Source organism: Arachnia propionica (assembly GCF_003932785.1).
Taxonomy (GTDB): Bacteria; Actinomycetota; Actinomycetes; order Propionibacteriales; family Propionibacteriaceae; genus Arachnia; species Arachnia propionica_B.
Genome location: NZ_RQYT01000003.1, coordinates 112,657 through 153,754 on the forward strand (window position 1 = coordinate 112,657; position 41,098 = coordinate 153,754).

Sequence of the window (41,098 nt, forward strand, 5' to 3'; positions counted from 1 at the left end):
GGCAACGTCGCCGTGACCCCGCCGCGCTCCGGCGGCTACGATGAGCCTCAGGCATGACCGGCGCGTTGTTGAGGAGAGAGATGAGCGACGAGACCATCAAGGTGCTGCTGTTTTCCGGCGACCGCACCGTGCGTGAGCAGGTGCGGCTGGCGTTGGGGCGCAAGGTGGCATCGGATCTGCCGCCCATCGAGATCGTCGAGGTCGCCACCGGCCCCGCCCTGCTCAAGCTGCTGGACGCCGACCGCAACTTCGGCCTCATCATCATGGACGGGGAGGCCCAGCCGGAGGGTGGCTTCGGGCTGGCCCACCAGATCAAGGAGGACTACGGCGACGACTGCCCGCCGGTGCTCCTGCTGGTGGCCCGCGTCGCCGACGCCTGGCTCGGTACCTGGTCGCGCGCCGAGGCGCTGTCCTCCTTCCCGGTCGACCCGATCCGGCTGCCCGAGCAGGTCGCGGAGCTGCTCCGGGCGGAGGTCCTGTGACCTACACGTGGCCCGATGTCCTGACGGGCCTGGTTCGTAGGGAGGGGCTCGAGGCGGAGGCCGCCCAGTGGGCCCTCAGCGAGATCCTCGCCGGGCGCGCCAGTGAGGTGCAGTTGGCTGCGCTCCTCGTGGCTCTGCGCGCCAAGGGCGAGTCCGAGGACGAGATCTCCGGCCTGAGTGCCGCCATGCTCGCCCACGCGGTTCCCGTCGACCTGGATCCGGAGACGGTGGACGTCGTGGGGACGGGGGGCGACCGTGCCAACACCGTCAACATCTCCACGATGGCGGCCCTTCTCGCGGCGGCCGCCGGCGCGAAGGTCGCCAAGCACGGCAGTCGTGCCGCGTCGTCCCAGTCCGGGACCGCCGACACCCTGGAGGCCCTCGGGGTCAACATCTCCGTCGACCCTGTCCGGCAGGCCGCGGTGCTCGACGAGGTGGGGATCGTCTTCCTGTTCGCGCAGCTGCACCACCCGGCCATGAAGAACGTGGCCGGGGTGCGCAGGCAGCTCGCCATCCAGACCACCTTCAACTTCCTCGGCCCCCTGTCCAACCCGGCCCAGCCCAGGGCCATGGCGTTGGGGGTGGCCGACGGGGACATGGCCCCCGTCATCGCGCGGGTGCTCGCCGGACGTCACGTCCGGGGGATGGTCTTCCGTGGTTTCGACGGGCTCGACGAACTCACCACGACCTCCCCGTCGGACGTGTGGCTGATCTCGGACGCCCGGGTGCTGCGCACGACGCTGGATCCGGCGGATCTCGGGCTCCGGCCCGCCGCCCCCGCGGATCTCGTCGGCGGTGACCCCAGCCACAACGCGCAAGTCATCCGCGACCTCGCCGCGGGGAAGCCGGGACCCATCCGCGACGTCGCCTGCCTCAACGCGGCGGCCGCCCTCCTGGCCTACCACGGGGTCAGCCACACCATCCCGCTCATCGATCAGCTGCGGGACAACCTCGACGCCGTCGCCGCGGCCATCGACGATGGGCGGCTGAGCCGGAAACTCGACGACTGGGTCGCCGCCACCAACGCCTGAGCGGGTCACCCGGTGAGGGCGTGGACAGCCGCCACCGCGAGCGGCCCCAACCACAGGGCGGGGCCGTAGGGGAACGGCTCGGCCCCGCGGCCGCGCAGGGCGTGCACCACCGCCCAGCCGGCGCCGATCACGGTGCCCGCCAGCAGCGACCACAGCCAGCCCGACCATCCCCAGCTGGCCCCGACGGCACCTACCAGGAGGCCGAGACGCACGTCGCCGAACCCGAAGTTCCCCGTGACGCGCCACACCACCCAGAGGGCCGCGAAGCCCGCTGCCGCCCCCACCGCGACGACGGGCAGGGTGCCGGGGACGAGCAGCTCGGTGACGACGGCACCGACCGCCACCTGGGCGGCGGCGATCCAGTGGAGGCGACGCGGCAGCCAAGTGGTGCGTAGGTCGACCAGGACGAGCGCCGCCCCGGCGCCCAGGTGACCGAACCACAGCGGGAACAGCCCGGCCGGGACCCGCAGCAGGCAGGCGGAGAGGGCGAGGACGACGAGCGCCAACAGCACGGCGTCGCGGGGCCTGGCCAGGGAGGCGTAGTCGGGCGGAGGCTCGTCGGGCTCGGCCCAGATGCGAGGCAGCCGCGGCACCACCCACATGAGGTGCGCCGCGGCTGCCGTCGCGCTGGCCAGGGCCAGCAGGAGAAGGATCAGCGCTGGGCCTTCGTGAAGCCGGCGGCCTCGGCGGCCTGCTCCGAGTTGAACCACACCTCGGCGATCGTCAGCTCGTAGCCGCGGGTGCCGGGGACGTGGTACTTCTTCGACCGCTCGTTGCCCTTGATGATGTAGTCAGCGGGCGGGTTGGGGCCGACGTAGGAACCCTCGCCGAAGCTCTCCGGCTTGTCGGATGCGGGTTCGGCGTCCTGGGCCGGGGTGACGGGCTCGTTGAACTTGGCGGCCGTGGCGAAGGTGTCGTTGTTGTTGATGTAGGCCCGGGACGGCTCGTGGGCCGTCCAGCCGTCGTCCTTCGGGGTCAGGAAGTGACGCACCGCTGCGACGGCACCGGCGATGGCGGTGCCGATGAGGGCGAACTTGAAGAAGGTCTTGACCATGCCGCGCTTGCGCTTCGGGGGCTTGATCACCTCCTTGACGACGGGGACGTGCCCCGCCGCACGGTGCAGGGCCTCCTGCAGGTTCGGCAGGATCTCTCCGGTCACCTTGTCGCTGGCGGCCTCGACGGCGGGGGACACCTTGGAGATGGCACCCCGGATGCGGGGTTCCCAGTTGTCCAGTCGCTTCGAGGCGAACTCGGCGGTCCGCTTCCCGGCCTTGCGCGCCACCGGCGCGGTCTTGCGCTGGGCCTCGTGGAACAGCGCGGCTGCCTTCTCGACGGCCTCGTCCCAGACGTGGCGGCCGGCCTCCGCGGCGGCGGCGGCTTGATCCGCGGCGGCCTTGGTCAGTCGTGACTTCTTCACAGTTTCCTCCAATGGTTGGCTCGTGGTCGAGCACATACAACGCTACCCGTTCCTCGGGGCGATGCGGCGGTCCCGGACGAAAGGACCACGCGAGGCGCGACCGCCACCTGCTTGCCGTGGCCTGTAGGTTGGGCACATGAGCACTGCAACTCTGCACACCAGCATGGGGGACATCGTCATCGAGCTGTTCGACGACCAGTCTCCCGCCACCGTTGCCAACTTCGTCGGCCTGGCGGGGGGGACCAAGGAGTACCGCGACCCCAAAACCGGTGAGACCAGGACGGGCAAGTACTACGACGGGCTGGGTTTCCACCGCGTCATCGACGGATTCATGATCCAGGGCGGCTGCCCGCTCGGAACCGGCACCGGGGGGCCGGGTTACCAGTTCGCCGACGAGTTCCACCCCGAGCACGTCTTCGACCGCCCGTACCTGCTGGCCATGGCCAATGCCGGGCCGGGCACCAACGGTTCCCAGTTCTTCATCACGGTGGTCCCGACCCCGCACCTCAACCGACGCCACACCATCTTCGGTGAGGTGAAGGACGAGGCCTCCCGCGCGGTCGTCGACGCCATCGCGAAGACCCCCACGGGTCATCTCGATCGCCCGCTGACCCCCGTGGTCATCAACTCGGTGACCCTGTCCTGATCGAAAGCGCAGTGGATCGGCAGGGCCCAGTCGCCTCGGACGTCGAGCAGCCGTACCCCGGGTGACTCCAGCCAGTCGGCCACGCGTTCCGCCTCCTCGAAGCTCCCGGCGGGCAATCCGCCGGGAGCTTCGTGCACCGTCTCGGCGAGACCCCGGAGCACCTCGGCCTCGGCCCTGACCTCCGCCGTGCGGGCGTGCCCCGCCGCGGCCAGCCGCCCGTGCCGCACCACATGGATCGCCCAGCCGTCCCGTTCGGGTGCGGCGGCGATGATCTCCTCGCAACCGGCGAGTGCCCGCACCCGATGGAAGCGGCGGGAGGTCGTGTGGGCGGCTCGGAGCCGCGCCGTGATCTCCCCGGCCTCCTCGAAGCGTTCCTGCTCCGACAGCTGCCGGATCCGGGGCGCGGCATGACCCAGCAGGGTGCGCAGGTCCCCGGCCCACGCCTCACGGAGCTGCTCGATCCCCGCTGCGTGCTGTTTGGCCCCCGACCCGAGACGGCAGGGGGCGGGGCAGCGACCGATCTCGGCCAGGGCGCAGGCCTCACGTGGGGTGCGCGACGACAGGCGCTGGGAGCACTCGCGGATCCCGAACGCATCGCGCAACGCCCGCGCCACCTGCTCCGCCGCGGCGGCGGAGCGGAACGGCCCCCACACCGGTTCGTCACGAACCGCTCTGCGCACCGTCGACAGCCGTGGATGGGGTTCCGAGGTCAACGTGAGCCACACCAGCCGGTGCTGGTTGCGGGAGCGTCGGTTGTACCGGGGGCGCTGGCCCTCGATCATCCGCAACTCCCGCACCTCGGCCTCCAGGGTCGTGGCGCAGGTGAGGGATCGAACCCGGGTGGCGAGGCGCACCATCTCGTGGATACGGGGCCGTTGCTCCGCGGCGGAGAAGTAGGAGGCCACCCGGCGCCTGAGGTTGCGGGAGGTGCCGACGTAGAGGACCTCGGTGCGAGGGCGCCGATCCGCGTCCAGCCCGTCGTGCTCGAACCAGTAGACCCCGGGGGCCTCGGGCAGGTCCTTCGCCCACACCCGTTTCGCCCGACGTTCCGGGCTCACCCGGGAGAGGAACTCGTGGAGATCCTCCACGGTGTCCACCCCCAGGGTGCCGACGCGTTCGAGGAGACCGTGCAGCACGTCGACGGTGGCGCGGGCGTCGCTCAACGCCCGGTGATCCGGCTGCGTCGCCGAGCGGAAGTGACGGGCGAGGGTGGCCAGTTTCCGGTTCGGCAGCTCGCCCGGGAGGAGGACCTGCCGCGCGAGGGCGAGGGTGTCCACGACGGTCCGGCGTCGCCATGTCAGCCCAAGCTCGCGGGCGGCCCGCTTGAGGAAGCCGATGTCGAACGGGGCGTTGTGGGCCACGAGGATGGTCCCCGCCGCGAAGTCGAGGAAGGAGGGCACGGCCACCCGGACGGAAGGTGCGGTGGCGACCATCGTGTCGGTGATGCCCGTGAGTGCCTGGATCATCGGCGGAATGGACGTGCTGGGCCGCACGAGGGTCTGGAACTCACCCACCACCTCACCGCCGCACACCTTCACGGCACCGATCTCCGTGATCTCCGCATCGGCACCTGCCCCCGTGGTCTCGAGGTCGACCACGCAGAAGGTGGCGACCCGCAGCGCCGTGCCGAGGTCGTCGAAGCTCGGCTGGCTCACCATGGGTGGATCCGTCATGCCCAGCACGTTAGCGGGTGGGTCGGACGAAAATGTCGGACCCGGCTGCGAGGCTGTCGCCCATGAACGAGATCGACATCGACTGCGCCAGGTGCGAGGTCCGCGGCAGCGGGTGTGAGGGGTGCATCATGAGTCACCTCCTCGACGACACGGAGGGAATCCTGAGACTCAACGGGGAGGAGGCACGCGCGGTGCGAGTGCTGGCCGCGGCAGGACTCGTGCCCGAGTCGAGGATGCAGTTTGGGAATGGCCTGAAGGTCGTTTAGGATTCTCTCAGCTTGACTTCCTGAAGTGTTTGGAGATCCGAGTGAAGACAATCCGTACGGGTCTGGTGGGCCTGTTGGTCGCAACCAGCGCCGTGTTCGTCCCGATGGCCACTGCCGACCCGGACAAGGTGTCGCAGGCGAAGGCAGAACTCGAGCGGATCCGCGAGGAGGCGGCGGCCATCGATGCCGACATCATCGAGGTCGCGGCCCGCGCCGATGAGGCGGCTGCCAAGCTCGCCGGCATCAACACGGACCTCACCGCCCAGGAGCAGCGGGTCGCCCAGCTCGGGGCCGACCTGGGTGACGTGGCCATGCTGCAGTTCAACGGCGGCGGTCTCGACGTGACCACCCAGCTCCTCAGCAGCGCCACGGACTCCTCCTTCCTCTCGGGTCTGGCCACCATCCAGAACGAGGCCGACCGCAGCAACTCCGACCTGCAGGCCCTGCAGGTGGAGCAGGCGCGGCTGGACAACCTGCGCGACCAGCAGGTGAGCATCACCGAGGCCATCGAGCAGGACAAGGCCGCCAAGGAGCAGCTCGCCGCGGACTTCGACGCCAAGGAGGCTCAGGCCGAGGCGGTGTTCAACCGCTTGAACGCCGAGGAGCAGGAGCGGCTGCGCCGCCTCGAGGAGCAGCGCGAGCGTGAGCAGCAGGAGCGCGACCGGCGCGAGCGTGAGGCCGCCGCCTCCCGTGACGCCGCCTCCGCCCCGAGCCCGAGCGCGGCCCCGAGCGAGGAGGCCGAGAAGCCCGAGAAGCCCACCACCCCGGCCCCGCCCGCCAGCAGCCGTGGCGGATCCGCCGTCGAGGTCGCCCTCGCCCAGGTCGGCAAGCGCTACGTCTGGGGGACCGCCGGCCCGAACACCTTCGACTGCTCCGGTCTGATGAGCTACGCCTACCGCCAGCAGGGGATCTCCCTGCCCCGCACAGCGAGCCAGCAGTACGGGGTTGGTACCCCGGTCTCCAAGGGGGACCTGCAGCCCGGTGACCTGGTCTTCTACTACAGCGGCATCAGCCATGTCGGCATGTACATCGGTGACGGCAAGATCGTCCACGCGGCCAACCCTCGCAGCGGTGTCACCGTCACGGGAGTGAACTCGATGCCCTACCAGGGCGCCCGTCGCGTCGGCTGACCCCGACCCCCCATGTGGTACCCGTTCTTCAAGACCTTTCTGTTCCGCCCGCTGGTTCGATACGGATTCCGCGCCCGCATCAAGGGTGCGGAGAACGTACCCGCCGGCGGCGGAGCCATCTTGGCCAGCAATCACATCGCCGCGATGGACTCCGTCGTCATTCCCGCGATGCTGCCGAGAAAGGTGACCTTCCCCGCCAAGGCGGAGCTCTTCCGCGGTGACAAGGGGCTGGGCTCCAAGATCGTGGCGTGGTTCCTCAAGGCCATCGGCATGGTCCCCATGGAACGCGGCGGCGGCCGAGCCTCCGCGGCCTCCCTGCAGGCGATCACCGACGTGCTGGCCGCGGGCCAGGTCGTCGCGATCTACCCGGAGGGAACCCGATCCCCGGACGGGCGTCTCTACAAGGGCAAGACCGGCATGGCGCGCATGGTGCTCACCTCCGGTGCGCCCGTGCTCCCTGTCGGGGTCATCGGCACCCACAAGGTGAAGGGCCCCTTCGGGATCCCGTGGGTCCGCCGCCCCATCGTCGTCGTCGGCCCACCGTTGGACTTCAGCGAGTACCAGGGCATGCAGGGGGAGACCAAGCTCCTCCGGTACGTCACCGACGAGGTGCTGGCCGCCATCCAGCAGCTCACGGGACAGCAGTACGCGGATGTCTACGCCACGCGCGTCAAGCACGGTGACCTCAAGGAGGTGGGACCCGACGAGTTCCTGCGGCCCCGCCCGGGCGACGGGGTGCGCCCCGAGGTGAGCCCCGGGTGAGCCAGCCGCCCCCCACGTCGGCCGGTCTCGGCTGGCTCCAGGCCTCCTCGTCGTGGTTCCGTCAGGATTACGACGTCATCGGCAGGGTGTTCCTCGTCGCCACCCTTGTGCGTGCCGCCCTGGCGGTCCACACCGTGGTCATGAACCTCACCTTCGACAAGGAGGCGATCACGGACCTGCCGGGCATGGTGCTGGCCTTCGTGATCCTCCTGGGATGGACCGTCCTGGTGACCATGGTGCTGAGGCGCCCGAGCCAGCGGAGCCTGTGGGTGTACCTCGCGGACACGGCCGTCACGAGTGCCCTGATCCTCGTCACCCCCCTCGTCGTCACGACGCCCTACGCCGACACCTCCCTGGCGGGGTACTGGATGCTCGGCTGCTGCCTCTACGCGGCGGTGCTGCGGGACACGGTCACCGGCGTCGCCGCCGCCGTGCTGACCTCGATGACGATGCTCGCCCTGCCCCCGAAGTTCGCCCTGCCGCGGATCGACCTCGCTCTCGGGGCGGTGCTCATCACCATCTGCACCGGCCTCCTCATCACCCAGTTCAAGCACACGATCACCGAACAGGAGCGCGCCCGGATCCGCTCCGTCGCGCTCGGGGAGCGGGAGCGACTCGCCCGGATCGTCCACGACGGCACCCTGCAGGTGCTCGCCCTGGTGGAACGGGAGGGACGAGGCCTCGGACCGCGGGGGGAACGGCTCGCCAAGCTCGCCCGCCAGTCCGAGAGCCAGCTGCGTCGACTCATTCGGGATCAGGAGGTGTTCGACGAGTCCACCACCTGCGAGGTCGACCTCACCCAGGCACTCAGCAGGTTCGAGAGCCCGTCGGTGACGGTGTCGACCATGGCCGGCCGGGTCATGGTGGCCCGACTCATCGCCGAGGAGGTCGAGGCGACCCTCGGCGAGGCGCTGAAGAACGTGGAGAAGCACGCGGGCGAGGGGGCCAGGGCCTGGGTGCTGCTGGACCAGGAGGCCGACGACGAGGTGATCCTGTGGATTCGTGACGACGGGCAGGGAATGGACCCGTCCGAGATGGATTCTGCGGCGGAACGTGGCAGGCTGGGAGTCCGGAACTCGATCGTGGGGCGCATGGAGGCGCTCGGCGGATCGGCCGTGGTGAAGTCCAGCCCTGGTCAGGGCACCGAGTGGGAGTTGAGGTTCCCGATGATGTTGGGAGAGAAGTGAGCACCGCCGAGGGCTGCCGTGTCATGCTGGTGGACGACCACCCCATGTGGATCGACGCGCTGGGGGAGGACCTCGAGGAGGAGGGTTTCCAGGTCGTCGCCGTCGCGAAGAACGGCACCGAATGTCTGCAACGTGCCCGGGCCACCCGGCCGGAGGTGGTCGTGATGGATCTGCAGATCCCCGAACCCGACGGGGCCACCTGCACCGAGCGTCTGGTGCGGGAGTTCCCGGAGATCAAGGTACTCGTCATGTCGGCGAGCGGGGAACGCGATGACGTGCTGCGGGCCATGAAGGCCGGGGCCAAGGGCTATCTGGTGAAGTCCGCGTCGAAGGCGGAGCTGATCGAGGGGGTGCGGCGCACCGCGGCCGGGGACGCCGTGTTCACCCCGGGGCTGGCCGGGCTGGTTCTCGGCGAGTTCCGGCGCATGGCCACCGTCGCCAGGGAGCACGACGACGAGGGTCCGGTGCTGACCTCGCGCGAGGTGGAGGTGCTGCGGCGGGTGGCCAAGGGACTGGCCTACCGGGAGATCGCGGAGGAACTGTTCGTCTCCCACCGCACCATCCAGAACCACGTCCAGAACGTGCTGCGCAAGCTGCAGCTCCACAACCGGGTGGAGCTGACCCTCTACGCGATCGACCAGGGACTCCACGACCCGAACGAGCAGTAGCGGACAGGTCACCGACGGGGCCGCCCGGCTCGGGTAGTCTTCGCGGCATGTCCTCCATCATCACCCGGGCCGAGTTGCGTTCCCTCCCCATGATCCAGCAACCGGAGTATGAGGACGCCCGAGCCCTCGACCGCGTCATCGACGTCATGGAGCAGCTGCCGCCGCTGGTGTTCGCTGGGGAGTGCGACGACCTGCGCGCCAAGCTGGCGGAGGTCGCCGAGGGGCGAGCCTTCCTGCTCCAGGGAGGCGACTGCGCGGAGTCCTTCGAGGCGGTCACGGCCCAGGACATCAAGAACAAGCTGCTGGTGCAGCTGTCGATGGCCGTCGTCATGACCTACGCCGCCCAGGTTCCCGTGGTCAAGGTCGGGCGCATCGCGGGGCAGTACGCCAAACCCCGCAGCAAGCCGACGGAGACCCGCGAGGGGGTGACCCTGCCCAGCTACCGGGGCGACGCCATCAACGGTTTCGAGTTCACCGAGGAGGCCCGGCGGCACGACCCGGAGCGCCTGATCCGGGTCTACAACGCCTCCGCGGCGACCCTCAACCTGGTCCGCGCCTTCGTCAAGGGCGGTTTCGCCGATCTGAGGGGGGTGCACACGTGGAACCGTGATTTCGTCGGGAACTCGCAGGTCGAGGCGGCCTACGAGGAGATGGCGGCCGAGATCGACCGCGCCCTGGCCTTCATGGTGGCCTGTGGCATCGAGGACCGGGCACTGTCCACAATCGACTTCTACGCCTCCCACGAGGCCCTGCTGCTGGAGTACGAGCGGGCGCTGACCCGCGTCGACTCGCGTTCCCAGCAGCTCTACGGCTGCTCCGGACACATGCTGTGGATCGGGGAGCGGACCCGTCAGCTCGACGGGGCCCACGTCGAGCTGCTGAGCCGAGTGCGGAATCCGTTGGGGATCAAGCTGGGACCGACCACCACCGCCGAGCAGGCGATCGAACTCGCCGACCGGCTGGACCCGGACCACGAGCCCGGGCGGCTCACCTTCATCACCCGGATGGGTGCGGGCCGGGTCCGCGAGGTGCTGCCCGAGGTCATCCGCGGGGTCGAGGCGACGGGCCGCAAGGTGGCCTGGGTGTGCGATCCCATGCACGGGAACACCTTCGAGGCCGCCAACGGGTTCAAGACGAGGTCCTTCGACGACGTGGTGGAGGAGGTCCGCGGCTTCTTCGACGTCCACGACGAGCTCGGCACCTGGCCGGGCGGGCTGCACGTCGAGCTGACCGGCACGGATGTCACCGAGTGCGTGGGCGGGTCGCTGCGACTCGAGGAGGCCGATCTGGCCAGCCGCTACGAGACGGTCTGCGATCCCCGCCTGAACCGGAACCAGAGCCTCGAACTCGCCTTCACGGTGGCCACGCGGTTGCGGCAGGGACGCAGCCTGCGTCGCAACCCCGTCCAGGAGTTCCAGCCCCGGGAGTTCTGAGATCCCGCGCCTCTCAGCGCCGGAAACGCTGACGCAGCTCCTGGACCACCTCGTCGATCCGCCGGGACTCGCGCTTCGGCCAGGCGATGAGCAGCAGGGCCGCGACGACGATGAAGCCGCCGACGAGCACCTGCCAGGTCAGCTGCTCCATGCCGAAGCCGATGGCGAACCCGGCCGCCCAGACGGGCTCGGAGCACATGATGATCGCGGAGGTGGTGGCGGGGACATAGCTCTGCGCCCAGCTCTGCAGGAACAGCGTCACCGCGCCGCAGAAGATCCCGAGGTACAGCACCGGCAGCGCAAGGTCCCACGTGGTCGGGACCTCGTACTGGACGAACGGGATGACGATCAGGCATCCGGCCGCCCCCGTGAGGGCCTGGGCGAGGGTGAGGGACTGGACCGTCTCCGGGGTGACCCACCGGCCGAGGAGGACGATGTGGACGGCGAACATCACCGCACCGATGAGGGTGAGCACGGCCCCGTAACCGAACCCGCCCTCGCCACCGTGGCCGAGGGCGAGGATCGCGATGCCGGAGATGGTCAGAGCCACGGCGATCCATGTCCGTGCGCCGGAGCGTTGCCGGAGGAACACCGCCGTGATGATGGCGGTGAAGACCACGTAGCTGGCAGTGATGAAACCGGAGAGGGAGGGGGCGGTGTACTCCAGGCCGATGAGCTGGATGGCCAGGCCGAAGTTGAACACCATGCCGAGGATGACCCCGTGGATGAGGGTCTCCCGTTTCATCCGCAGATGCGGCAGGAACGGGATGACGAGGCAGATGGCGGTCAGGAGCAGCCGAGAGATCGTCAGGCTGACCGGGGACATGTGTTCGTAGGCACCCTTGGCGACCGCGACGGTTGATCCCCAAGCGGCCGCTGCGACGAGAAGGGCCAGGGCGGGGAGGAGCTGACGGTCCAATTTCACCGATTCATCCTAGCTGAACGGCGAGGAGGTCCCGGGCGCGTCGATCCTCAGCCGAGGGTGACCCTGACGGTGCTGCCCTTCGCGACGGTCGATCCGGCCGGTGGCTCCATGCCCGTCACCCATCCGATGAGGCTGCCGACGAGCGGTGTCTCGATGAACTCGGGCACCAGACCCGCGTTCCTGAGGATGCGTTCGGCGTCCTCCCGCTGCTTCCACATGACATCGGGGACCTCCACCATCTCGGGACCGAGGGACTTGGTGATGGTGATGGTGGCGCCGCGTTGGACGGTCCCGCTGTTGGGGGTTTGCGCGATGACGCGGCCGACGGCGACGGTGCTGGAGTGCTCCTCCTCGACGACGACGATCAGGCCGAGCCCCTCGAGCTTCCCGACGGCCGTGGCGGCGTCGCGGCCCTCGAAGTTCTCCACGGTGATCGGTTCGGGGCCGTTGCTGACCTCGACGTCGATCGCGGTGCCGGGCGGGACCAGGGTGCCGGCGGTCTCCGCGGCGGAGACGATGACCCCCTTCGCCACGGAGTCCGACCACACCTCGGTCACGGTGCCGAGCGCCAGGTTCGCCCCCTCGAGCAGGGCACGGGCCTCGTCGAGGGACTTGCCCGTGAGCTCGGGGACCGCGTAACGCTCCGGGCCCTTGGACACGGTGATCGTCACCTCGGTGCCCCGGAGGACGCGCTGCCCCCCGGCGGGGTCCGACGAGATGACCTGTCCTGCGGGGACCGTCTCCGAGTGCTCCTCCATCTTCTTGACCTTCAGGTCGTTGGCGTCGATGGCGGTGACGGCCTGCTCGAAGGTGACCTGGCCGATCTCCGGGGTGGTGGTGAACCGCCCGTCCGCCCACCACCACGACGCGAAGCCGATGATGATGGTCAAGAGCAGGACCGCCGCGATCATGATGATGCCCCGGCGGCGCCGGTGCACGGGATCGTGGCTGATGTTGAGGCCGGGGAACAGCGGGGTGCGGTGGGAGGAGGGCCCGACCTCGCGCTCCGGCAGTCCCGGCGCGGGGACCGGCTGGGGTGTGCGGTCGGGGTGGACCGGCGACTGATGGGTCCGGGTCGCGGGGCTGGTCACGACGACCGTGTCCGCGGTGGGGGACACCTCCTCCTCAGGGATCGGGGGCGACGGGGCGGGGCGGCGTACGGTCCGTGGCGGGAGTTCCGTCAGCGGTCGGGGACGCGGCTCCGGCTTCGGCGAGATCTGCTGGGTGGGGGCGTCGGGGGAGACGATGACGGGGCGCAGCTGGGCAGCCAGGGCAGGATTGTGGCGGCCCGGTCGTTCCGTCAGCTCCTGCCGGACGATCCGCAGCTTCTCGACGAGTTCGCGGCCATCGCCGAGCCGGGTGTCGGGATCCCGAGCGGTGGAGGAGGCGACGAGCGCATCCAGGTAGTCGGGGATGAAGCCCGGTAGGTTGAGTTCCCGCAGCTTCTCGGATGGCGGGGGGACGTCGGTGTTCACGTGCAGGTAGGCGATCTGGTAGTTGTTCTCGCCCACGTGTGGTTTGCGGCCCGTCAGCAGCTCGAAGAACAGGATGCCGGTCGAGTAGATGTCGCTGCGTGCATCCGGTCTGGCATGGGTGACGAGCTCCGGTGGGAGGTAGGAGGCCGTCCCGACGAGCACCCCCGTCGCCGTCATCTGCGGGGAGTGTTCCTGACGGGCCAGCCCGAAGTCGGCGACCTTCACCTGGCCGCGGGTGGAGATGAGGACGTTCTCCGGTTTGATGTCGCGGTGGACGATCCCGATCTCGTGGGCGGCGGCGAGGGCCGAGGCGATGGGGTCGAGCAGGTCGAGGGCACGCAGGGGGGTCAGCGGGGCCTCGCGGCTGATGAGTCGCCGCAGGGTCTCACCCTCGACGTACTCCATGACGATGTAGGGCTGCCCCAGACAGATCCCCTGATCGAAGATGCTGACGACGGAGCCGTGGCTGATGAGGGCCGCGGAGCGCGCCTCCCGGTCGAACTTGGCGACGAACTCGTCGTCCTCCCCGAGGTCGGTGCGCATGATCTTCACGGCGACGATGCGTTGCAGCCGCGAGTCCCGGGCCCGGTACACGGTGGCCATGCCCCCGCGGGCGAGTTTCGCCAGGATCTCGTAGCGGCCGTCCAGTACGTGCCCCACCATCGGGTCGAACGTCCTGCTCATTGCCACCTGTCCCACGTCTCGTCACGCTGAAGCCGACCCCTGTGGTCCGCTCAGACGAAGTGTAGGGCCGTCCAAGGGCAGGTGCCCTCCCCGGCGCGCCGCGTAGGCTTCTCCCATGACCGTGCTCATGAGTCTGCGTTCCCGCCTGTTGCTGGCCCGACTCGCCGTGACCCTCCCCCTGACGGAGGTGGGGGAGCGTCTGGCCGGCCTCGTTGCGGGAGGGGTCCATCTCATCCTCGGCACGAGTGACGGGGACGTCGAGGGCACCGAGGTCAGGTGGCGGGAACTGGCCGGGAGGATCCCCGGGACCGTGCTGCTCGCCCATGACCAGCCGGAGGCGATGGGGGATGTCACCGTCGTGTCCGGCCCGTGGCGGGGCGGGGTGCGGCGCGCCCACCGCTACGCGCTGGCTGGGCGCCGGATCGGGGATCTGAGGAGTCTGGGGGAGGCCGCCGACCACGACTTCCTGGTGCTCCGCGACGCCGGGCCGGGGTCGCGGCTGCTCGCCGAGGCGCGGTCCGCACATCCGCCCCTGGTCATGGGGTCGTTGCCGTGGTTCGGCGAGGGGGACCTCGACGCGGACGCCGTCGCCCGGCTCACCGAGCAGGGGGTCAGGAGGGTCATGCTGACCGGTGACCTGACCGTGGAACGGCTCGGCACCGTCGGTGAGGTGCTCCAGGATGCGTGGCGCCGGGATCCGCTGACCCCGGCGTTCCGGGGGCAGGCCTCACTCGCCTGAGGTGCTCCGCCACAGCCGGGGCTGCTCACCGCGCAGCCGCGCCGTCAACCACCACGACACCTCCACCAGTGTTGCCCCGATGAGACCGGCGACGAGCCCGACGGTCATCGTGCCCGGGTTGCTGATGTCGAGCCCGAGGAGTTTCTGGGAGAAGGGCAGCAGGAACATCGCGGTGTAGAACACGTACGCGAAGATCACCAGGCCGAGCCGCCACAGCACCCACGGCCGGGACACGACCGCCAGGATCCAGGTGGCGGTGATGATGAGGGCTGCGAGGGTGGCGGTCGAGGCCTGGGCATCCACCGCAGCTGTGACCTGTCCGCTGCCGCGGGTGAGGACATAGGTGACCGTCGAGACGAGCGCGACGGCGAGACCCGAGGGCACCGCCAACGACAGGACCCGCCGCACGAAGCCCGGCCGGGCCCGCTCCTTGTTCGGGGCGAGGCTGAGCAGGAACGCGGGGATGCCGATGGTGAACCACCCCACCACGGTCATCTGGAGCGGGAGGAACGGGTTCGGCAGCCCCATCAGCCCGATCGCGAGGGCCAGCGCCACCGCGTACACGGTCTTGCTGAGGAACAGCTTCGCGACCCGCTCGATGTTGCCGATGACCCGGCGCCCCTCCGCGACGACGTGGGGGAGGGTCGCGAACCGGTCGTCCAGCAGGACGATCTGGGCCACGGCCCGTGTGGCGGCCGAGCCGGAGCCCATCGCCACGCCGAGGTCGGCGTCCTTGAGGGCGAGGACGTCGTTGACGCCGTCGCCCGTCATGGCGACGGTGTGCCCGCGGCTCTGCAGCGCCCCGACCATGGCGCGCTTCTGCTGCGGGGTGACCCGGCCGAAGACATCTGCTTCGGCGACCCGCTCGGTGAACTCGTCGCCCTCCTCGGGGAGGGTCCGGGCATCCACGGCATCCGCCACCGAGACCCCCAGCGAGCGGGTCACGGCACCCACGGAGGCGGCGTTGTCACCGGAGATGACCTTGATCGCGACGTTCTGGTCGTTGAAGTAGGCGAGGGTGTCGGCCGCGTCGGGCCGCACCGTCTGGTCCAGCACGAGCAGCGCCGCGGGCGTCACCTCACCCGGGGCGGCGGCGTCGTCGACCCGGCGTGAGGCCCGTCCGAGCAGCAGCACCCGGCGTCCCGTACCGCCGATGCGCTCGGCCTCCTCGGCCACATCCGGCGGAGCGAGGACGTCCGGGGCGCCGAGGACCCAGTCCCCGTGCCCCTCGAAGGACACGCCCGACCACTTCTTCGCGGAGGTGAACGGCGCCCGGGCGAGCACCGGCCACGGGGAGTCGGCCGCTCCCAGGCTGTCGGCGATGGCCTGCATGGAGGCGTTGGGGGTGGGGTCGGCGGCCACGAGCTGGCGCAGCACCTCATGGGTCGCGTCGGGGTCGGCGTCGAGGGGCTGGATCTCGCCCACCGTCATCTCGTTGCTGGTCAGGGTGCCGGTCTTGTCGGCGCACACCACGCTGACCCGGGCCAGGCCCTCGATGGCCGGGAGCTCCTGGACGAGGCACTGGCGGCGCCCCAACCGGATGACGCCGAGTGCGAAGGCCATGGAGGTCAGCAGGACCAGGCCCTCGGGGATCATCGGCACCAGCGCGGCGACCATCCTCAGCGCGGATTCCTGCCAGCTGACATTGGTCTGCTGGAACGCCACCCAGATGGTGAGCAGCCCGGCGGGGATGAGCAGCCAGGTGACGAACTTCAGGATCGAGTCGATCCCGGCGCGCAGCTCCGAGTTCACGAGCGTGAACTTCGCGGCCTGCGCGGTGATCTGCGCGGCGTAGGCATCCGCGCCCACCTTCGTGGCCCGGTACACCCCGGCGCCGGAGACGACGAAGGCCCCCGAGAACAGCTCGGCCCCCGGCTCCTTCGTGATCGGGTCCGCCTCACCCGTGAGCATCGACTCGTCCACCTCGAGGTAGTCGCCCTGCACCACTTCCCCGTCGACGACCACCTGGTCGCCCGGGGACAGCGCGATGAGGTCGTCGACCACCACCTCGTCGCGCGGGATGGAGCGACGCTGCCCGTCCCGGATGACGACCGGATGGGCCTCGCCGATGACGGCGAGGTTGTCGAGGGTCCGCTTCGCCCGGAGCTCCTGGACCATCCCGATGACCGAGTTGGCGACGATCAGCAGCGCGAACGCGCCCTGGACGAACTGCCCAGTCATCGCGACGATGACGAACAGGGCCGCCAGCATCGCGTTGACCCGCGTGAACACGTTCGCGGAGATGATCTGCCAGGTGCTGCGCCCCGACCGCTCCGGAAGGGAGTTGACGCGGCCGTCACGGATCCGCTCGGCCACCTCCTGGCTGCTGAGGCCGGTGAGTTGTTCAACGGTCACGGTGGGTCGCCTGTTCTGTGAGGTGGGTGAGGGCGAGCACGGCCCCCGGGTCGAGGGGCACGGCGGAGAGCTCCGCCAGCGCCTGCTCCCGGCTCGTCGCGATGCGGTCCTCGATCGCCTGGAGGGCGCCGGAGTCCCGGATGATCCCGCGCGCCGTGTCGAGGTCGTCGGGGCCGGCGGGGCGGCCGAGCACGGATTCGAGGCGCTGCCGGTCGGCCGGTGTGCTCCGGGACAGCGCGGTGAGCACGAGGAGGGTCCGTTTGCCCTCCCGCAGGTCGTCCCCGGCGGGTTTCCCGGTCAGCTCCGGGTCCCCGAACACGCCGAGGACGTCGTCGCGCAGCTGGAAGGCCTGCCCGACCAGCGACCCGAATCGCCCCAGGGTGTCGATCTCCTCCGGGGTGCCGCCGGCGAGGGCGGCCCCGAGCTGGGCCGGGCGGGCGACGGAGTAGCGCGCCGACTTGTACTCCAGCGCGGTCTCCGCCTGGGCCAGCTGGGCGGGCAGGTCGGTGGCGCCGGTCGCGGAGAAACCGGCGGCGACGTCGAGGTACTGGCCGAGCAGCACCTCGGCGCGCATCTCCTGCAGCACGGGTCGGGCCCGGTCGAGGGCCGCCTCGTCCATGCCGGAGGTCTCGAACATGGTGCCGCTCCACTCGAACAGGACGTCGCCGGTGAGGATCGCCGCGGCGACGCCGAAGGCGGCGGCCCGCTCCCCGGCCAGGGACTGCTCGAACACCCGGTGGGTCGCGGGTCGACCGCGTCGCGTGTCCGAGGCGTCGATGAGGTCGTCGTGGACCAGCAGGGAGGCGTGGAGCAGTTCCAGGGACGCGGCGGCGCGGATGAGCGCCTGGGAGTCCTCGGGGGAGGCGCAGCCGTGGTAGCCCCAGACACAGAAGGCGGGGCGCAGCCGCTTGCCGCCGGCGGTGGCGGCGTGGGCCTCCGCGAGGACCGGGCCGGCCCCGATCCGCTCCACCAGACCGGTCCGGGAAGCCAGGAAGTCGGAGATGGCGGTGGCCACCGTGTGACGGAAGGTCTCCGCCAACGGTTCGTGCGGGGACGGCGCGGACATGGTGGCCAGCATAGTCGCGTCCGCGGTCGGAACACGGGTTGGACGCCGCCGGGTGGCCCCTATCCTTGTGGCCATGCTCTCAGTCGCCGACCTGCTCGCGGGTGCCAGCTCGCCGTTGCTGAGTTTCGAGTTCTTCCCGCCGCGCAGCGCCGAGGAACAGCCGCGATTCGACACCTCGGTGGAGCGGCTCGTGGCCTTCTCTCCGGCCTTTCTCTCGGTCACCTACGGCGCCTCCGGATCCACCCGGGACCGCACCGTCGCGGCGACGGCGTCCCTGGCCGCCCGCGGACAGGCGACCGTCGTGGGCCACCTGACCTGCGTCTCGCAGACCCGTGATGACCTGCTGCGCACCCTTGACGCCTTCGCGGCAGCGGGGGTCCGCGACATCCTCGCGATCCGGGGTGACATGCCGGGCGGACCGCAGCAGCCGTGGCGGCAGCACCCCGAGGGGCTGCGCAACGCGACGGAGCTGGTGCGGCTCATCAAGGGGCACGGCGATTTCTGTGTGGGTGTGGCGGCCTTCCCGAACGTCCACCAGCCCGACAACGACCCCGAGCTGGATGCCCGCATCGTCGTGGAGAAGGCCCGGGCGGGGGCGCAGTACGCGATCACCCAGCTGTTCTTCGAGTCCCACCGCTACGTGGAACTGGTCACGAGGGTGCGGGAGCGGGGCTGTGACATCCCCATCATCCCCGGTATCGCCCCGCTGACCGTCATCACCCAGATCGAACGATTCGCCGCGCTCGCCGACTGCCCCCTCCCGGAGGACCTCGTCGCCGAGCTCCGGGCCGCGAAGGACCCGGCCGAGGTGCGTCGCATCGGCATCGGCCGGGCCATCGACCTGTGCCGCGACCTGCTCGCCGCCGGCGCGCCCGGCCTGCAGTTCTTCACCCAGAACCGGTGGCAGGCCACCTCCGAGGTGCTCCGGGCCCTCGGCTGGGGTCAGCGCGGCCCCGACGTCAGCTGAGCGCGACCCGCCAGGCCGACGAGTCGACGTCCAGGACCGTCATGCGCTGGGTGGCGCGGGTCAACGCGACGTAGAGGACCCGCTCCCCGCCCGGGGCCTCGGCGACGATCTCGTCGGGGGAGAGCACCAGCACCCCGTCGTACTCCAGGCCCTTCGCCTGCAGCGCCGTCACGACGATGAGCCGTTCCTCCAGTGCCGCGAGACGGGGATCGGACATCGTCAGTCGCTGGATCTCCCGGAACCGCGACGGCGGCACCACGACGCCGACCGTGCCGCTGACGTGCCCGGCGAGGTCGATGAGCTGCTCCTTCACCGCCTCGGTGAGGCAGCCCGCCTCCGTGCTGAGGAGCTTCGGCGCCAGCCCTGTGGTCCGCACCGCCCGGGGCAGTGTGGCGTCCGGGAAGACGCGGGTGATGACCTGCGCCGCCAGGTCGAAGACCTCGGCGGGGGAGCGGTAGTTCGTCGACAGCGTGAAGCGACGCAGCGGCGCCCGGCCCACGAGGTCGTCGAGGGCCCGCTGCGCCTCGACGGCATCGGGATAGGAGCTCTGCGCCGGGTCCCCGACGAGGGTCCAGGAGGCCTGCGGGCCGCGGCGCCGCAGCATCCGCCACTGCATGGGCGTGATGTCCTGGGCCTCGTCGACGACGATGTGCGCGAACGTGGAGTGCGGGTCGTCATCCGGGTCGTTGACACGTTCCCGACGCAGCACATCGGCGGTCGTGACGAGTTCCTGGACTTCGCCGAGGCCGACGAAGAGGGGGTCGTCGTCCAGCTCCTGGGGCATGGGGCCCAGCATGTCCAGCAGCTCGTCCAGCAGCGCCATGTCCGCCACGGACCAGCCACGCACCCCCGCGTCGTCGGCCTGGAGCCACGACCACGACTCGACGAGGTCCGCCCGTTCCTTCTCGCTCAGGTGGGGGCTGCACTCGGCGAGGACGTCGGGATCCGCGAGTCGGGACAGCACCGTCGGGGCGTCGAGCATCGGCCACCACGCGTTCATGAACATCGTGAACGCCGGGTGGTCGCGGATCAGCTCGTCGATCTCCTCCGCCTCGAGCCCGACGCCGACGGTGAGCTTGTTCGCGAGCGCCCGGACGGCGGCGTTCTCGGCGGCCTGCCGACCCCGGTTCATCCGGTGGGTGCCGAGGACCGTCTCCCGGATCCCGGCGAGTTCGAGGGCATCGAGGATCAGCACCTCGCCCTTGACGGTGACCCGCAGCTGCTCGGAGGCGGGGATGAAGGGACGCCTCACGAGGAGACGCAGCACCTTGAGCATCCGCAGCGACCCCTTGAGGGACGCGGCTGCCGCGAGGTCGACGCGCTCCGACGAGGTCCCGAGTGCATCGGCGGCCACCGCGCCCACCGCCCGCAGGGTGACGGAGTCCTCGCCGAGCCCCGGCAGGACCCGCTCGATGTAGTGCATGAACACCGAACTCGGGCCCACGACGAGCACGCCGCCCTTCTCCAGCCGGGCCCGGTTGCTGTACAGCAGGTAGGCGGCCCGGTGCAGCGCCACGACGGTCTTGCCGGTGCCGGGGCCGCCGCCGATGATGGTGAAACCCTGGTGGGGAGCGCGGATCGCCTCGTCCTGCTCCGCCTGGATGGTGGCGACGATGTCGCGCATGGTGCGGCCTCGCGCCCGGGTGAGGGAGGCCATGAGCGCTCCCTCGCCGAGGATCGGCAGGTCGGTCTCGGCCTGGGTGTCGAGGAGGTCGTCCTCGAGGCCGATGACCTTGTCGTCGCGGCAGCTGAGGACGCGACGGCGGATCACGTTCATGGGGTCCGCCTGGGTGGCGCGGTAGAACGGCTCCGCGGCGGGGGCCCGCCAGTCGATGACGAGCGGCTCGTAGTCGTCGTCCCTCACCCCGAGGCGGCCGATGTAGCGGGTCTCGGGGAAGGTGAGGTCGAGCCGACCGAACACCAGCCCCTCGTGCTCCGCATCGAGGACGGCGAGGCGTCGGGCCGCCTGGTAGGCGAACGCGTCACGTTCGAACAGCGCGGTCCCGGCCTCCTCCCTGAGGTAGTCGGCCCGGTCGGTGAGGTAGATCTCGGCCCCGGTGCGGGCCAGCGACTGGGCGCTGGCCGTCGAGGCAGCCAGGTGCTCGTAGACACGGTCGACGTGAGCCTGTTCCAGTGCGAGCTCGGTCTGGAGGTCGCCGCGGGAAGTGGTCAACTGAGGGGTCCTCACTGCTGGAAACGGACGATCCAGTTTACCCGGTTTGGATCCGTCCTGATGTCCTCATAGGCTCAGTGGGCACTCGAGGGGAGAATGACCATGACTGACGACAAGCCCGAACACGACCAGGCTGGCCAGAAGGCCGACAATTCAGCGACGCCGTGGAAGATCGCGACGGCGATCCTGGCCGTCCTCGTGGTGGCGGGCGCGGCCGTGTTCTCCCAACGCAGCCAGACCGGGTCGCCCCAGACCGTGCCCGCAGCCACCGTGACCGTGACGGTGTCGGGCGCGGGTGAGTCCTTGATGCCCGCGGACCCCGGGGCCGCGGCCGAGTCGCCGGCGGCGGACGCCGCCCCGACCCCCGGTTCCCGGGAGGAGTTCCTGCTGTCGTTGGCGCGTCGCCAGGAGGGGGACCCGCTGGCCAAGGGGCGGGTGGATGCCCCGGTGGTCATGACGGAGTGGGCGGACTACCGGTGCCCCTTCTGCTCGGTTTTCGGTGAGGAGACCCTGCCCCAGCTGCAGCCGCTCATCGACGACGGCACGCTGCGCGTCGAGTTCCGTGACCTCGCCATCTTCGGCGACGAGTCCGTCAATGCTGCTGCCGGTGCGCGGGCCGCGGGCAACCAGGGGCTGTTCTGGGAGTTCCAGCTGGCCCTGTACAAGGAACTCCCGAACAACGGCCACCCGCCGGTCAGCGACGACCTCGTGGTCAAGATCGCCCGCCAGGTGGGGGTCAGCGACATGGCGCGTTTCGAGGCCGACTACCGGTCCGAGGAGACCCGGGCGCTGGTCACCAAGGACACCGAGGAGGCGAAGCAGCTGGGGGTCAACTCCACCCCCACCTTCGTCGTCGGCTCCCAGGTCGTGCAGGGGGCTCAGCCGGTGGACGTGTTCCAGAAGGTGATCGCCGAGGAGAAGGACAAGGCCGCGTGACCGAGATCGGTCTCGCAGGCGCCTTCCTCGGAGGACTCGCGGCCCTGCTGAGTCCGTGTGCCGCGATGCTCCTGCCGTCGTTCTTCGCCTATGCCTTCGGTGGGTCGAAGCGGACTCTGGTCGGCAGGACGGGGCTGTTCTACCTCGGCCTGCTGCTGACGCTGGTCCCGCTCGGGCTGGGCGCGGGGGCGCTGGGGGCGTTGCTCAGCACCCACCGGCATCTCATGGCCCTCATCGGTGGGCTGCTGCTCGTTGTGCTGGGCATCGTGACGGCCCTCGGGTTGAAGATCCCCGTGCCGGGACTGCGTTCCTCCGGCGGGACGGGGCCGGTGGCCGTCGTGTTCATGGGGGCCGTCTACGGCCTGGCCGGCGCCTGCACGGGGCCCCTGCTCGGGGCGGTCCTCACCTACGCCGCGGTCGGCGGCTCCCCGCTCTACGGCGCCCTGCTGCTCGCCTGTTTCGGCGCCGGCATGGTGGCGCCGCTGCTGCTGCTCGCCTGGCTGTGGGATGGTTTCGACTTCGCCCGGCTGCTCAAGCCGCGGCCGCTGAGGCTCGGCCCGATCGAGACGTCCTGGTGGGCGCTCATCGCGGGCCTGCTCATGGTGGCCCTCGGCCTGCTGTTCCTGTTCTCGGACGCCACCTCGGCCCTCGGCGGGCTGCTGGACGCGTCGGCGCAACTCCGGCTGGAGAGCCAGCTGGGGCAGTGGGCCCTGGGGATCTCCGACGTCGTCGTGATCCTGGTCCTCGCGGCCCTGGCGGGCCTCCTCGTCTGGTGGGTCAGCGTTCGGGGTAAGCGGAACTCATGAGCCGTTCCGGCGGGAGCGGCGCGCGACGAGCCGACCTGCCCAGGGGATGGCGAACACCGGGGTGGGGGCGAGGAGCCACCACCAGCTGATCCTGTGCTGGGCCGCGAGCGCGGCGAGGAGCAGCAGGGCCACGATCCCGACGGCGGCGCACGACGCGTGGGTTGCGGGCTTGTCGTACCAGGGTCTGCGGGCTCTCATCGTCTCAGCCTCCCTGAATCGCGGCGAGGATTCGGCGCCGTGATCCGTCGAGATGGTTCTCGAGCAGGGCGATGAGCTGCTCGAGGGCGCCGGTGGTGGCCAGCTGGAGCATCCGGGCATGGTCCTCGCAGGAGGGGTGGAGATCGGCGTCCTGGGCGTTGGTGATGTCGAGGAGGGTGGCGAAGGTCGGCTGGAACTGCTGCCACAGTGCGAGCAGCCGCGCGTTGCCGGAGTTGCGGTAGAACTCGGTGTGGAAGGCGAGATCGGCCGTCGCGTAGGCGTGGGAGTCGCCCGCGTCAGCAGCTGTGCGCATGGTGGTCATGAACCCCTCGGCCCGGCCCCAGTCCGCGCCGTCGCGGGCGAGGGCGAGGGAGCAGGCGAGACGCTCGGCGGCTCCCCGGACCTGGTACAGCTCCTCCACGTCCTCCTCGGTGAACGGGCGGGTGTGGTAGCCGCGACGGCGCGGCTCGACGAGTCCCTCCGTCTGGAGGGTGCGCAGTGCGTCGCGCACCGGGCCGCGGCTGATGTCGTACTCCGCGGCGATCGCATCCTCGACGAGATGGGTGCCGGGCGCGATGGATCCGCGGATGATGCGGTCCCTGAGCGCACCGGCCAGTTGTTCCCCCAGCGCGACCAGGCGAACCGGAACGGTCATGTCCTGCCTCCTTCATCGACATGGCGAGCCTGATCCGCATCGCCTCGTGATGCGCAGTGACACGCCGAGAGATCCCTGCCCATTGTCGATCCAGCTCTTCCCGGCCGAGGTCCCCGTCGCTAGACTACCGTCAACCGTTAACGAAATGACGACAAGGGAGTGGTCAGATGCGGGTACCGGAGATCCTGTCAGCGGTGACAACGCCGTTCCTGCCCGATGGTGACATCGACGCTCCCGGGCTGCGCCGGAATCTCGAACGGCTCGAACCGCTCGTCGACGGCGTGTTCGTCGCCGGAACGACGGGGGAGTTCCCAGCCCTGGAGCCGGGGGAGCACGCGAGGATCGTCGAGATCTCCCTCGCCGTGTTCGGGCCCGAGCGGGTCGTCGTCCACGTCGGGGCCCCGAGCACCCGGCAGGCCCTCGCCATGGCCCGGCAGGCCCAGGTCCTGGGTGCTCGCCGCGCGGCCGCCCTGACGCCCTACTACCTGCCCGCCACCGTGCCCGGGATCCTCCGGCACTGGGCCGCCATCGCGGAGGCCTTCGCAGGCGAGGTCTACGGATACGTCTTCCCAGATGTCGCCCTCACCGACCTGCTCCCGGAGGGCCTCCCCGCCGTGGTCGACGCAGGCGTGGTCGGCCTGAAGGTGTCCGGGCGGGCCAGCCAACGGGTCCCGGAGTACCTCCAGCAGGCACCGGACGGGTTCCGGCTGTGGTCCGGCAACGACGCGGACCTCCCCCGCGTCCTCGAGGCGGGGGGCTGGGGGACCGTCTCCGGTGTCAGTTCGGTGTGCCCGCAGCCGTGGGCCCGGCTGCGGGATGCCCTCCGCGACGGGGACGACGGCGCCGCCGCGGCAGCGCAGCAGGTCATCGAGGAGATCGTCCCCGTCCTCGGACCCAGCATCGCCAATCTCAAGGAGGGACTCGACCTCCTCGACCTGGCGGGCGGCCCCTGCCGCATGATCATCGACCCACCCACGCCCACCCACCGCACCCGCATCGCCGACGCCGTCCGGCTCGGCGCCAACTGACTCGAAGGAGAGCCACCATGAAGCGACGCCACTTCCTCCTCACCGCCTCCACGCTGGCGGCGACCGCCGTCGCGGGGACCGCCTGCACGACGCGCAACTCCGAGAGCGGCTCCGGGGGTGAGGACTACCCCACGAAGGACATCACCCTCATCGTCCAGGCGAAGGCCGGTGGCGGCTCCGACCTGGCCTCCCGGGCGCTCGCCACGGCCATGGAGCCCATCATCGGCCGGAGCATCATCGTCGAGAACCGTCCGGGTGCCTCCGGCTCCACCGCGATGCTCCACGTGAAGTCCCAGCCCGCGGACGGCTACGTCATCGGGTTCGGCCCCGTCGAGATCGCGATGCTCGGCAGCATGAACTACGACATCAAGCCCGCCGACTACGACCTCCTCGGGCAGATCATGCTCGGCCCCGGTGTCCTCTCCGTCCCCGCCGACAGCCCCTACAACACCCTCCCCGAGTTCGTGGCCGGGGCGAAGGAGAAGGAGGTCACGGTCGCCAACTCCGGGGCGGGCTCGATCTGGGAACTCACCGGATCCTCGCTCGCCCAGATGACCGGGGCGCAGATCAAGCCGGTACCCTTCGACGGCGGCGCCCCCGCCGTCGCCGCGGTCCTCGGCAACCAGGTGGATGCCGCCGCCTCCGGGGTCAACGAGGTCAAGCAGAACCTGGCCGACGGCAAGCTCAAGGTTCTCGCGATCTTCCACGCCGAGCGCCACCCGGAGCTCAAGGACGTCCCGACGGCCAAGGAGCAGGGCGTCGACCTCGAGATCGGCGGCTGGGGCGGCATCTACGCCCCCAAGGGGCTGCCGGAGGCGGTCAGGAAGAAGCTGGAGGACGCCATCAAGAAGGCCGTCGAGTCCGAGTCGTACCAGAAGACCATCACGGCCAGCGGCAACCTCGTCGTCTACAAGGACGCTGCTGCCTTCACCGAGTTCGCCAGTGCCGAGGCCGAGCGCTTCGCCAAGCTGATCGGATCCTGACTGATGACCGAGGCCGTGGGTGGGGAGGGCTCCTCCCCGCCCGTGACCGCCGCCCCGTCGCGGCCCCTGGAGGTCGCGGCGTCGCTGGCCGTCGTGGTGCTGGGGGTGGCGATGTTCCTGGGCGCCCGGATCATCCGGGTGCGCAACGAGACCGGGGGCATCGACCCCCGCTGGTGGCCCGGGGTCATCGGGGCCGGCATCGCGGTGATGGGCCTGTGGATGCTGGTCGACGCGGTGCGTGCCCCGATCTCCCGTGAGGTCGCGCCCGCCCAGCGCAGCGGCTGGGTCCAGATGGCCGCCACCGTCGCGGGTCTGGGCGTCGTTCTTCTGCTGTGGCAGATCGGGGTGAGTTTCCTCGTGCTCGGCCCCGGCTACCTCGTCGTCATGAACTGGGTGTTTCGGCTGCGTACCTGGCGGTCGCTGCTGCTGTTTCCCGGCATCGTCCTGGTGCTGTTGCTGCTCGTGTTCCAGATGCTGTTGAAGGTACCGCTGTGAACGCCGTCGTCGAGGGACTCGCGGCCCTGCTCACCCCCACCGCGATGCTGTGCCTCGTCATCGGGCTGGGTCTCGGCCTGCTCGTGGGGATGTTCCCCGGGATCACCATCACCATGGCGGTCGCGCTCGCCACCGGGTTCACCCTCACCATGCAGCCCGCCGAGGGGCTGGCGATGCTGCTGGCGATCTACGTGGCCGCCCAGTTCGGCGACCGGATCCCCGCGATCCTCGTCAACACCCCCGGAACGCCCGCGTCGGTGTCGACGACGTTCGACGGCTACCCGCTGGCCCGGCAGGGCAGGGGCGGGGTGGCGTTGTCCCTGTCGGCGATCGTCACCGCCTTCGGCATCCTCATGTCGATGCTGGTGCTCGTGTTCCTGGCCCAGCCGATCGCGACCTTCGCCCTGAGGTTCGGGCCGTTCGAGATGTTCGCCCTCGTGTGCTTCGGCCTCACCGTCATCATCTCGATCTCCGGGAACTCGTTGCCGAAGGGCATCCTCGCGGGGTTGCTGGGCATCGCCCTGGCCACCGTCGGCCTCGACCCCATCACCGCGGATCAACGCTTCACCCTCGGGATCAACGAGCTCACCGGTGGGCTCGACTTCATCGCGCTCATCATCGGCTTGTTCGGCATCACCGAGGTGCTCGACCAGGTCCTCACCCACACCGAGCACCGCACTCAGCGGGTCACCTCCATCGGTCGGTGGCTGCCGAACCGTTCCGAGCTGCGCAGGGCAACCAGGCCCGCCCTGCAGTCCGGGGTCCTGGGTGCCGTCATCGGCGTCATCCCCGCGGCCGGGGGCGACATCGCGGGGATCGTGGGGTGGAACCGGGCCAAGGCGATCTCGAAGCATCCCGAGGAGTTCGGGAAGGGCTCCATCGAGGGGCTGGTCGGGGCGGACACCGCCTCGTCGTCCACGCTCGGGGGTTCGCTCACCACGACGCTGGCTCTCGGCATCCCCGGCGACTCGGTGATGGCCATCATGCTCGGCTCCATGGTGATCTGGGGCATCCAACCCGGGCCGAGCCTGTTCGAGCGGCGCCCCGACATCATCGTGACGATCGTCGCCGTCATGCTGCTCGCCACGATCGTCACCACCGCTGTCAGCCTCATCCGCACCTCAGCCATGGCGCGGCTGCTCGATCTGAGGCCGCAGTGGCTGTGGGGCATCATCCTGGTGTTCTGCGTCGTCGGCACCTACGCCACCACCAACAACGTGGCCACCGTGCTGCAGATGCTGCTCTTCGGGCTGCTGGGGCTCGGGCTGAGACGCCTCGGCATCGCGGCCGCGCCGGTGGTACTCGGGTTCCTCCTCGGGCCGTTGGCCGAGGCCAACCTCAGGCGGGCGATGCTCATCGGTGAGCCCGTCCAGTTCCTCACCCAGCCCATCTCCGCGGTGCTCCTCCTGCTCGCCGCCGGCTCGCTGCTGCTGCCGGTGCTCCGGAGGATGCGGCAACGACGGAGGGTGCGGTCATGAGACGGCTCGTCGCCATCGCCCCGCCGGGGCGCCAGGTCCACGGCAGTTCCCTCCTCGTGACCGGCGGGAGGGAGCACGTCGCCTGGTTCTCCGGCTCCCATGAGGGTGCCCCCGACACCCGGATCCACGTGAGTCTGGCGGCACGGGGGGAATCCTTCGGCGACCCGACGGTGGTCACGGGAATGGACGGGGTGGCCCACTGGAACCCGGTCCTGGCGGCGGGTCCCGACGGCAGGATCTGGCTGTTCCTCAGGGTGGGGGAGCGGATCGACACGTGGCGGACCATGGTCACGACCTCCACCGACGGCCGTTCGTGGGAGACCCCGCGGGACCTCGTGCCGGGGGACCTTTCAGGTGGGCGGGGCCCGGTGCGCCAGGCCCCGCTCCAGTGGCGCGGCGCCTGGTGGGCGGGCGGGTCCACGGAGTGCTGGGATCCCTTGCGGTGGGACTGCTTCGTCGATCGTTCCCGCGACGGGGGTCGTACGTGGGAGCGCATCGACCTTCCCCTCGACCACGCCGCCTGCGCCGGGGCGGGCTGCATCCAGCCATGGCTGGTCGAGGTCGAGGACCGGCTCGTCGCCCTCACCCGCAGCAGCGGCGGCGCCGTGTTCCGGGCCGAGAGCCCGGACGGGGTGCGCTGGGGCGCACTGCAACCGACGGGGCTCGCCAACAACAACAGCGGCATCGCCGTCACGGCCCTGGACGATGGCTCCCTGGTGTGCGTCCACAATCCCGGCGGCCACGACTGGGGGCCGCGGGATCGGCTCGTGCTGTCGGTCTCCGGGGACGGGGGCTGGACCTGGCGCGAGGCCGCGGTGCTGGAGGACGGCATGCCGTTGCCCGGGATCGCCGTCGATGTCCGTGGCGACGGCGTCCCCACCGCAGCCGGGGTGCAGGGGGTGGTCACCGACGGCCGGGGCGAGTTCTCCTACCCCAGCATCGCCCGTGATGGAAGCCGTCTCATCATCAGTTACACGTGGCAACGACAGGCTATCGTCGTCACCGACATGGACATCGGAGCCCTGACATGAGCAACCACCATGAATCACACAGACCCGTTGACGTGTCACGAACCCCGACGAGGAGGTTGGGTATGAACACACGGCCACTGCTCGCCATGAGTGGTGTGACCAAGACCTTCGGTTCCGTCGTCGCCCTACGGGACGGCACCCTGGCACTGCATCCCGGATCCATCCACGCCCTGGTGGGTGAGAACGGTGCCGGCAAGTCGACCCTGGTCAAGATCGCCGCCGGGTTGTACGAACGCGACGGCGGCAGCGTCGAACTCGACGGTGAGCCCGTTGCCTTCCGCAGCACCGCCGAGTCCCGGGCCGCCGGGATCGCTGTCATCTACCAGGAGCCGACGCTGTTCCCGGACCTGTCGGTGACGGAGAACATCTTCATGGGGCGGCAGCCGACGTCGCGGTTCGGTGTCATCGACCGGCCGCGCATGCGTCGTGAGGTCTTGGCGCTGATGGAGCGCCTCGGGGTCACCCTCGACCCGGACCGTCCCGCCGACGGCCTGTCGATCGCCGACCAGCAGATCATCGAGATCGCCAAGGCGATCTCCCTCGACGCGCGGGTCCTCATCATGGACGAGCCCACGGCCGCCCTGTCCGGTGTGGAGGTGGAGCGGCTGTTCGCCGTCGCCCGTTCCCTCAGGGACGAGGGCAGGGCGCTCATGTTCATCTCCCACCGCTTCGACGAGGTGTTCGACCTGTGCGACACGATCACCGTGATGCGGGACGGGGCCTACGTCGAGACCACCGCGACCTCGACGACCACCGTGGCCGACGTCGTGCGCGCCATGGTGGGGCGGGAGGTGACCGACCTGTTCCCGAAGCAGCCCGCCACCATCAGGGATGTCGCCCTCGAGGTGTCCGGTCTCACCCGGTCGGGGGTTTTCTCCGACATCAGTTTCCAGGTGCGGCAGGGGGAGATCGTCGCCCTGGCGGGGCTCGTCGGCGCGGGCCGCTCCGAGGTGGCCCGGGCGATCTTCGGCGTCGACACCTACGACAGCGGCACCGTGACCGTGCTGGGAAACCGGCTCCCGGGAGGTTCCCCGACGGCGGCCCTCGGCATGGGGCTCGCGCTCGTGCCGGAGGACCGGCGCGGGCAGGGGCTGGTCATGGAGGCGCCTGTGAGGACCAACATCACCGACGCCATTCGTCGTCGCCTGACCCGGTGGGGACTCATCACCGCCGCCGCCGAGAACGTCGCGGCCCGTGACTGGGCGGGTCGGCTCGAGGTGAAGGCCGCGGCCCTCGACTCGCTGGCGGGGACCCTGTCCGGAGGCAACCAGCAGAAGGTCGTCCTCGCGAAGTGGCTGGCCACGGAACCCTCCGTCCTCATCATCGATGAACCCACCCGGGGCATCGACGTGGGCACGAAGTCCGAGGTGCACCGGATGATGTCCGACCTGGCTGGTCAGGGCATGGCGATCCTCATGATCTCGTCGGAGCTCCCGGAGGTGCTGGGGATGGCGGATCGGGTGCTGGTCATGCGTGAGGGCCGGCTGACCGCGTCCCTCGACCGCGCCGAGGCCACCCCTGAGGCCGTCATGACGGCCGCGACCCGATCGGAGGAGGCAGCATGAACGCCCGTGCGGTCCTCGGCCGGGTGTTGCGGTCCCGGGAGTCCGGGATCGCCCTGGTGCTCCTCGTCGTGGTGGCCATCACGACGTGGCGCAACCCTGCGTTCCTGTTTTCGGCCGACGGGTTCCGTGACCTGCTGCTGACCCCGTCGATCCTCCTGGTCGTGGCGCTGGGGCAGGGCCTGGTCATCCTCACCCGCAACGTCGACCTGTCCGTCGGCTCCGTGGTGGGGCTCACCGCCTACCTGGTGGGCACGCTGTTCCAGCTGGGGCTGCCCATCCCGGTGGTCGTCGTCGCCGGGTGCCTCGCCGGGGCCCTGCTCGGGCTCGTCAACGGGATGCTCGTCGCCTTCGGTCGGGTGCCGTCGATGGTCATCACCCTCGGCACGCTCTACGCCTACCGCGGCATCAACGTGTGGTGGACGGGCTCGGACCGCATCGACGCATCCGAACTGCCCCCCGCGTTCCTCAGGCTCGGCACCCAGCAGATCCTCGGCATCCCCGTGCTGACGATCATCGCGGTCGTCGCCCTGGCCGCCGTCGCCTGGTACCTCCACAACACCCGCGGGGGACGCGAGTGCTACGCCATCGGCTCGGCCCCGGATGCGGCCATCCTCTACGGCCTCGACGTGCGTCGCCGCGTGCTGGTCGCCTTCGCCTTCTCCGGGCTGATGGCGGGGCTGGCCGGGGTGCTGTTCGCCGCGCGGTACGGGACGATCAACTCCCAGGCCGGCGACGGCTTCGAGCTGGAGGCCGTCGGCGCGGCGGTCATCGGCGGCGTGGCGATCACGGGCGGTGTGGGCACCATCGCCGGGGCGGCCCTCGGGGCCGTCCTCCTGGTCACCATCAACCGTGCCCTCCCCGTGCTGGGCATCCCCGACTTCTGGCAGCGGGCCGTGGTCGGCGTGCTGATCCTCGGCGCGATCGTCATGGACCGGGTCCTCGCGGTCCGGGAGCACCGTCGTCGGATCGAGAAGCGAGCGGCATCATGAGACAGGCAACCATCCCCACCCATGCGACGCCGCTGTGGCGGCGCGTCCTGCTGACCCGCGAGATGGCGATGGTGGCGCTGCTCGCCCTGGTGCTGGTCTGGGCGAGCGTCTCGGTGCCGAAGTTCGCCACCCCCGCGACAGTGTCCTACCTGCTGCTGGACGCCGCCGTCATCCTCATCATCGCCCTGCCGATGACCCCCATCATGATCACCGGGGACATCGACCTGTCCGTCGGCTCCATGGTGGGGCTCAGCTCGGTGGTCTTCGGGGTGGTGTTCCAGTCGGGGGCCGGCGTGGTCCCGGGCATCCTGCTGGCGCTGGTCGTCGGCGTGGCAGGCGGGTTCCTCAACGGGCTGCTCGTCACCCGCATCGGTCTGCCGGCCCTCGCCGTCACCATCGGCACCATGGCGCTGTTCCGGGGGGTGGCCGTCGGGTTGCTGGGCACCACCGCGGTCACGAAGTTCCCGTCGGAGTGGACCGGATTGGCGAAGGCGAGGATCCCCGGAACCCCGATCCCCGTGGTCATGATCGTGTTCCTCATCCTGCTGGCGGTTTTCGTCGTGCTGCTCAACTTCACCCCCTTCGGGCGGGGGATCTACGCCATCGGGTTGAGCAAGGAGGCCGCGCGCTTCAACGGTGTCGCCGTGGCGCGGACCCGGCTGATCCTGTTCGTGCTCTCCGGGGTGCTGTCGGCGTTCGCCGGCGTCTACTTCACCCTCCGTTACGGCTCCGCCCGCGGTGACAACGCGACGGGGTTGGAGCTGCAGGTCATCGCCGCCGTCGTGCTGGGTGGGGTGTCCGTGTTCGGGGGACGCGGCATGCTGCACGGTGTCGTCGCCGGTGTGCTGGTCATCGGGGCCGTCGCGAGCGCCCTGAGGCTCGCGAACGTCACGGCCGACTTCATCAACATCATCACGGGAGTGCTCCTGGTGCTCTCCGTCATGGCGGCGTCGATGCTCGACTGGGCCCGACGTCGTCGCGATAGACGAGGAGGCGCCGCTGGCCTGGGACGTCACCACGACGGCAGTGGAAACCGGCCGACGGCGCAGACCTCACCCAACCCATCCGAGTCGAACGAGGGAAAGGTCCAATGAAGTTCACAACCCTGGTCGCCAAGACCGCCACCGTCGTCACCCTGTCCGCCCTCGCCCTGACCGCCTGCTCGTCGGGCGGGTCATCCGGCGACCCCGGCACCGCCCCCGAGGGGGGTAAGGAGGGCGGGGAGCAGATCTCCGTCACCTTCGTCCCGAAGAACCTCGGCAACCCGTACTTCGACACGTCGAGCAAGGGGGGCAAGGCAGCCGTCGCCGAGTTCTCCGGCACCTTCAACGAGGTCGGCCCCTCGGCGGCGACGCCGGACGCGCAGGTCAGTTACATCAACACCCTCACCCAGCAGCAGGTCGGGGCGATCGTCATCTCCGCCAACGACCCGGCGGCCATCTGCGACGCGCTCGGCGAGGCCCGGCAGGCCGGCATCAAGGTGGTCACCTTCGACTCCGACACCAACCCCGAGTGCCGTGACCTGTTCGTGAACCAGGCCGATGCCGCGGGAATCGCGAAGGTGCAGGTCGACATGATCGCCGAGCAGATCGGCGGGTCCGGGGAGATCGCCATCCTCTCCGCCTCGGCCAACGCGACGAACCAGAACACCTGGATCGAGCTCATGAAGGAGGAGTTGGCCGCCAACCATCCTGACATCACCCTGGTGGAGGTCGTCTACGGCGACGATGACGACCAGACGTCCTTCGACAAGACCGCGGCCCTGATCCAGACCTACCCCAACCTCAAGGGCATCATCTCGCCGACGACGGTGGGCATCGCGGCCGCCGCCCGCTACGTCTCCACCTCCAGCGCCAAGGGCAAGCTCGCCATCACGGGGCTGGGCACGCCGAACCAGATGCGCGAGTACGTCAAGGACGGCACGGTGAAGGAGTTCGCGCTGTGGAACCCGGAGGACCTGGGATATCTCAGCGCCTACGCGGCCAAGTCCTTGGTCGACGGCACCATCAAGGGGGCCGAGGGCGACAAGTTCACCGCCGGCCGTCTCAAGGAGTACACCGTCGGGGCCGACGGGGTGGTCCTGCTGGGCGATCCGTTCCGGTTCAACGCCGACAACATCGATCAGTTCGACTTCTGATCGCCCGCGTCCGGGGTGCGGCACTGCAGTTGCGTGCCGCGCCCCGGGGCTGGTATCGTTCAGCGTCGCGCCCACTTCGGTGGGGCAGCCCAGGTCCGGGTGGCGGAATGGTAGACGCGCTAGCTTGAGGTGCTAGTGCCCGATACAGGGCGTGGAGGTTCAAGTCCTCTCTCGGACACAAGATCCCGGGACATCACGGATGTCCCGGGTTTTCTGTTCCCGTGGCTGCGCCCCGGGCGCGGGTCGCCGCGGTGCAGATTGCACCCCTCGTGCGTGAATCGTGCCTTGGCAAGGGGATGTCCTTACCCTGGGCCGCATGGTGGAGTGGACATTGAAGCCCGGGGACATCACACGACGCAGTGAGGTCGCGAAGCGGTACGGGGGAGGGCCGCAGCGGGGAATCGAGGCATCGAACCAAACCCCGAACATCATGCTCTACTCGGATCCCGAGGTGGGTGTGGAACACGGCTACCAGTTCGACGGATGGAGTCCCGACGGCGCCTTCCACTACACGGGGGAGGGGAAGTCGGGCGACCAGCAGCTGACCGGTGGGAACCGAGCCATCAGGGACTCCACGACCAGCGGCAGGATACTGCGGGTCTTCGAGGCCGCCAGCGGGAAACAGCCGGGCGGAAAGTTGCAGCGCTACGTCGGCGCCTTCCGGCTCGACCCTCGGGCCCCCTACCGTGTTGAGACCGTGAACCACGGCCGTGAGAAACGCAATGTGCTGGTGTTCCGGCTGCTGCCTCTCGACGTCAGGCCCCCCACAACACGGGTGAACACCCCATCCGGGGCGGGTGTGGTCACCGAGTTGTTGGGGCCGGAATCCAATGACGTTCGTTCATTCCGGGAGCGAGCCTGTCAGCAGGGCATCAGCACCCCGGAGCGGGAGGAGACGATGCGCGCCTGGGAGACCCGCTTGCGCCACCAGCACCATGACGTGTACCGGGTGAAGATTGTGTTGCCCGCCGACAAGGTCATGTTCCTCACCGACACCTATGACGCCACGACGCAGGAACTCTTCGACGTCCAGCGCAGCAGTTCTCGAGGTGCCGTTCGGATGGGCATCGGGCGTCTCATGGACTTCCGGAGGCACGTCCAACCGAGAGCGTGCAGCCTGTTGCTGCCGGAGCGCCCGAGCGACGACCTCATGGACCTCGTCTCCCATGCCCGCATCGGGTTGATCGTCCGGCAGGGGAACAAGTGGAAGCGACTCATCCATCCCTGAACGGGCTCAGCCACGGAAGCGGTTCGACTTCGGTCCGTTTGCAGGCGACTGGTAGCGTCACCTCTGTTCAGCAAGGAGAGGATTCCATGACCCAGGACAACACAGGTCACGACCTCAACGGTGACGTGGGACGCGGCCCCGTGACATTGATGATTCTCGGCGCCAGTGGCGACCTCACGTCGCGGCTGCTGCTGCCGGGGTTGGGCAGCCTCATGAGGCTGGAGGCGGATCGTGATCTCACTGTGATCGGAACGGGTCGTTCGGCCATCAGCGACGACCAGTTCCGCGGCGTCATCCAGCAGGCCTTCAATCGCGTCCAGTGCCCGGAGGCCACCACAGCCAAGGTGATGCGGCGGGCCCGTTACATCCAGGCGGATCCCACGGACCCCGATGGGCTGCGCCAGCTGTTCGAGGCGGCGACCGGCACCGTCGTCATGTACTTCGCTCTGCCACCCACGGTGACCATGAAGATTTGTCACGTCCTCGAGACGATGGAGCGTCCCGAGGGGCTGCGCCTGGCCCTCGAGAAACCCTTCGGCGTGGACCGGCCCTCCGCCGTGGCCCTCAACGAACAATTGCAGCGGGTGGTGCCGGAGGACCACATCTACCGGGTCGATCACATCCTCGCCACCGCCACCGTCCTCAACCTGGTCGGGTTGCGTTTCGCCAACCGGGCCCTCCAGCTCATGTGGGATGCGCAGCAGATCGAACGGGTGGAGATCGTCTACGACGAGGTGCTTGCCCTCGAGGGGCGAGCCGCCTACTACGACAAGTCCGGTGCGCTGCGTGACATGTTGCAGAGCCACCTGTTGCAGGTGCTCTCCCTGTTCGCGATGGAGCCCCCGGCCAGTCTGGAACCCACCGAGATCCACGACCTCCAGGCCCAGGTCCTCCGGGCCACCCGTGTCTGGCAGGGTGATCCCCTCGTCGCTGCCCGTCGCGCCCGGTACACCGCAGGCTACGTGGAGGGCCACGCCGTGCCGTCCTACGTCGACGAGGAGGGCGTCGACCCGGATCTCGGGACCGAGACCCTCGCTGAGGTGACCCTGGAGATCCAGAACAACCGGTGGGCCGGTGTGCCGTTCACGCTGCGCTCCGGCAAGGGGCTGAGCAAGAAGCGCAAGGAGATCATCTGCCACTTGCGTCCGGTCCCGCACATCCCCGTCGGGTTCCGGTCCACCTGTCGGGAACCTGACCAGCTGCGCATCGGCCTCAACCCCGGCAACGTGAGCCTCGAGCTGTCGATGAACTCCGCCACCCCGAAGGTGCTGGAGAAGAAGTCATTGACCACGGAGCTCGGCCAGCCCGTCATGACCGCCTATGGTGAGGTGCTACGCCAGATCTTCGACGGCAACCAGCTCCTGGCCGTGAGGGCCGACATCGCCGAGGAGTCGTGGCGGGTCTTCGAGTCGACCCTCGCCGCCTTCGCGAACAATGACATCCCCATGGACGAGTACCCGGCCGGTTCCTCCGGCCCCTGGCCGCTCACCCGGACCTTCTGAACCCCGCAAGGAGCAACAATGAGCAACCCCAGCCCCCAGCTCGCGCAGGTCGGCGTCATCGGCATGGCCGTCATGGGCTCCAACCTGGCCCGCAACCTCGCCCGCCACGGCTACCGGGTGGCCGTGTACAACAGGACCGCCGCCCGTACCGACCAGATGATCGCCGCGCACGGCCACGAGGGAACCTTCCTGCCCTCCCACACCCTCGCCGACTTCGTCGCCTCCATCGAGGCGCCGCGGAGCATCATCATCATGGTCCAGGCAGGGAAGGGGACCGACGCCGTCATCGACGAGCTGATGCCGCTGCTCGAGCCGGGGGACGTCGTCATGGACGGTGGCAACGCCCACTTCCGCGACACGATCCGGCGAGAGGCGGAGGTCTCCCAGAAGGGCTTCCACTTCGTGGGCTGCGGGATCAGTGGCGGTGAGTACGGCGCCCTGACGGGCCCGTCGATCATGCCGGGCGGCACCCCGGAGAGCTACCGGATCCTCGGGCCGATGCTGGAGGACATCTCCGCCCATGTCACGAACGACGACGGCTCGGTCGATCCCTGCTGCGCCTGGATGGGCCCGAACGGGGCGGGGCATTTCGTCAAGATGATCCACAACGGCATCGAGTACTCCGACATGCAGGTCATCGGCGAGGCGTGGATGCTGCTGCGGGGCGCCGGCTTCACCAATGCCGAGTGCGCCGACATCTTCGCCCAGTGGAACAGCGGCGACCTCGACTCCTACCTCATCGAGATCACCAGCGAGGTGCTGCGCCAGAAGGATCCCCGCACCGGCGCCGACCTCGTCGACGTCATCAAGGACCGGGCCGGGATGAAGGGCACCGGCACCTGGACCGTCATGACGGCGCTGGAACTCGCGGCCCCCGTCAACGGGATCGCCGAGGCGGTGTTCGCCCGCGCGACCTCCAGCCACGACGATCTCCGTGGTCTCGCCCAGCAGGCCCTGTCCGGACCTGACGGCACCGTGAAGGTCGAGGACCGCGACGCCTTCGTCGAGGATGTCCGCAAGGCGCTGTGGTGCAGCAAGGTGATCGCCTACTCGCAGGGCTTCGACGAGATCCGCACCGGAGGTCGGGAGTTCGGTTGGGACATCCGCGTGGCCGATGCTGCGATGATCTGGCGGGATGGCTGCATCATTCGCGCGAAGCTGCTGGAGCGGATTCGCAAGGAGTACGCGGCCGATCCGGGGCTGGTGTCCTTCATGTGCGCCCCGTCGGTGGCCCCGGAGTTGGCGGAGTACCAGGATGCCTGGCGTCGGGTCGTCGCGACCGCGGTGACCTCGGGGATCGGTGCGCCTGTCTTCGCCGCGACGCTGGCCTATTACGACCTGGCTCGCGCCCCCCGCGTCAACGCAGCCCTCACACAGGCCCAGCGGGACTTCTTCGGCTCCCACACCTACGAGCGCGTAGACGACGAGGGGCACTGGCACCTCGACTGGTCGGGGGATCGCAGCGAGTCGCACGCCTGACCCGCCGTCCAGGCCGCGGTGTGCGCGGGGAACATCCGGTGTTCCTCACTGCGGTGCTTCCTGGTCGGAGGGGGATGTGCCGCGCGCAACCAGGTCCTGGGCGTTGCGCAGGACATGGTCGCGGAAGAGCTCGGCGGCGGGCAGGAGCTGTCGCTCGCTGGGCCAGCTCAGGCCGATGTCGCGGAAGACCCGTCCCGGGAGGTCGCGTAGGACCACCTCGCCGGGGCGTTCCGGGGCCAGGGCGATGCCGAGTCCTGCCGCCACGTAGCCGTAGAGCGACGGCAGGTCGTCGACCTCGTAGGCGATCCGTGGACGCACCCCGGCTGCCGACAGGATGGCGTCGGTCGCGAGCCGCAACTGGGAGGTGGGTCGCATGGCCACCAGCGGTTCCTCAGCCAGGTCGGTGACGGCGATGCCCGGCCGTCGGGACAGCGGATGCTCTCGGGGCAGGACGACCTTGATCGGTTCACGCAGCAGCACCCGCCACTGCCTTCCGGGGAGTTGTCGGGTGCTCAGCTCCAGATCGGGGTGCCTCGCCGCCGTGGTCCTGTCGCGGAGGGAGTGCAGCTCGAGCTTCACGTCGGGATGTCCTTCCCGGAAGGTCGCCACGAGTCGCGGCACCAGCCAGGAGCCGAGTGAGGCCTGGTAGGCCAGCACCACGGTTCCCCGTTCCGGGTCAGTGAGCTGGTCAACGGCGGCCAGGCCGTCGTCGAGGTGGTGCAGCATCGCATCGACGTGTCTCTTGAACGCCGCCCCGGCCCGGGTGAGTCGCAGCAGTCGCCCCTCCCGGTGCAGCAAGGGCGTGCCCACCTCGTCGCTCAGCCTGGCCAGGGCGCGCGAGATGGTGGGCTGCGAGGTGAGTTCCAGCTCGCTCACCTCGGTGACCGTGGCCCCATCCGCCACCAACTGGAACCACCGGAGCGTTGCAACGTCCATGTCAATAGCCTAAAGCGGGCGCATGATTCATGTGAAAGAAATGTATTGGACGTATGGGTGATCGGGGTCGCAGCATGGATACATGACGTGGTTCCAAGCTCTCATCACCACATTCCTGGACGCCGAGTTCGGGGCCTACCCCGCATCACGAGGGGTCGGCGCCGGCGCCTCCGTCACGATCCCCAGCACGTCCGAATCCCGTACTCCACATTCCTGGAGTGCACAGCTGGTGCCGGCGACCCGCTGACCAGTTCCGTCCCGGTTGCCAGGTGAGCCGACGGCGCCTGGCCGTCGCGCACCTGGGCGACCACAGCCTTCACCCCTTCCCGGGCCATGTTCTGGGGGAACTGCATGGCCGTGGCATCGATGTCCCCGGGGCGCACCGCGTCCTTCATGGCGCGGCAACCGCCATCGATGCTCACCACGACGACGCGTGCCAGGTCACGCCCGGCAGCCTTCAGGGCGGTCACGGCGCCCAGCGCCGCCGGTTCGTTGACCGCGTAGACCACGTTGATGCCGGGGTACGCTTCGAGGAGTTCCGTCATCGCCCGCTCGGCCAGCACCTGATCCCCCTGGGTGTCGGCCCTGGCATCGGGGGTCGTCGCCCCGAAACCGGCCAGGAAGCCGGCTGCTCGTTCCTCACCCGAGGCGATGCCCGGAGCCAGATCCAGCATCGCCACCTGAGGTGGTTCTCCCAGTTCTGCGATCTTCGCGGCAGCGTACTCGCCGACCAGCTCTCCCGCCCGTCGGTTGTCGGTGCCGAAGTAGGCATCGGTGGTCTCCACCGGATCCATGGGGGTGTCCAGGGCGATCACGGTGATCCCGGCCTGCCTGGCTGCAGCGATGTCCGGAGCCAGCGCCGTCGAGTCCGTCGGGGCGATGAGGATGCCGTCCACCCCCTTGGCCACCATCTCCTGGAGCGCCTGACGTTGGGAGGTCACGTCCACGTCACTGCTGCCCGTGGCGACGGTGAGGGTGGCCCCGGCGCGCCGAGCTGTGTCCTCGGCGACCTCGCGCATCGTGACCCAGTACGAATTGGTCTCCTGCTTGGTGATGAGTCCGATGTGCACGGGAGGGCGCGTGTCACTGCAGGCTCCCAGCACGGCGGTCAGTGTTGCTGCCACGATCAGGGCGAGCAGGGTGCGCGAGGCTCTCATGATGTCCCCTCCCGGGAGTGTGTGAGGTCGTAGCCTGCGTAGGCCGCGACCAGGGCGAGGCAGACGGCCGGCACGATGAAGCCGAAGGCCGACCCTGCCATGTCCATCACGCTGGCCTGGACCAAGGGGATGGTCGCGCCACCGAGGATGGCCATGACGAGTCCAGCGGAGCCGAACTTGGTGTCCTCACCGAGGCCCTTCAGGGCGATGCCATAGATGGTGGGGAACATCAGGGACAAGGCGGCCGAGATGCTCACGACGGCGATCAGCCCGATGACGTTGAGCACGAACATGGAGGTCAGGCAGCAGCCCACCCCGAACAGCGCCATGATGAGCAGGAGTCGTGACGGCTTGATGACGCCGAGCAACAGAACCATCACGAATCTGGCAATGAGGAACAGCAGCAGACTGGCCTGCAGCCACCACCCCGCCTGCTCCGGGGAAGTGCCGACGACGTCCTGGGCGTAGATGATGGTGTAGGTCCAGGTGCAGGTCTGGGCGGCCACGTTGAAGAACTGGGCGAACACCCCCCAGCGGTAGTGCCCGTTTCGCCACAGCCTGCCGAACCGGCCTCCTTGAGTGACGGGGGCGTCCTCCTTGCTGGGCAACGGGAGACGACGGAAGGCGATGAGCAGCCAGATCACGACCAGAGCCGTCGCGATACCCAGGTAGGGGCCCAGGACGAGCCCCAGGTCGGCCTCCTGCGCCGCCCGGAGCTCGGTCTCGTCCATGATGGATTTCGCCGGCTCCGGTGTGAGATGGGGCAGAATCAGGACCGCGCCCATGAGCACCCCGAGGTTCGCGCCGATGGGGTTGAAGGCCTGGGCCAGGTTGAGGCGACGGGTGGCGGTGCTCTCGTTCCCCATGGCGATCACGAGGGGATTGGCCGAGGTCTCCAGGATCGACAGACCCGCTGCCAGTGTGAACAGGGCCAGCAGGAACATCCCGTAGGTCAGCATCTTCGCGGCAGGGATGAACAGGAAGCCACCCAGGGCGGCGAGGCCCAGCCCGGTCAGCAGGCCCGCCTTGAACCCGAAACGCTGGTTGATCATGGCGGCTGGGATCGCCAGCAGGAAGTAGGCCCCGTAGTAGGCGAACTGCACCAGGGACGACTCGAGGATGCTCATGGTGAAGATGCTGCGGAACACACCCACCAGCACGTCGGTCAGGTTGGCTGCAGTGCCCCAGGCCGCGAAGCACAGCAGCAGGAGGACGAAGGGAATCCGAAGTTGTGCGGGCACCAAGGGTGACCGGCTGGAGGTCGGTGGAGCACTCATCCGTATCTCCTGTCGTTGGGCGGCACTGCCCGCGTGGATGGGACCAGTCTAAGAGGGTGCGCGGATAGGCGCATCTACTGCGGTCACCCCGGTGACCCCCTGACGACGTTGTCCTCCTTGAACGCACGATCCAGTGCGC

38 protein-coding genes, 1 tRNA gene and 1 pseudogene are annotated in these 41,098 nt (G+C 69.6%); 26 read left to right on the top strand and 14 right to left on the bottom strand.

Features of this window, described 5'->3' with window-relative positions; genetic code table 11:
* The first annotated feature begins 80 nt into the window (after positions 1–80).
* On the top strand, positions 81–482 hold the full coding sequence (locus tag EII35_RS02705) for a PleD family two-component system response regulator (RefSeq protein WP_125226924.1): 402 nt from the start codon (positions 81–83) through the stop codon (positions 480–482).
* The gene (trpD, locus tag EII35_RS02710) at positions 479–1,513 is read left to right on the top strand and encodes an anthranilate phosphoribosyltransferase (protein WP_125226925.1); all 1,035 of its coding nucleotides are present in this window, start codon (positions 479–481) and stop codon (positions 1,511–1,513) included. The genes EII35_RS02705 and trpD overlap by 4 nt, the downstream gene beginning before the upstream one ends.
* A gap of 5 nt (positions 1,514–1,518) precedes the next feature.
* Here the strand turns inward: trpD and EII35_RS02715 are convergent, their stop codons facing one another.
* Positions 1,519–2,106: a prepilin peptidase gene (locus EII35_RS02715; protein WP_125226926.1), complete on the bottom strand. Its 588-nt coding sequence runs from the start codon at positions 2,104–2,106 to the stop codon at positions 1,519–1,521.
* 59 nt (positions 2,107–2,165) lie between these two features.
* Complete coding sequence (locus tag EII35_RS16610) at positions 2,166–2,930, bottom strand: sunset domain-containing protein (RefSeq protein WP_125226927.1); 765 nt, start codon at positions 2,928–2,930, stop codon at positions 2,166–2,168.
* A 136-nt stretch (positions 2,931–3,066) separates the two neighbouring features.
* On the opposite strand from EII35_RS16610, the gene EII35_RS02725 reads away from it, so the two are divergent.
* Positions 3,067–3,576, top strand: coding sequence for a peptidylprolyl isomerase (locus tag EII35_RS02725; protein ID WP_125226928.1), 510 nt, complete (start codon positions 3,067–3,069; stop codon positions 3,574–3,576).
* Here EII35_RS02725 and EII35_RS02730 read toward each other — a convergent pair.
* Positions 3,522–5,249 (bottom strand): DEDD exonuclease domain-containing protein, encoded by a 1,728-nt coding sequence (locus tag EII35_RS02730; RefSeq protein WP_125226929.1) that lies wholly within the window; start codon positions 5,247–5,249, stop codon positions 3,522–3,524. The two genes, EII35_RS02725 and EII35_RS02730, sit on opposite strands and share 55 nt — an antisense overlap.
* Positions 5,250–5,311: 62 nt before the next feature.
* Here EII35_RS02730 and EII35_RS02735 point away from each other — a divergent pair, with 62 nt between their 5' ends.
* From EII35_RS02735 to EII35_RS02760, 6 genes are read left to right on the top strand one after another with little or no spacing between them, the layout of a single operon-like run.
* A complete protein-coding gene (locus EII35_RS02735) occupies positions 5,312–5,515 on the top strand; it encodes a hypothetical protein (protein WP_125226930.1) in 204 nt (67 codons plus the stop codon).
* A 41-nt stretch (positions 5,516–5,556) separates the two neighbouring features.
* Complete coding sequence (locus EII35_RS02740; protein ID WP_125226931.1) at positions 5,557–6,645, top strand: C40 family peptidase; 1,089 nt, start codon at positions 5,557–5,559, stop codon at positions 6,643–6,645.
* A 12-nt stretch (positions 6,646–6,657) separates the two neighbouring features.
* Positions 6,658–7,407 carry a lysophospholipid acyltransferase family protein gene (locus EII35_RS02745; RefSeq protein WP_125226932.1) on the top strand — a complete coding sequence of 250 codons (750 nt, stop codon included), beginning with the start codon at positions 6,658–6,660 and terminating at the stop codon, positions 7,405–7,407.
* Positions 7,404–8,594, top strand: a complete 1,191-nt coding sequence (locus tag EII35_RS02750; protein ID WP_125226933.1) for an ATP-binding protein — start codon at positions 7,404–7,406, stop codon at positions 8,592–8,594. The genes EII35_RS02745 and EII35_RS02750 overlap by 4 nt, the downstream gene beginning before the upstream one ends.
* A 23-nt stretch (positions 8,595–8,617) precedes the next feature.
* Positions 8,618–9,262 carry a response regulator transcription factor gene (locus EII35_RS02755; protein ID WP_125226968.1) on the top strand — a complete coding sequence of 215 codons (645 nt, stop codon included), beginning with the start codon at positions 8,618–8,620 and terminating at the stop codon, positions 9,260–9,262.
* Between the two features lie 47 nt (positions 9,263–9,309).
* On the top strand, positions 9,310–10,695 hold the full coding sequence (locus EII35_RS02760; RefSeq protein ID WP_125226934.1) for a class II 3-deoxy-7-phosphoheptulonate synthase: 1,386 nt from the start codon (positions 9,310–9,312) through the stop codon (positions 10,693–10,695).
* 13 nt (positions 10,696–10,708) lie between these two features.
* Here the strand turns inward: EII35_RS02760 and EII35_RS02765 are convergent, their stop codons facing one another.
* From EII35_RS02765 to pknB, 3 genes and pseudogenes are all read right to left on the bottom strand, one after another.
* Positions 10,709–11,620 (bottom strand): DMT family transporter, encoded by a 912-nt coding sequence (locus EII35_RS02765; RefSeq protein ID WP_125226935.1) that lies wholly within the window; start codon positions 11,618–11,620, stop codon positions 10,709–10,711.
* Between the two features lie 47 nt (positions 11,621–11,667).
* Positions 11,668–11,859: a PASTA domain-containing protein gene (locus tag EII35_RS16795; protein ID WP_464115349.1), complete on the bottom strand. Its 192-nt coding sequence runs from the start codon at positions 11,857–11,859 to the stop codon at positions 11,668–11,670.
* Between the two features lie 30 nt (positions 11,860–11,889).
* Positions 11,890–13,779, bottom strand: a pseudogene (pknB, locus tag EII35_RS02770) (Stk1 family PASTA domain-containing Ser/Thr kinase); the annotation flags it as partial.
* A gap of 115 nt (positions 13,780–13,894) precedes the next feature.
* On the opposite strand from pknB, the gene EII35_RS02775 reads away from it, so the two are divergent.
* Positions 13,895–14,518, top strand: a complete 624-nt coding sequence (locus tag EII35_RS02775; protein WP_125226937.1) for a hypothetical protein — start codon at positions 13,895–13,897, stop codon at positions 14,516–14,518.
* Here the strand turns inward: EII35_RS02775 and EII35_RS02780 are convergent.
* Entirely contained in the window at positions 14,507–16,873 is a 2,367-nt protein-coding gene (locus EII35_RS02780) for a cation-translocating P-type ATPase (protein ID WP_125226938.1), read from the bottom strand. The two genes, EII35_RS02775 and EII35_RS02780, sit on opposite strands and share 12 nt — an antisense overlap.
* Positions 16,863–17,939 (bottom strand): polyprenyl synthetase family protein, encoded by a 1,077-nt coding sequence (locus EII35_RS02785; RefSeq protein ID WP_185744126.1) that lies wholly within the window; start codon positions 17,937–17,939, stop codon positions 16,863–16,865. Before EII35_RS02785 ends, EII35_RS02780 begins: the two co-directional genes overlap by 11 nt.
* 73 nt (positions 17,940–18,012) lie before the next feature.
* Between EII35_RS02785 and EII35_RS02790 the strand changes: the two genes are divergently transcribed.
* The gene (locus EII35_RS02790) at positions 18,013–18,906 is read left to right on the top strand and encodes a methylenetetrahydrofolate reductase (protein ID WP_125226940.1); all 894 of its coding nucleotides are present in this window, start codon (positions 18,013–18,015) and stop codon (positions 18,904–18,906) included.
* Here EII35_RS02790 and EII35_RS02795 read toward each other — a convergent pair.
* Entirely contained in the window at positions 18,899–21,079 is a 2,181-nt protein-coding gene (locus EII35_RS02795) for a HelD family protein (RefSeq protein WP_125226941.1), read from the bottom strand. The two genes, EII35_RS02790 and EII35_RS02795, sit on opposite strands and share 8 nt — an antisense overlap.
* 102 nt (positions 21,080–21,181) lie before the next feature.
* Here EII35_RS02795 and EII35_RS02800 point away from each other — a divergent pair, with 102 nt between their 5' ends.
* Together EII35_RS02800 and EII35_RS02805 are read left to right on the top strand one after the other, a co-directional pair.
* Positions 21,182–22,015, top strand: a complete 834-nt coding sequence (locus EII35_RS02800) for a DsbA family protein (protein ID WP_185744127.1) — start codon at positions 21,182–21,184, stop codon at positions 22,013–22,015.
* Positions 22,012–22,821 (top strand): cytochrome c biogenesis CcdA family protein, encoded by an 810-nt coding sequence (locus EII35_RS02805; RefSeq protein WP_125226943.1) that lies wholly within the window; start codon positions 22,012–22,014, stop codon positions 22,819–22,821. Before EII35_RS02800 ends, EII35_RS02805 begins: the two co-directional genes overlap by 4 nt.
* On the opposite strand, the gene EII35_RS02810 is transcribed toward EII35_RS02805, so the two are convergent.
* Positions 22,816–23,019: a hypothetical protein gene (locus EII35_RS02810; protein WP_125226944.1), complete on the bottom strand. Its 204-nt coding sequence runs from the start codon at positions 23,017–23,019 to the stop codon at positions 22,816–22,818. The two genes, EII35_RS02805 and EII35_RS02810, sit on opposite strands and share 6 nt — an antisense overlap.
* 4 nt (positions 23,020–23,023) lie before the next feature.
* A complete protein-coding gene (locus EII35_RS02815; protein WP_125226945.1) occupies positions 23,024–23,674 on the bottom strand; it encodes a GntR family transcriptional regulator in 651 nt (216 codons plus the stop codon).
* 167 nt (positions 23,675–23,841) lie between these two features.
* Here EII35_RS02815 and EII35_RS02820 point away from each other — a divergent pair, with 167 nt between their 5' ends.
* The 13 genes from EII35_RS02820 to gndA all read left to right on the top strand — a co-directional run bounded on the left by EII35_RS02820 (position 23,842) and on the right by gndA (position 37,589).
* Positions 23,842–24,702: a dihydrodipicolinate synthase family protein gene (locus tag EII35_RS02820; protein WP_125226946.1), complete on the top strand. Its 861-nt coding sequence runs from the start codon at positions 23,842–23,844 to the stop codon at positions 24,700–24,702.
* A 17-nt stretch (positions 24,703–24,719) separates the two neighbouring features.
* Positions 24,720–25,685, top strand: coding sequence for a Bug family tripartite tricarboxylate transporter substrate binding protein (locus tag EII35_RS02825; protein ID WP_125226947.1), 966 nt, complete (start codon positions 24,720–24,722; stop codon positions 25,683–25,685).
* A 3-nt stretch (positions 25,686–25,688) separates the two neighbouring features.
* Positions 25,689–26,180: a tripartite tricarboxylate transporter TctB family protein gene (locus EII35_RS02830; RefSeq protein ID WP_125226948.1), complete on the top strand. Its 492-nt coding sequence runs from the start codon at positions 25,689–25,691 to the stop codon at positions 26,178–26,180.
* Positions 26,177–27,658, top strand: coding sequence for a tripartite tricarboxylate transporter permease (locus tag EII35_RS02835; protein ID WP_125226949.1), 1,482 nt, complete (start codon positions 26,177–26,179; stop codon positions 27,656–27,658). Before EII35_RS02830 ends, EII35_RS02835 begins: the two co-directional genes overlap by 4 nt.
* Positions 27,655–28,689 carry an exo-alpha-sialidase gene (locus tag EII35_RS02840; RefSeq protein ID WP_125226950.1) on the top strand — a complete coding sequence of 345 codons (1,035 nt, stop codon included), beginning with the start codon at positions 27,655–27,657 and terminating at the stop codon, positions 28,687–28,689. The genes EII35_RS02835 and EII35_RS02840 overlap by 4 nt, the downstream gene beginning before the upstream one ends.
* Positions 28,690–28,751: 62 nt before the next feature.
* Positions 28,752–30,254, top strand: coding sequence for a sugar ABC transporter ATP-binding protein (locus EII35_RS02845; RefSeq protein ID WP_125226951.1), 1,503 nt, complete (start codon positions 28,752–28,754; stop codon positions 30,252–30,254).
* Positions 30,251–31,243: an ABC transporter permease gene (locus EII35_RS02850; RefSeq protein WP_125226952.1), complete on the top strand. Its 993-nt coding sequence runs from the start codon at positions 30,251–30,253 to the stop codon at positions 31,241–31,243. Before EII35_RS02845 ends, EII35_RS02850 begins: the two co-directional genes overlap by 4 nt.
* Positions 31,240–32,337 (top strand): ABC transporter permease, encoded by a 1,098-nt coding sequence (locus EII35_RS02855; RefSeq protein ID WP_125226953.1) that lies wholly within the window; start codon positions 31,240–31,242, stop codon positions 32,335–32,337. The genes EII35_RS02850 and EII35_RS02855 overlap by 4 nt, the downstream gene beginning before the upstream one ends.
* Positions 32,334–33,380, top strand: a complete 1,047-nt coding sequence (gene rhaS / locus EII35_RS02860; RefSeq protein ID WP_125226954.1) for a rhamnose ABC transporter substrate-binding protein — start codon at positions 32,334–32,336, stop codon at positions 33,378–33,380. Before EII35_RS02855 ends, rhaS begins: the two co-directional genes overlap by 4 nt.
* Positions 33,381–33,473: 93 nt before the next feature.
* Positions 33,474–33,558: transfer RNA gene (locus EII35_RS02865), tRNA-Leu, on the top strand.
* Between the two features lie 138 nt (positions 33,559–33,696).
* Positions 33,697–34,608 carry a hypothetical protein gene (locus tag EII35_RS02870; RefSeq protein ID WP_125226955.1) on the top strand — a complete coding sequence of 304 codons (912 nt, stop codon included), beginning with the start codon at positions 33,697–33,699 and terminating at the stop codon, positions 34,606–34,608.
* Positions 34,609–34,694: 86 nt separating this feature from the next.
* Entirely contained in the window at positions 34,695–36,110 is a 1,416-nt protein-coding gene (locus EII35_RS02875; protein ID WP_185744128.1) for a glucose-6-phosphate dehydrogenase, read from the top strand.
* Between the two features lie 18 nt (positions 36,111–36,128).
* Entirely contained in the window at positions 36,129–37,589 is a 1,461-nt protein-coding gene (gndA, locus tag EII35_RS02880) for an NADP-dependent phosphogluconate dehydrogenase (protein WP_125226956.1), read from the top strand.
* A gap of 45 nt (positions 37,590–37,634) precedes the next feature.
* On the opposite strand, the gene EII35_RS02885 is transcribed toward gndA, so the two are convergent.
* From EII35_RS02885 to fucP, 3 genes are all read right to left on the bottom strand, one after another.
* Positions 37,635–38,525 (bottom strand): LysR substrate-binding domain-containing protein, encoded by an 891-nt coding sequence (locus tag EII35_RS02885; RefSeq protein ID WP_125226957.1) that lies wholly within the window; start codon positions 38,523–38,525, stop codon positions 37,635–37,637.
* A gap of 173 nt (positions 38,526–38,698) precedes the next feature.
* A complete protein-coding gene (locus EII35_RS02890; protein ID WP_125226958.1) occupies positions 38,699–39,682 on the bottom strand; it encodes a substrate-binding domain-containing protein in 984 nt (327 codons plus the stop codon).
* On the bottom strand, positions 39,679–40,959 hold the full coding sequence (fucP, locus tag EII35_RS02895; protein ID WP_125226959.1) for an L-fucose:H+ symporter permease: 1,281 nt from the start codon (positions 40,957–40,959) through the stop codon (positions 39,679–39,681). Before fucP ends, EII35_RS02890 begins: the two co-directional genes overlap by 4 nt.
* Between the last annotated feature and the right edge of the window lie 139 nt (positions 40,960–41,098).

Coding starts and splice junctions, on each gene's coding strand:
- EII35_RS02705 (WP_125226924.1), top strand. CDS start 81: ATGAGCGACGAGACCATCAAGGTGCTGCTGTTTTCCGGCGACCGCACC.
- EII35_RS02725 (WP_125226928.1), top strand. CDS start 3,067: ATGAGCACTGCAACTCTGCACACCAGCATGGGGGACATCGTCATCGAG.
- EII35_RS02730 (WP_125226929.1), bottom strand. CDS start 5,249: ATGACGGATCCACCCATGGTGAGCCAGCCGAGCTTCGACGACCTCGGC.
- EII35_RS02735 (WP_125226930.1), top strand. CDS start 5,312: ATGAACGAGATCGACATCGACTGCGCCAGGTGCGAGGTCCGCGGCAGC.
- EII35_RS02745 (WP_125226932.1), top strand. CDS start 6,658: ATGTGGTACCCGTTCTTCAAGACCTTTCTGTTCCGCCCGCTGGTTCGA.
- EII35_RS02755 (WP_125226968.1), top strand. CDS start 8,618: ATGCTGGTGGACGACCACCCCATGTGGATCGACGCGCTGGGGGAGGAC.
- EII35_RS02760 (WP_125226934.1), top strand. CDS start 9,310: ATGTCCTCCATCATCACCCGGGCCGAGTTGCGTTCCCTCCCCATGATC.
- EII35_RS16795 (WP_464115349.1), bottom strand. CDS start 11,859: ATGGTGGAGGTCCCCGATGTCATGTGGAAGCAGCGGGAGGACGCCGAA.
- EII35_RS02775 (WP_125226937.1), top strand. CDS start 13,895: ATGACCGTGCTCATGAGTCTGCGTTCCCGCCTGTTGCTGGCCCGACTC.
- EII35_RS02785 (WP_185744126.1), bottom strand. CDS start 17,939: ATGTCCGCGCCGTCCCCGCACGAACCGTTGGCGGAGACCTTCCGTCAC.
- EII35_RS02790 (WP_125226940.1), top strand. CDS start 18,013: ATGCTCTCAGTCGCCGACCTGCTCGCGGGTGCCAGCTCGCCGTTGCTG.
- EII35_RS02800 (WP_185744127.1), top strand. CDS start 21,182: ATGACTGACGACAAGCCCGAACACGACCAGGCTGGCCAGAAGGCCGAC.
- EII35_RS02810 (WP_125226944.1), bottom strand. CDS start 23,019: ATGAGAGCCCGCAGACCCTGGTACGACAAGCCCGCAACCCACGCGTCG.
- EII35_RS02815 (WP_125226945.1), bottom strand. CDS start 23,674: ATGACCGTTCCGGTTCGCCTGGTCGCGCTGGGGGAACAACTGGCCGGT.
- EII35_RS02820 (WP_125226946.1), top strand. CDS start 23,842: ATGCGGGTACCGGAGATCCTGTCAGCGGTGACAACGCCGTTCCTGCCC.
- EII35_RS02825 (WP_125226947.1), top strand. CDS start 24,720: ATGAAGCGACGCCACTTCCTCCTCACCGCCTCCACGCTGGCGGCGACC.
- EII35_RS02830 (WP_125226948.1), top strand. CDS start 25,689: ATGACCGAGGCCGTGGGTGGGGAGGGCTCCTCCCCGCCCGTGACCGCC.
- EII35_RS02840 (WP_125226950.1), top strand. CDS start 27,655: ATGAGACGGCTCGTCGCCATCGCCCCGCCGGGGCGCCAGGTCCACGGC.
- EII35_RS02845 (WP_125226951.1), top strand. CDS start 28,752: ATGAACACACGGCCACTGCTCGCCATGAGTGGTGTGACCAAGACCTTC.
- EII35_RS02850 (WP_125226952.1), top strand. CDS start 30,251: ATGAACGCCCGTGCGGTCCTCGGCCGGGTGTTGCGGTCCCGGGAGTCC.
- EII35_RS02855 (WP_125226953.1), top strand. CDS start 31,240: ATGAGACAGGCAACCATCCCCACCCATGCGACGCCGCTGTGGCGGCGC.
- rhaS (WP_125226954.1), top strand. CDS start 32,334: ATGAAGTTCACAACCCTGGTCGCCAAGACCGCCACCGTCGTCACCCTG.
- EII35_RS02870 (WP_125226955.1), top strand. CDS start 33,697: ATGGTGGAGTGGACATTGAAGCCCGGGGACATCACACGACGCAGTGAG.
- EII35_RS02875 (WP_185744128.1), top strand. CDS start 34,695: ATGACCCAGGACAACACAGGTCACGACCTCAACGGTGACGTGGGACGC.
- gndA (WP_125226956.1), top strand. CDS start 36,129: ATGAGCAACCCCAGCCCCCAGCTCGCGCAGGTCGGCGTCATCGGCATG.
- EII35_RS02885 (WP_125226957.1), bottom strand. CDS start 38,525: ATGGACGTTGCAACGCTCCGGTGGTTCCAGTTGGTGGCGGATGGGGCC.
- EII35_RS02890 (WP_125226958.1), bottom strand. CDS start 39,682: ATGAGAGCCTCGCGCACCCTGCTCGCCCTGATCGTGGCAGCAACACTG.
- fucP (WP_125226959.1), bottom strand. CDS start 40,959: ATGAGTGCTCCACCGACCTCCAGCCGGTCACCCTTGGTGCCCGCACAA.